Source organism: Pseudoalteromonas sp. T1lg122 (genome assembly GCF_002964825.1).
Taxonomy (GTDB): domain Bacteria; phylum Pseudomonadota; class Gammaproteobacteria; order Enterobacterales; family Alteromonadaceae; genus Pseudoalteromonas; species Pseudoalteromonas gelatinilytica.
Genome location: NZ_PQCG01000032.1, coordinates 147,346 through 205,016, shown reverse-complemented (window position 1 = coordinate 205,016; position 57,671 = coordinate 147,346). Strand labels below are relative to the sequence as shown.

General features: G+C 40.6%; 45 protein-coding genes (2 of these 45 only partly in view). 26 read left to right on the top strand and 19 right to left on the bottom strand.

Annotated features, from left to right (window positions below):
- A protein-coding gene (tyrR, locus tag C2M33_RS13505; protein ID WP_054561931.1) for a transcriptional regulator TyrR crosses the window boundary here: on the top strand, positions 1–763 show its 3' end. The gene continues 794 nt to the left of window position 1, outside the view; the window shows 763 of its 1,557 coding nt (coding positions 795–1,557); the start codon falls outside the window, past its left edge; its stop codon occupies positions 761–763.
- A gap of 66 nt (positions 764–829) precedes the next feature.
- On the opposite strand, the gene C2M33_RS13500 is transcribed toward tyrR, so the two are convergent.
- Positions 830–1,318, bottom strand: a complete 489-nt coding sequence (locus tag C2M33_RS13500) for a hypothetical protein (protein ID WP_063700238.1) — start codon at positions 1,316–1,318, stop codon at positions 830–832.
- Between the two features lie 109 nt (positions 1,319–1,427).
- Between C2M33_RS13500 and C2M33_RS13495 the strand changes: the two genes are divergently transcribed.
- Positions 1,428–1,958, top strand: coding sequence for a thioesterase family protein (locus C2M33_RS13495; RefSeq protein ID WP_063700236.1), 531 nt, complete (start codon positions 1,428–1,430; stop codon positions 1,956–1,958).
- 60 nt (positions 1,959–2,018) lie between these two features.
- On the opposite strand, the gene C2M33_RS13490 is transcribed toward C2M33_RS13495, so the two are convergent.
- From C2M33_RS13490 to C2M33_RS13445, 10 genes are all read right to left on the bottom strand, one after another.
- The gene (locus C2M33_RS13490) at positions 2,019–3,263 is read right to left on the bottom strand and encodes a DUF642 domain-containing protein (protein WP_105174656.1); all 1,245 of its coding nucleotides are present in this window, start codon (positions 3,261–3,263) and stop codon (positions 2,019–2,021) included.
- A gap of 246 nt (positions 3,264–3,509) precedes the next feature.
- Positions 3,510–7,589, bottom strand: coding sequence for a poly-gamma-glutamate synthase PgsB (locus tag C2M33_RS13485; RefSeq protein ID WP_105174655.1), 4,080 nt, complete (start codon positions 7,587–7,589; stop codon positions 3,510–3,512).
- The gene (locus C2M33_RS13480; protein ID WP_105174654.1) at positions 7,579–8,475 is read right to left on the bottom strand and encodes a hypothetical protein; all 897 of its coding nucleotides are present in this window, start codon (positions 8,473–8,475) and stop codon (positions 7,579–7,581) included. Before C2M33_RS13480 ends, C2M33_RS13485 begins: the two co-directional genes overlap by 11 nt.
- The gene (locus C2M33_RS13475; RefSeq protein WP_233999201.1) at positions 8,400–11,810 is read right to left on the bottom strand and encodes a hypothetical protein; all 3,411 of its coding nucleotides are present in this window, start codon (positions 11,808–11,810) and stop codon (positions 8,400–8,402) included. Before C2M33_RS13475 ends, C2M33_RS13480 begins: the two co-directional genes overlap by 76 nt.
- Before the next feature lie 26 nt (positions 11,811–11,836).
- Positions 11,837–12,580, bottom strand: coding sequence for a hypothetical protein (locus tag C2M33_RS13470; RefSeq protein ID WP_105174652.1), 744 nt, complete (start codon positions 12,578–12,580; stop codon positions 11,837–11,839).
- Positions 12,570–14,834, bottom strand: coding sequence for a hypothetical protein (locus C2M33_RS13465; RefSeq protein ID WP_105174651.1), 2,265 nt, complete (start codon positions 14,832–14,834; stop codon positions 12,570–12,572). Before C2M33_RS13465 ends, C2M33_RS13470 begins: the two co-directional genes overlap by 11 nt.
- Positions 14,821–17,934, bottom strand: a complete 3,114-nt coding sequence (locus C2M33_RS13460; protein WP_105174650.1) for a poly-gamma-glutamate biosynthesis protein PgsC/CapC — start codon at positions 17,932–17,934, stop codon at positions 14,821–14,823. The genes C2M33_RS13465 and C2M33_RS13460 overlap by 14 nt, the downstream gene beginning before the upstream one ends.
- Positions 17,934–19,826 carry a hypothetical protein gene (locus tag C2M33_RS13455; protein ID WP_105174649.1) on the bottom strand — a complete coding sequence of 631 codons (1,893 nt, stop codon included), beginning with the start codon at positions 19,824–19,826 and terminating at the stop codon, positions 17,934–17,936. The genes C2M33_RS13460 and C2M33_RS13455 overlap by 1 nt, the downstream gene beginning before the upstream one ends.
- Before the next feature lie 9 nt (positions 19,827–19,835).
- Entirely contained in the window at positions 19,836–22,049 is a 2,214-nt protein-coding gene (locus C2M33_RS13450) for a CapA family protein (RefSeq protein WP_105174648.1), read from the bottom strand.
- Between the two features lie 333 nt (positions 22,050–22,382).
- Positions 22,383–23,036 carry an OmpW/AlkL family protein gene (locus C2M33_RS13445; protein WP_105174647.1) on the bottom strand — a complete coding sequence of 218 codons (654 nt, stop codon included), beginning with the start codon at positions 23,034–23,036 and terminating at the stop codon, positions 22,383–22,385.
- Positions 23,037–23,270: 234 nt separating this feature from the next.
- Between C2M33_RS13445 and C2M33_RS13440 the strand changes: the two genes are divergently transcribed.
- Together C2M33_RS13440 and dapE are read left to right on the top strand one after the other, a co-directional pair.
- Positions 23,271–24,689: an MATE family efflux transporter gene (locus C2M33_RS13440; RefSeq protein WP_105174646.1), complete on the top strand. Its 1,419-nt coding sequence runs from the start codon at positions 23,271–23,273 to the stop codon at positions 24,687–24,689.
- A 70-nt stretch (positions 24,690–24,759) separates the two neighbouring features.
- Positions 24,760–25,938, top strand: a complete 1,179-nt coding sequence (dapE, locus tag C2M33_RS13435; RefSeq protein ID WP_105174645.1) for a succinyl-diaminopimelate desuccinylase — start codon at positions 24,760–24,762, stop codon at positions 25,936–25,938.
- Positions 25,939–25,993: 55 nt separating this feature from the next.
- Here dapE and C2M33_RS13430 read toward each other — a convergent pair whose 3' ends face one another.
- Positions 25,994–27,712: a lysophospholipid acyltransferase family protein gene (locus C2M33_RS13430; RefSeq protein WP_063700207.1), complete on the bottom strand. Its 1,719-nt coding sequence runs from the start codon at positions 27,710–27,712 to the stop codon at positions 25,994–25,996.
- Positions 27,713–27,835: 123 nt separating this feature from the next.
- Here C2M33_RS13430 and C2M33_RS13425 point away from each other — a divergent pair, with 123 nt between their 5' ends.
- Both C2M33_RS13425 and C2M33_RS21415 read left to right on the top strand, forming a co-directional pair.
- Positions 27,836–28,756 (top strand): 2-hydroxyacid dehydrogenase, encoded by a 921-nt coding sequence (locus C2M33_RS13425; protein ID WP_105174644.1) that lies wholly within the window; start codon positions 27,836–27,838, stop codon positions 28,754–28,756.
- Between the two features lie 97 nt (positions 28,757–28,853).
- Positions 28,854–28,988: a hypothetical protein gene (locus C2M33_RS21415; RefSeq protein ID WP_267894573.1), complete on the top strand. Its 135-nt coding sequence runs from the start codon at positions 28,854–28,856 to the stop codon at positions 28,986–28,988.
- Between the two features lie 62 nt (positions 28,989–29,050).
- Here the strand turns inward: C2M33_RS21415 and smrA are convergent, their stop codons facing one another.
- The 3 genes from smrA to C2M33_RS13410 all read right to left on the bottom strand — a co-directional run bounded on the left by smrA (position 29,051) and on the right by C2M33_RS13410 (position 30,833).
- Complete coding sequence (gene smrA, locus C2M33_RS13420) at positions 29,051–29,632, bottom strand: DNA endonuclease SmrA (protein ID WP_054561916.1); 582 nt, start codon at positions 29,630–29,632, stop codon at positions 29,051–29,053.
- A 411-nt stretch (positions 29,633–30,043) separates the two neighbouring features.
- Positions 30,044–30,289 carry a hypothetical protein gene (locus tag C2M33_RS13415; RefSeq protein ID WP_054551958.1) on the bottom strand — a complete coding sequence of 82 codons (246 nt, stop codon included), beginning with the start codon at positions 30,287–30,289 and terminating at the stop codon, positions 30,044–30,046.
- 100 nt (positions 30,290–30,389) lie between these two features.
- Complete coding sequence (locus C2M33_RS13410) at positions 30,390–30,833, bottom strand: hypothetical protein (protein ID WP_063700200.1); 444 nt, start codon at positions 30,831–30,833, stop codon at positions 30,390–30,392.
- 151 nt (positions 30,834–30,984) lie between these two features.
- Between C2M33_RS13410 and C2M33_RS13405 the strand changes: the two genes are divergently transcribed.
- Positions 30,985–31,368: a response regulator gene (locus C2M33_RS13405; protein ID WP_054561914.1), complete on the top strand. Its 384-nt coding sequence runs from the start codon at positions 30,985–30,987 to the stop codon at positions 31,366–31,368.
- Positions 31,369–31,467: 99 nt separating this feature from the next.
- Here C2M33_RS13405 and rpsT read toward each other — a convergent pair whose 3' ends face one another.
- A complete protein-coding gene (gene rpsT, locus C2M33_RS13400) occupies positions 31,468–31,728 on the bottom strand; it encodes a 30S ribosomal protein S20 (protein WP_036967030.1) in 261 nt (86 codons plus the stop codon).
- Between the two features lie 243 nt (positions 31,729–31,971).
- Between rpsT and murJ the strand changes: the two genes are divergently transcribed.
- The 15 genes from murJ to C2M33_RS13325 all read left to right on the top strand — a co-directional run bounded on the left by murJ (position 31,972) and on the right by C2M33_RS13325 (position 51,028).
- Positions 31,972–33,552 (top strand): murein biosynthesis integral membrane protein MurJ, encoded by a 1,581-nt coding sequence (murJ, locus tag C2M33_RS13395; protein WP_267894572.1) that lies wholly within the window; start codon positions 31,972–31,974, stop codon positions 33,550–33,552.
- Positions 33,553–33,625: 73 nt separating this feature from the next.
- Positions 33,626–34,552, top strand: coding sequence for a bifunctional riboflavin kinase/FAD synthetase (gene ribF, locus C2M33_RS13390; RefSeq protein ID WP_063700198.1), 927 nt, complete (start codon positions 33,626–33,628; stop codon positions 34,550–34,552).
- Positions 34,553–34,577: 25 nt separating this feature from the next.
- A complete protein-coding gene (gene ileS, locus C2M33_RS13385; RefSeq protein ID WP_105174643.1) occupies positions 34,578–37,403 on the top strand; it encodes an isoleucine--tRNA ligase in 2,826 nt (941 codons plus the stop codon).
- Between the two features lie 9 nt (positions 37,404–37,412).
- Entirely contained in the window at positions 37,413–37,913 is a 501-nt protein-coding gene (gene lspA / locus C2M33_RS13380; protein ID WP_063700192.1) for a signal peptidase II, read from the top strand.
- Entirely contained in the window at positions 37,910–38,350 is a 441-nt protein-coding gene (gene fkpB, locus C2M33_RS13375; RefSeq protein ID WP_063700190.1) for an FKBP-type peptidyl-prolyl cis-trans isomerase, read from the top strand. The genes lspA and fkpB overlap by 4 nt, the downstream gene beginning before the upstream one ends.
- Positions 38,350–39,279 (top strand): 4-hydroxy-3-methylbut-2-enyl diphosphate reductase, encoded by a 930-nt coding sequence (gene ispH, locus C2M33_RS13370; RefSeq protein WP_063700188.1) that lies wholly within the window; start codon positions 38,350–38,352, stop codon positions 39,277–39,279. Before fkpB ends, ispH begins: the two co-directional genes overlap by 1 nt.
- A 38-nt stretch (positions 39,280–39,317) precedes the next feature.
- The gene (locus tag C2M33_RS13365) at positions 39,318–40,343 is read left to right on the top strand and encodes a sensor histidine kinase (RefSeq protein WP_105174642.1); all 1,026 of its coding nucleotides are present in this window, start codon (positions 39,318–39,320) and stop codon (positions 40,341–40,343) included.
- Complete coding sequence (locus C2M33_RS13360) at positions 40,340–41,050, top strand: LytR/AlgR family response regulator transcription factor (protein ID WP_325050850.1); 711 nt, start codon at positions 40,340–40,342, stop codon at positions 41,048–41,050. Before C2M33_RS13365 ends, C2M33_RS13360 begins: the two co-directional genes overlap by 4 nt.
- A 179-nt stretch (positions 41,051–41,229) precedes the next feature.
- Complete coding sequence (pilV, locus tag C2M33_RS13355) at positions 41,230–41,784, top strand: type IV pilus modification protein PilV (RefSeq protein ID WP_105174641.1); 555 nt, start codon at positions 41,230–41,232, stop codon at positions 41,782–41,784.
- A gap of 1 nt (position 41,785) precedes the next feature.
- Positions 41,786–42,775 carry a PilW family protein gene (locus C2M33_RS13350; RefSeq protein ID WP_105174640.1) on the top strand — a complete coding sequence of 330 codons (990 nt, stop codon included), beginning with the start codon at positions 41,786–41,788 and terminating at the stop codon, positions 42,773–42,775.
- Positions 42,763–43,245: a pilus assembly PilX family protein gene (locus C2M33_RS13345; RefSeq protein ID WP_058585470.1), complete on the top strand. Its 483-nt coding sequence runs from the start codon at positions 42,763–42,765 to the stop codon at positions 43,243–43,245. The genes C2M33_RS13350 and C2M33_RS13345 overlap by 13 nt, the downstream gene beginning before the upstream one ends.
- A 15-nt stretch (positions 43,246–43,260) precedes the next feature.
- Positions 43,261–46,287 carry a PilC/PilY family type IV pilus protein gene (locus tag C2M33_RS13340; protein WP_233999200.1) on the top strand — a complete coding sequence of 1,009 codons (3,027 nt, stop codon included), beginning with the start codon at positions 43,261–43,263 and terminating at the stop codon, positions 46,285–46,287.
- Between the two features lie 430 nt (positions 46,288–46,717).
- On the top strand, positions 46,718–47,230 hold the full coding sequence (locus C2M33_RS13335) for a pilus assembly PilX family protein (protein ID WP_233999198.1): 513 nt from the start codon (positions 46,718–46,720) through the stop codon (positions 47,228–47,230).
- Between the two features lie 11 nt (positions 47,231–47,241).
- Positions 47,242–50,451: a pilus assembly protein gene (locus C2M33_RS13330; protein ID WP_105174638.1), complete on the top strand. Its 3,210-nt coding sequence runs from the start codon at positions 47,242–47,244 to the stop codon at positions 50,449–50,451.
- A gap of 151 nt (positions 50,452–50,602) precedes the next feature.
- Positions 50,603–51,028, top strand: a complete 426-nt coding sequence (locus tag C2M33_RS13325) for a type IV pilin protein (protein WP_063700174.1) — start codon at positions 50,603–50,605, stop codon at positions 51,026–51,028.
- A 6-nt stretch (positions 51,029–51,034) separates the two neighbouring features.
- Here C2M33_RS13325 and C2M33_RS13320 read toward each other — a convergent pair whose 3' ends face one another.
- Both C2M33_RS13320 and C2M33_RS13315 read right to left on the bottom strand, forming a co-directional pair.
- Entirely contained in the window at positions 51,035–51,574 is a 540-nt protein-coding gene (locus C2M33_RS13320; protein ID WP_063700172.1) for a GspH/FimT family protein, read from the bottom strand.
- A gap of 72 nt (positions 51,575–51,646) precedes the next feature.
- A complete protein-coding gene (locus tag C2M33_RS13315) occupies positions 51,647–52,195 on the bottom strand; it encodes a GspH/FimT family pseudopilin (RefSeq protein WP_063700169.1) in 549 nt (182 codons plus the stop codon).
- A 138-nt stretch (positions 52,196–52,333) separates the two neighbouring features.
- Between C2M33_RS13315 and C2M33_RS13310 the strand changes: the two genes are divergently transcribed.
- Positions 52,334–52,672, top strand: coding sequence for a P-II family nitrogen regulator (locus C2M33_RS13310; protein WP_054551748.1), 339 nt, complete (start codon positions 52,334–52,336; stop codon positions 52,670–52,672).
- A 58-nt stretch (positions 52,673–52,730) separates the two neighbouring features.
- Here C2M33_RS13310 and C2M33_RS13305 read toward each other — a convergent pair whose 3' ends face one another.
- The gene (locus C2M33_RS13305; RefSeq protein WP_054551747.1) at positions 52,731–53,489 is read right to left on the bottom strand and encodes an outer membrane protein assembly factor BamD; all 759 of its coding nucleotides are present in this window, start codon (positions 53,487–53,489) and stop codon (positions 52,731–52,733) included.
- A gap of 129 nt (positions 53,490–53,618) precedes the next feature.
- On the opposite strand from C2M33_RS13305, the gene rluD reads away from it, so the two are divergent.
- From rluD to clpB, 3 genes are all read left to right on the top strand, one after another.
- Entirely contained in the window at positions 53,619–54,596 is a 978-nt protein-coding gene (rluD, locus tag C2M33_RS13300) for a 23S rRNA pseudouridine(1911/1915/1917) synthase RluD (RefSeq protein WP_054551746.1), read from the top strand.
- Positions 54,597–54,601: 5 nt separating this feature from the next.
- On the top strand, positions 54,602–55,324 hold the full coding sequence (gene pgeF / locus C2M33_RS13295; protein ID WP_105174637.1) for a peptidoglycan editing factor PgeF: 723 nt from the start codon (positions 54,602–54,604) through the stop codon (positions 55,322–55,324).
- A 98-nt stretch (positions 55,325–55,422) separates the two neighbouring features.
- Positions 55,423–57,671 carry the 5' portion of an ATP-dependent chaperone ClpB gene (gene clpB / locus C2M33_RS13290; RefSeq protein WP_063700164.1) on the top strand. Its footprint extends 328 nt past the window's final position, so 2,249 of the gene's 2,577 nt are visible here — the first part of the coding sequence; its start codon is at positions 55,423–55,425; its stop codon lies off the right edge, out of view.

The window sequence follows — 57,671 nt, the reverse complement described above, 5'->3', positions numbered from 1 at the left end:
TTCATTGCCTGATGATGTCGCTGAGTCTGAGTTATTTGGTTATGCAGGCTATGAAGAAAACGCGGCACCAAAACGTGGCGTTTTAGAGCAAGCTGATGGTGGCACTGTGTTTTTAGACGAAGTTGGTGAAATGTCGACTCAGTTGCAAACTAAGTTACTGCGTTTTTTACAAGACGGTACCTTCCGAAAAGTGGGTGATGAAAACGAAGTAAAAGTAAATGTGCGTATCGTAGCTGCAACACAAAAAGACTTACCTGCAATGGTGCAAGAGGGGACATTTAGAGAAGATCTCTATTACCGAATTAATGTTTTAACCTTAGAGATTGCGCCATTACGTGATAGAAAAGCTGATATTGGTCCGTTAGCAGAGCACTTTATTCAAAAGTATGCCCAGCAAAATGGTCATTCTGTGCCAGTGATGTCTGAAGATTGTTTACGCTTTTTACAAGATTATCCTTGGCCGGGTAACGTGCGCCAATTAGAAAATGCGATTTACCGTGCGGTATCCTTGCTAGATGATAACGAATTGCGTATTGAGCACTTGCAGTTACCAACGTTTACCCATGATTTAGGTTATCTTGAGTCTGACTTTGAAGGAACCTTAGACCAAGCGGTAAAACGTTTTGAGGCGACATTACTTCGCAAGCTTTACCCCGCTTATCCAAGCTCTCGTCAATTAGCGAAAAGGTTAGGTTTGAGCCACACCGCAGTGGCAAATAAGCTGCGCGATTACGGTATTAACCGTAAGACAGTGAAGGTTTAATTATATAGCTTAATTAAGCAAAAAAGGCTTAGGTAAAACCTAAGCCTTTTTCTTTTCGATTAAAAACTATTGCTTGGTACCCATGTCTTTGGTAACACCATCAATGGCGATACTTTTTATACCTTCATCGTCGAACTTAATAACAACACTGATGTTATTGCGGGCAAAAAAGTAGTCTCGATTATCAAGGCTGATAACATAATCACCTTTGACTGAATCGCTGAATTTGCGCTTTTCGAGTTTTAGGGTGTGATCAGCAATCTGCCAGTTGAAGCCTTCAATAAAGCCATTATTAAATTCCTGAACCCATACCTGTTGCTCGTCTTTACTGAGTGTAATCGCCACTGAGTATGACTCAGGTAATGACATATCATAACTTTTATCACCAATAGTGAACTTCTCAGCATCTTGTTGCCAAGCAAAGCCAAATTTAAAGGCTTTTTCAACACCCGTTGGGTATTTTAAAGTACCGTCACCTGGAAAGTTGAAGTCAGCAAATGCTGAGCTGGTGAAAAAACTTGCAGTGAACAAAGTTACCAAACTAAATAATTTCATTAGGTTATTCTTTTTTTATACTAATATATGCACAGATTAGAGCAGAAAATTCGCCTTAGCAATATGCTGTGATACACTTTGTTCATTATCAACTGGTTAGACCTTTACTGTGAACCTCTATTTTCGACTAATACTGCTGTTTTTTAAAATTAAACGTAATCGTGATTATCAACAATTATTAGACACGATTGATATTGAATTCAAAGCGTTACCGACCGATTGCGATATTAACTTTCATCTGACCAATTCTCGCTACTTAGCAATGATGGATCTTGCCCGTACTTGGATGACTGAGAGAGTGGGCTTGCTAAAGCACATTATGAAGCGCCGCTGGTTCCCAATCGTTAACGCGACAGCTATTACCTACATTCGTGATATTAAACCAATGCAAAAGTACACCGTTAGTACACGCTTGGTTGGTTGGGATCATAAATACTTTTACATTGAGCAAAAGTTTCACTCTGAACGAGGCTTACATGCGATTGCTTATGTGCGCGGTGTATTTAAACGTAAACAAGGTGTTGTCAGCGTTGAAGAGATGCTTGAAGTTGCAGGTTTTAGTGGCGTAGCACCTATTTTGCCCGCAGAAGTGATGCACTGGAAAGAGATGTTAGAACAGAAGAAACTCACAAATAAGTGATACCTCAGGTTAGTTAAAAAAATGCCAGCTAAGCTGGCATTTTATGGCTTTATAAACAGTTTACTCTGCTGCGCAAACTGCTTCACTAACAAACGTTAAGTCGTTTACGTGTGCTGGGCCATCCATTACGAATGTCGCTTCAGCGGTATTTTGATCTAAGGTATAAATTTTCGCGTTTTCGCCGTTTTCTCTACCTGATATGTAAATTGTACCGTCATCTGCAATCGCAATGCCTGACGCCCAGTTTACACCGTGCTCACCGATTTGAGTTAACTCAAGGCTGCCTTCATCTAATGTGTAAAGTGCTTTACCAGTTAATACGTAAAGTACGTTGTAGTCACTTGAATAAGCGATGTCGCCATCAGAGAATGAGTCGCCTTCATACGAAAGCTTACCTAATACCGTTTTCTCGCCTGTAGTTAGGTCAAAATCATACATGTATGTCTTGCTTGTCGCACGTAAAGACAGACCGTCTGCAGTCACTGTTGAGCGGTAAATTGGGAATGATGTCGCATCTGCAACCTCAGCTTGCGTGTCGGTAGCTAAATCTAAGCTATAGATTTTTGACGCTTTGCTGCTGCTATCAAGCTGCTCCATGAAGTACAGCATACCGTCTTTGCTAGCAATATTTGATGCTGTATTGTTTAGACCAGCAACAACCGTTACAGCGCTTGATTCTGGGTTAAAGTGATACACATAGCCTTCAGTCTCAGAACCAAAGTTATTAATACCATATAAACCGGTTACAACTGCACATGGTTCAGGTACCTCAGTTACTACGACGTTATCGATGAATGCACCTACTGAATCAGATGTACCCGCGCCTGCAAAGCTCAACACTGAGCTTGCGCTGTCAGCTTCAACTGTAAAGCTGTATTTAGTCCAGCCTTTTGTGCTGCTGTTGACAACGGCTAATGATTCACCATTCCATAAAACTTCCGCTTTGTTTGTTTCTTCATTACCTACTACACGCGCAGAGTAATAAAAGCTCAATTCGTACTTTTTACCATCTGCTGTCGCAAGAGCTTGTGTGATGCTGTAGTTAGATCTTGAATCTAGCTCAATGTGCTGCTCACCATCTTGTGCTGGAATAATCCCAAGTTTATTCGTTTGAATTTCAAATCTAGCGTTAGCGCTTCGAGTCCAACCAGGAATTGCATCAAATAACTGCCATTGACCATTGTGATCGGTCACTGTATCTGTATTTTCAAATGATCCGTTTTCTACTAAATTTGTGCCTGCCATTGCAATACCTGACGCAATAGCTAAAGGTAATAATGCTAGTTTAGTAACCAAGCTTTTCATGACACTCTCCGTTATGTGATTAACATAAAATTAATATTGAATAGTATAATTTTACTGCTTTAAAAGGCTTTTGTTCAATTAAGGAACAAGCCGTATTTGCGGTGATTTTACGTTTAATCGGTTAACTTTATGATTTGTAAAAGCTTGTTTTTTGATCGGAAATTTCTGATTTTTCAAGATTTTTTTACAGCTCAAAAAAACCAAACCCTTAAGTGTTAGGGTTTGGTTTTGGCTCTAATTCTAAAGTTAGTCCTGGTTTGACTTGTTCGCGAACCATCCAGACTTTTGATTGCGACTGAGTTTACCTAGTAGCTTAATCGCTCTTTCTAAAGTGATGCGTTGATCTGCAATATCACGATAAATTTGATTTGCGCGCTTTTTGCGTTTTACGGCAGCTCCAGCATCTAAAAATGATTCGATTAGTTGATTAAAGTATTTAACAGGTAATGATTGCTGTTGTTCCTGTTGTTGACTAGATTCATCTTCTTCTAGCTTTTCTAATAGGCTTGATATTTCTGCTTGGCAAAACTCATTTTGCGCAAGATGAGTTTTCTTTAAAACGGCTAACTGTTGTTTCATGTAGTCTATATCTATGAAATTGAAAGCAACAATCATGTTTAGCGTGGTAAGTGCTGTACGAAACTCTTTTGCTGAGCAGCGTTCATCAAATAAATGGCGTATGATTTGATGTATTTTCTGCCATTGTTGCCACGCATACACGTAGTTTAAACCCGCACCTTTAATGTTTTGCATGCCTACAATAACTTGATGCGTATTTGGCAGACCTAATTCGGCGATTGAAGTCGTTAGTTCATCAGCAGATAAATTACTGTTTTCATGCACTGTTAGTTTAGATTTAGTTATAGCTAATAAGCGCTCTTTTATTTCATTCGCATTACCAGCCATATTTTCTTGCAAAGTAGCCAATGCGTTTCGTTGAAACAGGTGACGGAAATTACACAAAATAACACTTATTTGTGAGTCTGAAATATCACCCAAAATTTCTTTTACACACGCTTTATTTAGTGTCCCTTCACTCAACGACATTAATTTATCAGCATTAGCGTGCCCAAAAGCATGTGCAAAACGAGCCTGGACTTGCTCTGTTGTGAGCAAGTTAAGTTGCACCTTCAGGCTTTCGAGATCTTCAATATCATTGTTTTCAATAAGCTTATCAATTCGTTCTGTTAGGGCATGAATAAAATAACTATAAAAGCCATCAACGTTGCTGCCTATCACTACAATTCGGTCAAAACGTAAATCATGGCTCAAAATATTCGCGAATACCTTCGAACGTGCAACACGGTCATTACGATTATTAATCAATGCAATGACTTGTGTTTTGGGGCAATCATTAAGCCTATAAAGGTCAAGTCTTCGCCAATTTTCGAGCGTTGCTAAACGTTCATTAGCAGACATACTATTTACAAAAGACTGCTCTAAATTGTTTATAGGGGCGCGAGGAAAGTGTTGTAATACGCCGATGTCAGGAATAATTCGCGCAGAGGTCTCTTTAAAAACATAGTCTTTACTGAGGCCAATGTGTTTGGCCATTTTGCATACTAAAGCAATATTTGCTGGATGCTCTTGGTATGGATAAAGCGCCCGAATATCATCAGTAATTTGTAAACCATCAGCCCAGTGTACTTGAATTAGGTTAGAATTTTTCTGTTTTGCATTAGTATCAAGTAGCGGCGCCATATTCTGTTCGCTAGTGAATACTAAACTTTTTTCCCCAATGAAATGGCTTGTTTCATTGGCAACATCAATACCTGTTGGCCCTAATATATCTTCATGATCTGGGTATGCATTGGTGATAGTTGAAAAGTTGTCTTGCATCCAATTGCGTAAAATTCTCACATAGCGTGGGGTTAAGCCCATGCATTCCCATAGAAAAACATCAGCTTGTACATTTTTTGCAAAATGTAAAACATCACTTTGCTCCCAAATACTGGCTTTATCAAAAGGTCTAAACAGGGGAATTTCGAATTGTTCACCACTTGCTCTGGCATAGATCATAGTTGCCTCGCAACCCGTCGTTTTACTAACGACTTTTAATGTGAGGCTACTAAATAACGCTGCTTTTAAACGCTCAGTTCCTGATTTTCCTCGTGTACCCCAACCCCCAATTGAAACAGGAATTTGAGCTCTATCAGACTTTATTTGGCGGCTTATCTTCACATGTCTTGCCCAAAAGTAGGCAATAAAGCTAAGCACAAAGAATATAAGCTGGCCTATGCTATTTTGGTAAATCGAATACGCATACTCTTTAAAGCTAGACCAAATATTAAACAGAAAAGGTGTAATTGCGAGCTTGTTGTATAAATGACTGATACTTGCTTCAACGGGGAAGGTGACATCTAGCACGCTGCCATATTGCTGAAATTCCAGCTTAAATCCTTTCTTTTGTAGTATTTCTAAAAAGTGTCTTTGCTCAACTTCAGAGCCATTACGCAACTCGTTTAATTTTTCAAAGTTAAACGATATCCAGCTATAACAGTAAAGTCGTTTAAAAAGGCGCTTTGGAGGCGTGACTATTAGAATACCATCGGGGGTGTAAGTTTTTGCCGACGTTTTTATGTGGTCTTGAGAAAGGCTACTTAATAGAAAGTCGAGTAATGGTAAGTGTTCACGAGCGCTAAATTGTTGTTCATCAAAGCGTGGTTCGCCAGGAACTTCCGTTTGACTAATTTCAGCCACTGTACTGCTAGGCACATGCATAAATGCACTCGGTTTTCTTGCTTGTAAGTGATTGTAGCTTTGGCGTTTATCAGTACTGGGTGTTTTGAATTCATGCCATAGTCGCCAAAAACGAAAGCCACGCTTGTAGCCATGCTGCACTTGCCATGATTTGTTATGCGCATTGACATTGTAGGCTTCGAAATTTTGTGCCTGATTGCTTAATAGCCGACCAAGAACTTGTTCATCCCAATCGGCTAAATTTAGATTATTTTGGGCGCTTAAGTCGACTTCCAACTGAGCCACTTGCTGCTGGTGCATAAAGCTGACAAGTTGTTCCCGTACTCGGCTGATAATTCGACGAATAGCGAGGCTCGGTTCATTTTCTAGGCGCTGATTTAAAAATTCCACAAACGATTTAAATAGGCTATTCGTTTGCTGCTCTGTCTGACAATCCACTTGCAGATTAAACATGATGCGAGGGCTTAATTCGAGTAACAAGCGCTTTTCAGCAAAGCTAACTGTTGCTTTTAATTGTTGCTGCCAAATTTGCAATCCTTGTCGGTGTTCACTAAACCGTGGATCGGCTAATTGTTTAATGAGGGTTAATCGTACAGCTTGCTGTGTTTCATATTGTAAACCCTCTAAGACAAGCTGTTGTGAGCATGACCAAGGTAACACTGCACATTGCTCGTAGACACTTTGTCTTACTCTTGGGTACGGATGTTTTGCAAGTAAAAATAATAGTTTAACGTTAACCTCACTGAGGTTAAGTTGTTTGCTAATAATGCTAGCAAAGGCACTGAGTAAAAATAATTGCCTGCGGTCAATTTGCGCGCTGTCAGGTAACTCCAAATCGATATGAGAGCGCATAAAGTAGCGTGTGAATGTTGGCCTTAAATTAATTAAGATTTCTAAAATATCGACCTTTGCTGCATGCGGTGTGGTAGGCTTTTCAAGAGAATGCAGCAGGTTTTCAACTAAATCTGCATTAAAGTCAGGATCATCCACATATTCACTGAGTAGTTGCACTTGATTAGCCAAAGCGCGAAAAATTGAATTGCGAATTGCTTCATTGTCCGTTTTTTCTAATAACGATAGGAAGAAGCTTTCTAAATTCAGGTTCAGCCATGACTGTGCAATTTCGTCAGCATGAATGCGCAAATATCGATTTGCTAAATCGCCGAGTTTACCGATTAAAAATTTCAGTGATTGTTCAAGTTCGGAGGTTTTATCTTGGTAGCGATTAATCATTGCACCTTCGTCAAACCAGCGCTGAAAAGCCTCTTGATCTTTTTTGAGCTGTATACGGTCTGCACCTAAAATATATGCGTAATCAAGAATGTGGAACTCACGCTCAGCCTTTAACTCGGCATGGCTTAAGCGCTCTACAAAACGGCGATGATCGGTATCAAGTTTAAGCAGCTGATTCTGTAAAGTGTCAATTTTGTGTGTCAAAAAGGCAATTGCTTGCAGCAAAAGCCAATCATCTTCATCATCGTCATCAGGTTGGTTTTGTATCAGCTCCCATTGGCTTAATTCATCAACCAGCTCACGATATTTTTGACGGTATAAATCTAACCAAAAACTGGCAATATCCGCAAAAAGCAATGTTTCTAGACGTTGTTTAAGTTGTTTACTGCTCATAATCACTGTGCTCTAGCAAATGGTTAAGTTGAAGTGCAGGGAAAATAATTTCATCATGAGCAAAAGGTGCAAAGCCGGTGTGCTGGTTATTACCTGATGAAAACTCGACACTAATATTATGATTGTTCCAGACCCAGTCTTGCTGCCAACTAAGTTTCAGCCAGCCATTTGTGAAACTGCCTAAATTAACTTGTTTTTGCCATGCAAAGCGAGTGATGTATTGCCACGTCGCAGTGGCTCTATGATCGTCAGCAAAGCGATAGTAGCTATCAAGGCCAACTTGAAAAATGTGGCCATGATAATACTGATTCCAACTTGAGTTGAATTTTAAGTAATCGAGACTTAACCAATCATCATTAGAGCCAGAAGAGACGCCAAAATTAAGGTAGTTATCAACCCAAGGTTGATAACGGTACTGGTAATAACTCAACCAGCCAGATGCATGATTTTCACGGTAGAAGTTGAAAATGCTCGAGTTGAGTTGCTCATCTGCTAGGTAATCATCTAAATCTGCGCTGCTATAGCGAATATAAGGGGTTACTTGCCATTGGTGACGGTGCACGGTATCGCGCTGCCAGGACTGACCAATACTGATACTTGCATCTAATGCATACTGAAGATCAAAGCTGTCATGACTAGGTTGCCAACGTGAGTTGATTTGTGTGTCGATATACCATGGGCTGTTTTCATCTTGCCAAGAGTGGTATCCATTTATGGCAAAAATATCAGCTTGGGTATCGCTCAGTGAGTAATAGCCTTCTAATTGATACCAGTGGTTATCATCATTGACTCGTAAGCGGGCACCTATATCTATTTCTTCACGGGCAGGAATATCTTCGGCACTTTGGAAAATTGTTTGCTGATCGTAGCGAAAAATCCCTGCCAATTTAATTCATCACTATGCAAGTTTACCTGCTCATTGATGATAGATGGCTGCTCTGGGGCTTGATAAGTGATCAGTTCAGGCAACAAGGTTTTTGCTTGTGAATAAGGCGAAATTTTATTGCTTTGCTCACTCAGCTGCCAGCTATATAGGCGTACGTACTGCAACTTATCAGCAGTAACTTCAACCTTCCCCGCAGGGTGGAAGAACCGCCTTTCTGTGCGCTTAAATTCATTCATTTCTTCTAACTTAATGAGTCTGTCAGCAGGTAACTTGGCCATTAAAGGCGTATCAGGTGTCACAGTGTAAAAGAGTAACGTTGTTGGCAGTGCTAAGTGTTGCCAGCGACCTGCAATATATTGCTCAGCTTCGATTGTTAGATGCTGCGATAGATAGGGGTTCAACCACCTGAGCGAAATGATATTGTTATCCAATTCACGTTTGTTAAATGTGAAAGGAATGCTTTGCTGTTCAGTGACTGACCAAATCTTTTGAACACTTGCTAATTGCAATGACAGGTTAGCAACATTTGCACGCGCCAACTCAGCAGTAGAGAAGTTAAATTTAAAACGGATCTGTTGCCCTTCAGTTTGTGCTAAATCAATGTTTAATGTGTGGAATGGGCGCAGTAGAATGCCTTCATTGGAACCTGCCTGTGTATTAAGCAGTGTAAAACGATCGGCAAAACTGCTTTGCGCAGTACTTTGCATATCAAATAATCGCGTACCAGCAAAGTCGAGCAAACTATCTAATGGCTGCCATTGACCATAACTTTCTATTCTGTTTTGTAAAAAGGTTGACTTAGCATCCGCATCTAAGGTTTCTAAGCGCTGTAGAAGTTGTGTGTATTGGTTATTGGTAAGGCGTTTTTTACTGAGTAAATAAAGCCCATTTAGTAGCAGGTCTGCTTGTGTTGCGTCAGCCGAGTAAATGAGCGACATAATATCGTTTGATGTAGATTTATTTGCTGCATCAGATACATAATCGAACTGGCTAAATAAAGACTCAGGAATGAAACTGACATCAAGATAACTCGTATGGTCAGCTGTTATTGTAAGCGCTTCTCCAGCTTGAAGGCGTACTACCAGAGTGGCTGCCACTGACGCTGCTTGTTGGTTTTTAACAAACAAGGTAGTCGCCGGTATATCGCTAAAAATTGGCATAAGTTTATGCTGATATTGGCTCTGTGCCATAAGCCAAGCCGTTTGATACTCACCGTTTTGCTTGGCTGCTGTGCGTGCCTTAATAACTAAATTAATAGGCGTTTGGGCAGTAAAAAACCACGGCATTGCTTCTGTGATGACGGTATTTTGTAATTTACCTTGGCTGTTAATGAAGGTTTCTTGCGAGCCCGCTTTTAGCTGATACCGAGCTTCATCAATAAAGGGGTGTGCACTTAAAGTCTGATAGTTTAGGGCTTTAAAGCTTTCAGAGACTTTAGTTGGCACAGTTGATGAGTAAGCAAGCCACGCAGCCAAACGATGCTTTTGCTGTTTCACAGCTAAATTAATCAAGATAGGCTGGCACTCTTTTATGGTTGTTAAGTTACCTGCACACAGTGCAAATAGTTTAATATCTTGACGTTCTGTTTGATAACTATCAATCAAGGCTCTTGCTGCAAATTGCTTCAGCTCTAATTGCTGTGTACTTTTGTATAATCCTTCTAAATAACTATTTGCTAAATGAAATTGCTGTTGTTCACGTAAAATTGCCACTCGAAGTTGCCAAGCCTGTTCTGCAATTGCTGTATCAGCATTTTGTGTCAGAGGCTTTAAAAATGCTAAGGCATCGAGTGGTGCGCTCGATGCTAAGTCTTTGGCTGTGAGTAATGATTGTTCGGCATTAAAGGCCGTGACGTTTTTACGTGCTGGCGCATAGGGCTCGATGGCCGCTAAATAATCGGCATGTTGTTTGTGTAGGTCATCTGCAATCAATTTTGATATCGCTGGGCGTAGATTCTTAGTACTGACTGCTTGTTGATATATCACTTCATCACTAGGCAGATCGGTCAGTGTTCTTGCATAGAGCGCAAATTCAATTTGATTCGACTGACTACTTAAGCTTTGAATAGTCAAAGACTGGCTGTTAAGCGGCACTGAAATTATTAATGATTGAAAGTCTTCTGTTGCTTTTAGGTTTACTAACCAGCTATTTTCACCTGAAGACAGCTTTAACTGGCTATCTTTAGTGCTTTTAGCAATTAAGGTTAGCCAAGGTGTTGCACGTTTTTTGCTTGATAAATCAAATAGCTGTGCTGACTGATTTAAAGTGGAAATGAGGCGAAGCTGTTGATTTATACGTGGATAAAACTGATCGTCAACTAAGCGTTGTTCAACGAGTTCTGAAACCATACGACTTTTAGTCTCCACTGCGCTAAAAGTGCGGTAACTACCCCAAAGTTGAGATTGCCCAGTCATCATTGATAGCAAGTTATTGTGACGTTTAGTGGCAAGAGGGTTATTTGCTGTAAATACATCATCACTAAGTACGTGTAATGAGTGGTCGTTATAAACCGCTGAAATGGCATCATTTGCGACTTGGTACCAATAAGGTAGCAAGTGTTTTTCTTGTTCTTTTTCAGCAACATTATCATCATAAATCGCACGATGACTTTGCTCTAGTTTGATAAAAGCATCGGTTTTACTTTTTATCGTTAAGTATTGCCCCGCAGCAATTGCTAGGTACTCAGTATTTTCAAGGCCTAGCGACTGTTCTTTATATTCTAAGGCTTGACTATTAATGGTATTTATTTTGGCGACCAATTGTTTATCGACATATGCATAAACAACACCTTTTTCATCAGGTTGTTGCATATTTTGACGAACAGATAATTTAAGTTTTTTCGCCGCAGAGAAAAACAAGGTAACTTCGTCATCTTTGTTTAGTTGATAATAACGCTCACTACCTCGGCGATTTTTAGTTACAACGGAGGGCTTAGCAAGCGATAAAGCACGTCTAAAGCTATCTACATTTTGTGGTATATGACCAACCATGGCTGTGAATGTAGTATCTTCATCCAGATGATTTTGGATGGCGACAATTCGGTTATGGCCCATAGCTGGCAGCTGGCAACGTTTCGTATCGCAAAGTAAGTCACGATGCACTTGCAGTCGTTGTTGTATGTATTGTGTATTCCCCGCACTAATAATAAATTTATTAAGGTGATCAGGGGCAATGTCTAGCCAATGTCCTTTAGGAAGCCAAAGGTAGTGATGTTGTTTGGCATTAAAGCGCATATCTTGGCTGGTGGTAAAGGGTGCGAGCTTAGGCGAAGTTTGCAGCCAGATTGCAGGCTCAAGAACACCTCTATTTATATCAACAGCGTATGTAGGCTGCATTGAAAGCAGCAGTAAAATGATAGCAATTATGAAATAAGGCATTGGTTAAACAACTTTAATAGCTGGTTATTAGAAACTAATCGCTCACGCAACTGGCGACTTAACTCGATATGAAAAAATTGGCTGTTCTTTGGGGCCAGTGATGCAAGAATATTTGTCGTACCTCCGAGTTCTTTAACATCCAGGCCGTAAACCATCGCAGTGATCTTTAGCTGCTCGTTTAGACAGGCAGTTATTGCAATCGTCCGTGTACTAGGTATTACATGACCATTACTGATAATGGCATCTGCCTTTTTACCCTCAGGCGTTTTTCTGTTTTCTTTAGCAAAACCATGTAGTTGATAAATAGAGAATGATTCAACATGTTCAGCGTAGGCAAGAATAAAGGCATTACTCGCGCTTTGTTTATACTTTCCAAAGTCAATAAGTTCTCCATGTTCATCACGGGTGTTACGGTGTTTTGTGTTGCTTAAAAAAACTTGGCAGTGATTAAATAGTGCCTTTGCAATAGTATGAGTATGTTTGTCATAGAAGCGATGAGGTGCATAAGCAATACATTGTTCACCTTGCTGTCTATAATGAATTTCGCCGCCCGAATTTAAAGATTCATTAGCAACTAGTGCACCTTGTTTGGTAGTGAAGTGCGCAAGAGGATATTGCTGATCAGCAAGCCATAACTTTAAGTTCAAGGTTAGTTCATTCAAACTAGGTGTTGCGTGGCATGCGGATACAAATAACCACACTGCAATCAGCATCATTTTAGTTTTCATGGTTCCACCACCTTACCTTTTGCTCTTGCAGAGGGTATTCCTCAAGTACAGAAATCCACACTGTGTCAGTTGCTTGTAGTGTTAGTGAATGTAATTCAGCAATGTCATTAGTGATTGTTTGAGTAATACTCGGATAACTTGTTAATTGGCTATTTTTTGGGTGAATTAAAAATGCATCGAGTAATGCAGATTGGTGCAGCATAAAACGTTGCTTGGCGATGCTGTATTCACTGGTGAGCCCTGACTTGTAGTCAGCATTTTGTGTGAGCGATAACTCAACCGGTTCGCTGCTATTTGCACGAAAGACTTTAAATACGACGCTCATAGGGCGCTGTTGTGCTTTAAACTCAAGTGTCAAAGGCGCACTTTTATCAAGCTGGTAAATACGTTGCTTAATCCAAGGGCGTTCTCCATACCAGTTTTGATAGATCGTTTTCGCCTGTGATTGCAATTGCTGCAATGTCTCCACCGATAACTCAGACACTGTGACTTCTTTACTGCTGTTGTTAGATAAGCGATAAACTAAGTTGTTGTCCTCAGAATCGTTATAAGGAGAGTAGTTATTTTTTTTGTATAAACCATAGTTAAAGACTTGTGGTGGCAACTTGGGCATAAAGTAGCGATCAGGGCTTAATACTAAAGCGACATTTGACAGAGGCAGTTTGTCAAATAGCTCTTTAGATTGATAAAAAGTTGTCACTAACTCCGGCTCTTTTGGCGGAGTAAAAGTACGAATATTAGTAAAGTGTGCTAACTGCGTTAACTCATAATGATTTGCAGCTCGTTGCTCATACCAAGCGGCAATATCGTAAAAGCCATTTATCGGTTCAGGTAAATATTGATGAGAAATTGCTCGTTGATAATTAAAATCAGCAAATCGAGATTTTAATCGAACGTAGACATCTTTCTCGGCACTAATTTTCAGGTGATGCGCATTATCAGGGGTACGTAAATAGTAGCTGTTGAGCATACCAACACGCTGCCTTTGTGTATTATCGGTGATCACGCGATCAAAATCGGATACGTCGCCTTTTAAAGTGACACTATAGTGCTCAATCGCCTGGTTATGTTCATCATAAATGATCACGCTGAGCTGATTCGTTTGTAAGGCACGAACATCAATATTGAGATTGCTACTTGGCTCTATATCAAAATTTACACTGGCAAATTCATTCACCAAATAGCTGCCTGCATAACTTGTTAAAATTGCGGCGCCTGATGCGGTTCGCCAACTAGTTAGTAATGGCTCTTCACTGCAAATAGTGACTAGCCCAGCATCAATCAGTTCTGTTTTATAATTATTGTTGTTATCAGTTACCGCGAAACTAATCGGTGTTGGTGCTTTAAATTGATGCTTATCGTGCCAAGTTAGCGATGGTAAATACTGATTTGAATTGACTGTGAAATTAAGGCTATCAGTGACATCTAGGCTAATGCTGGCGCATAGACCAAGTTCCGTGTAATAGGCACCTAAGTCGTGCTGCTGCATACTAAAGTCATAGGTCGTGACATTGTATGGCAGAGTTTCATATAAAATGTCGGATTTAAAGTCGATCCCAGGGATCCCTTGAGGTGCAATTTTTTGCCACCAAAATGCCATTGCATTACTAATTTCGGCGTTGGTAAGTGTGTTTTCGCCCATAGTAAGATAATCAGTGGCGCGTCTTCTTCTTTCTAAAGGGCGTTTAAGCCAGCTATTGAGAGGATCGATACTTTGTTCAGGCGTTTTGGCATGGACACGAACAACCACACCTTGTAGTGATTTTTCTTCTGGGATTAATGTTAAATCTAAAGTTTTTGCATTGGGGTAATGAGTAATTGGCAGATAAAAAGATTGTCCAGAAGCAACATTAAGCGATTGCTTATTCTCAATAATTTGTTTGATCTGTTGCTCTTCACTATTGTTAACTAGCTTTGAAGCATGATGGTAAATTTTATCTAAAATCACATTACCTTTATCGTCATAAAGAACGTATTTAATTGCGTAATTTACCGGTAACTCAAGAAACACGGATTGGTCAAACACGGCATTCGATAGAATTCGTAATGAATGAGTACGCTGGTTAGAAAATGTAAAACGCAGTGGTTTTTCGCTGCTTAACCACTGTACATTAGAACGTGTTTCCGTATTGCTACGCGCATCCACGGGTTCCGCTGAGTCTAACCACACTAAAAAGCTACGCCCTGCAAACAGCACCGTGAAAAGTAATAACAAAATAAGCATTAGGGCGAATAAACGTTTAATTAAATACACGTTGACCTCCTCCCATTAGCTGATTAAATGCAAGAACATCAATTAGTTGATTATTCGTCGGGTTGTAGATGGCAAGAATGCTATTGTTTTGCTTTATCATTAGCGCGAATTTATCAAGGTGTTCCAGTTTGATGGTTTGTAAACTACACGCGGTTATTTGGTGACAAAGATCTCGCAATGATGTGAGGCGTTGATTAGCGACATAGTTATTTACAAGTGTTTGTAGCTGTTGGTTTTTATTATCATCCAATGGTTGCCAGTTATAAGGCGATAAAGTAGCAAGGTTGATTACCTTGACCTTAGAGTTACTAGATATGGCTAATAAACGCTGCAACACGCTACTTTGATCCATCGAAAACTGTTGTTTAAAATCAGAAGCAAGCCACAAGGTTGCCAGCTCACTGTTAGCATTAAATTGCTGATAGCCAGATTGCGGTGAACTGCCAATCTCAAGGCCTCGTGTGGCTTGTTGTCCCATGACTGTTTGATAATTGACACCTAAAGCGATGAGCTCATTATCAAGCTGCTTCATTAAAGGAATCGCAGTATCACTTATTTGTGTTGTTGAGAATGCAATCGCATTTGGGCGTATCCATGAAGGTGCACTATGACTGCGAATTTGAATATTCAAACTAGGCTGATTTTGAGTAAAGCGTAAGAAGCTTTGGTGAATGATATTGAATAAAGAGTCAACATTATCTGCAGCTAACACATTTGCTTGTGGATGAGCATAAGGGTGAGCACCTGCGACGAGTAAGTTTGCAGCATTCGCTCTGGCAAATAACTCACTAGCAAAGCTTAACGTATTACTTTCAAACAAAGGTCTAGGGACACTTAAGGTAATTGCTTCGTGCTCGGTTAAATTAAACAAGAAAATCCCTTGGCCTTGTTGTAATGCTACAGGAGTATCTAGCGGGCTCAATAGTAAATAACGTCCACTGTTGTTTTTCACAAGCCTCAATTGATAGCTTAAAAGCTGTGCGGTGCCATTAATTTGTTTTAGCTGATTTAGCATATCTTCATTCAGCGCATCATTTCCGATGCGATCAATCAGCTTATAAAGTGGTGTTAAGACCTCGAACTCCCAAAGCGCTACCTGACTTTTAGAAAGTGGTTGATAGTCAAAACTACCTTTTTTGCTTATATGGGCAGAAAATTCATCTACTATTTGATTGATTTCTTCATTTAATTCATTGAGTTGTAGGTTGCTGTAATGGAAATTCTCACGGTAAATACTGGCCAAAATGTTGGTGTAATTATCGCCATCTAGAAACATTTCAAACATTGAGCCAGAAAAATTTGAAGAAGGCAGGCTGCTACTGGTTGCCGTACCAAAGAAGGTTGTTTCACTACCTACAAAGTCGTGTAGCTCGCGCTGACTAACGGAATGAGGTAATTGGTTGTAAATCCAATATTGACTGCTTGCTTGTGTGGCAGCATCTGAAAACAACGCTGAGGTATGGCGGTTAGCCTCTCTAATTTGTAGTATTTCCGTACCTTCTAATGCAGAAATAAAAGCCTGATAAAATGGGCTTTGTTGGTTTTCTTTTGCTAAGGTTTTTAGTGGTGTTTTACTTGTGCCGAATACCAAGGCCTTACTTTGCAGTTGTTCGAAAATAAGACCAGCAGAGTCACTGGCTAAACTTTCAGTAATGGGAAATGGCACGGTGACCAATAAAGGGGTTTTAGGATGTTTGTTTAAAACAAACAGTCCTCGCTGCCTATCTTCAATTGTATCAATCAGATAAATATAGTTTTCGTCACTTTGTAGTAAAAAGCCTATGCTTGTAAATAGAGGCGTGAGATCAGCAATACCTTGCTGCTCAATGATGGCCTGATCAAGTTTATACACAGCATATTTAAACTCAGAAACCGTTTGATTCGCTTTATAGCTACTGACGCTTACTTTATTACTTCGGCTTGTATATAGGTAACTTTTGTATTGGCTAACTTGCTGATTTAGCGTAATGACATGCATCTGTTCAGTTTCTGGTTTAAGACTCGGCGCAGAGAGCATCGAGGGTAGAAGCATAACGATAAAACCAACAATAATTGCAAGTAACCCACCCACGATAGAGGTTTGCAATGTTGCTCTGACAACAAGACCTAACGCATTCTTTTGATAGATCTTTAATGCCAGTAACGTTGCTAACATATAGCCAAACGCAAAGGTATCAGTCACTTTTATGGTAGGAAAATACCAAACCACAATGTAGTTAAGGATTAGTTTATAAATAAAGCCGATAGTGAAGAACAGCATTAATAATCTGGCACCTTCAATATTGGCGTGTTTAAGTCTGGTAAAGTGAATAAGCGAGCCACCGATTGCTAAAATTATGGCGGTTTCAGCAAATGAAGTCAGTAATTTACTAGGTTGGGTTAATTGCAGTGCCAACAGAGCTGGCAACATGATTCCGTTAAACTCCCAGCCATATTTAATATTTGCGCGAGAGGCTAGAAAAGCAGTAATGACAAGAATGATATAGGCTTTTGGGGCTGCAATGATGGACGCAGCGACTGCTTCGTACATAATACCCAAATTAGCAATACTAAAGTTTGTAAAAGGCATGAGTACAAAACGTACGAGAATAAATGTAATAAGTAACTGAATAAAGGTTACTTTTAAGCCATATTTAAAGCCTCCGTTCCACATTACATTTGCTGTTAAGGCGATAATGATAAGACCAAGCGAATAGAGCTGTGAAGCATAATCAAAGGTGATATCCCAGCGACTCAACTGATTAGCAATCACTGGCCAGAATAAGGTGTCCATACACACACGGACTAGAATACTTAACAATATGATGGCAAAAAAACGGTCACGACCAAACATTTGGCTGTAGCCAAATTTTTCCATCATATAGTGTGCACTGAATCGCATTAAGGCATAGACAACGATAGCTTCAATGATAATAACTGCTGCAGAGGTCGGGCTAATGATAAGCAAAGGGACTATATAACCTGGTACAACAAGACCCGTTAATGGAAAACCGAAGCGCAAGTTAAGCAAGCATACTACTGCGGTACCTACCCAAACTGTTGTGATAACAGATTGACCAAGGCCACTACCCGCAGGGAAGAGTGCTAACACAAAGTCCATTAAACTTGTCCCTCATTGCGAGCTACATGGTTTTCGATAAACTCGAATAATATACCTGACACTTGGAAAGGCTCACCGGAAGCTGCTTGTGAACCATCAGTATGAAGGGCTTTAATATTCAAGGTGTAACTTTGTTCTCCCAACTTTGCGGGTAAGGCTACTTCTGCTTTGTTCAGAGTGATATAACGTAATTTGCCCTTAGCAATTTCAGCGTCTAAGTCGCAGCTTTTGCAAAGTAAATCCAGTGCAGTCATTTCAAAAATGGCGAGTTGGTGCTGTTTGGCAAATTGCTCAAGGGATGCGTTTGTTTGAATCACTTGACCAAACAAATTAAATAGCACGGTTGCAGAGCGGGTGTGATTAAACACCATTTCTAAGGTTGTTAGCTTTTGCTCCATTTCATTAATAGATTGTTTAACCTGCTCACTAATCGGCTCATGAAGCTTTAAGGTTAGCAACTGATTTAATAGGCTATTGTTACTCGCTTGAGTCGTTTTAAATATATGATAATGGAAAAGCAATTCAGCAACTTGCGCAGCGAATTTATTGACGTTTTTTTCAAACGCTTGCTGGTTGAAGTATTGGTTGGGGATAACAGATAATGCCCAAAAGCCACGGACGTCACCGGCATAAACCAAGGGTGCCATAAATTCGATTTCACCTTCTTTAATATGTGTAAAGAAGGGGCGGGTAATTTGTACAACCCCTAATGATTTTAGAGCTTTGCTGTAAGGTGTGCGCTTGTAATCACGGCGCATTTCTTGAATATCATCTAAATTACAATTAATTGCACGAATTTCAACAACACGATGATCATCTTCTTTTCGAGCAAGGAAAATTGATTTTTCTAAGTCTAATTGTTGGCTAATTAATTGAATGATTGGGTCCCATGGCGAAGCTTGCTCAATAAAGCTTTGTGGAATAAAACGGCCCATCATTTTTTGCTGAATATTGTTTACAACGGTGTTCAGTTCATTATCTTCAGACATCTTTCTAACAATAATCACCCAAAATAAAGTGATAAAGGTCAGTACAATATATTGCCCGATAGGGATGAAAAGTTGGTTCATCTCAATGAATACATAACCTATTAAGCACCATAGCAATACGCTGTTTAAGGCAATAATAAAAGAGTAAATAAGCGACAGCTTTTGAAAGCTAAAAAGCAGTACAAGAACAAGCGCAAGCTCAACGAAAATAGTCAGTAAGCTATTTAACTGTTTTACAGTCGTTTGTTTATCAATACTGTCAGCGAGGTAGGCTATCAGTATTAAAGGATCATTTAGGCCGTCGAGTTTTGGGGCATGAATGAAGACATTAAAAGCGGCCGTTTTTTGGCCAACGATAATGATTTTATTTTCAAGCTGCTCACTCATTACGTCTACATCGAGCACCCGTTCAGCACTAAACTTTGGTAGCGCAGTGACAGCTAAATCAAAGTCGATAAGTTGTACGTGTTCTGCATCGTAATTAAATATCTGCTGCCAAATACTTTTGCATTCAAGCTCATTTGATTGCGGAATGCGCATTTGATAAGTAGCCCAATTATCAATTTTTGGTACGCAAAACTCGTTCCCTGCGTAAGGGTAATAAACATTTTTTTGTTGTACTGCAACTAAAGGTTCATCAGCAAGCACTACAATCGCTCGTGGTTTATATTCAACCAATTTTTCAACGAGTTGCTGGTGATTTTCAGTTAAACTTGCGCTGCTGATCAGGACTACATTGGTTTGCTGAGTGTGACTTAGTGACTCTAAATTTTGATAGAAAAAAGCATTGCTAGCCTGAAAAAGGTTGAACACATTGCTTAACAAGACCACACAAAATAAGCTTAAGGTAAGCCAAAAAGCGCGCACGTTTTTTAAACGCAACAATTGTTGAACAGCAGACACATCTCCTCCTTAATCAAGTATTGTGAATGTAAGTTTTACATTCGTATCATTACTTGCTGAGATCTTTAAAAAGTCAAAACCGTGCATTTTCTCGGTTTGCCATAGTCCATTATCTAAGCTGATAGCATCTTGCCAGCTAATTAGTGCAACATTATCTAAGCGAGAGATTGCTTCACCTGTACTTGGTGCGTAATGCCTAAATTGTAGTTTTACGCCCCTTGGTGGAAGTTCTTTTGGTCCTAAAGTGAATTCATCTGACGGTAAACTAAAGTCATGGCTAAAAGCGTGCCATGCTTGATCACCCCCTTCACTTACATCAATTTTATGCTGTGAAAAAGTAAGGTCGTCAATTTCGGTTGTATAACTCAAAAGCGCATCAATTTTTCCACCGTTTTCTGCTTGTAAATAACCATAAAAAGAGAAGTCTTTACTCAGTAGTGGATCGCCATTTTCATCTGTGAGTTCCATCACTCGCATTGTGTGTCTAAACGGTATTATCGATGGCGTATTATCGAACTCATCTCTACTAGAGCACAGCGCTTGTATGCCTGCATAAGGTTTATCTGTACATGGAAATACACTGTCACTAGTATGATCCCAGCGGCTCACTTCAAATGCTTCGCTGTCGTTATCCCAATCTTCAAAATCGCCAAACACCATTATATCGCGTCCAAATACCGCACTGCTGAGCTCGCCGCTGGTTACTTCTATTGATGATAAAAATGCCGCCGATGAAGGGCTGTATTGTCGTAAGTCAATAATGTCGCTGCTGCCATCTACCTCAATCGTAACGTCAGTTGTGCTCTGTGTTGCTTGGTTTTGGCTGAAATAGACTTCACCATAATTATCACGAGGAATTAAAGTGATATTGTCATCAGAAAACTCAGCAAGGCGTCTTAATAAGTAGTGAGTTAGAAATCCTGTTGTGAACCGTGGTTTATAATCTTCAACAAAAATAGGATAAGCAAAAGCCCGGTTGACGGTTTGCGTATTGGTATTTAAATCGATCATTACTGCAACACCGAGTAAGGTATCAAGGCGAGGTTGATCAAAGACAAAGTTACCCAACCCCAGCACTGCTGGAATATCGTTATAAACAGCAAAACCTTGCGCCACATGAGGGTGATGAGCAATAAGGAGATCTGTATTTTGTTTTGATAATGCTTCAAAGCGACTGCCAATATAGCTTGAAGGTGAGTAGGTGTATTCATCTCCACCATGCATTTGGGCAATGATAAATTGCGAAGAATCCTGTTCTTCTAATGATGATCTAACGGTATCTGAGTTGGTTAAATTTGCAGCCCCGCCTTTTGTTAAATCAGCAATATAACTATATTCATGTTCTTCACCAGTAATCGAGGTAGCGGCAAATAACACCAGAGTTACATTATCGAGCGTTTTACTGACGGTAGTCATTGCTTGACTCTCATCAAGACCTGCACCGCTATGAAGTAAACCTGCATTGCTTACTTCAATGAGGGTATCTTCTAAGCCGGATTGCAAGTAATCGTAGATATGGTTATTTCCAAGACCAACATAATCTATGCCTATCTCAGTGAGCCCTTGTAGTGAGTCTGGTAGACTAAAAAAGCTAAACTCTTTGGTTGGATGGACGGTTGCAGGATTAGTCGTCACTGGCGACTCTAAATTTACAGACGCAAAGTCAGCATTTTGAAATAACGCTGCGACATCCGCAGTAATTGCAATGCTGTCTGCTCCTGCGGTATCTGGGTGGATCAAGGCATCAGTTACATCGGGAATAGACGTGCCCATGGTTTTTAAATTGGGATCTAAATAACGACGGCCAAACATAGTATCGCCAGCAAATAAAAGGCTTTTACTGCTCGATGCTTTAGTTTGGAGTTGAACTGTCTTTGTTGATGAGTCAGGTTGATTAACGACAATACTTGCTCGCGGAAAATATCCCGCTTGCTCAACCATAATCGCATGATTGCCATAAGCAAGGTTACTAATACTTATTGTACCATCGCTATCAGACTGATAGGTTTGCCCTGCTAAGGTAACACTGATATTGCTAAGAGGTGTTTGATTTTCATCGGTGATCGTAAAAGAAATATTTGCACTACCCGCAAGCAGCTTTTCGCGATCGCTGATTGCGACCTGCGTTTGCTCATCTGGTTTATCTTCGTTCGGGTCTTTTACCTTACATGCTGTTAAATTAAGACACGTAAGCAGAACTAAAGAATTAAAAAATATTTTCAACTAACGCCCCTCGTTATCACGCAATTTACATTCTATACGTCAAAATTATTATGGTTATTTTATAATTGCTGGCTAATAGGGACAACAATTGACCAGCTCTGAAAATTCAGATATTGCCTGCTCTTTGGCATTGTTTCGACGATATTTTATACTGGCGACTTAATAACCAATAATAAAGGTGTAGCTTAGTAAGTAAGTGTAGTTCAATTTTATTGGTTGGAGGAATTTGTCTTAGAATTTAGATAAATAGCAATTTGGTACTAGGAAGCGAGCGAAAATAAAAAAGGCCAATAAATGGCCTTTTTGTGCGTATGGGCTTTCACAAAATGAAAGTTAGAATTTGTATTTCACACCGAACATAGCAACAACTGGGTCAATTTTTACTGTTGAAGTTAGCGCTTTTGCACCGTCTGCATAAACAGTTGCGTCAGTTTCGATATCAATAAGTGAAACCATGCCATGCAGACCCCAGTTTTCACTCATCATGTAGTTAAAACCTGCTTGAGCTGCAATGCCGAAAGAGTCATCTAGTTTAACTTCTACATCGTCAGTACCTAGTGTTGCTTTTAAAGCCGCAGAAGGTTGCTCATCAAAGAAAGTTGTATAGTTAAGACCTACACCCACAAATGGACGGAACTTATACGTTGAGTCTAAAAAGTGGTATTGCGCTAAAAGTGTTGGTGGTAAATGCTTGATAGTCGCGATTTTGTTACCAGCTAAACCACCTGCGCCTTGAACATCATGACTAAATGGTGTTGCTGCTACTAATTCAATTACCCAGTTGTCATCAAGCGCGTAATCTACAGTAATACCTAGCTGAGTATCATCATCCGCACGTAGGCCTAACGTTGGCGCTTCATTGATTTTTGAGCTGTCGTTATCAGGGTTTACATTAATTGCACCTACGTTCACGCTTAAGTTTGCGTTTGCAACAGGAGAGAGTGCTAATAGTGAAGTAAGTAATGCAATGCTTAATTTAGTTTTCATGTTGTTCTCCGCGAACTACTTGTCTGATTTGGTTGAGGCTATTATTACCAAGTTGCAGCGGACAAAACCTGTTCTAGATCAAAGTTTCAAAAATGTTTGAACACAGTGAAGTCATTTATTGATTTAGATTAAGTTTTTAAACAGGTACGGCGAAAAAAAGATTGACTGTTATTGACTCTATATTCAGCTACGGCTGTTAAACTAAGGGTGTTGTTTGCTTATTAGGTGTTTTTCATGGCTGATCCTCAGCATTTATTTCTTCATGGCTCGATTTCAAAAGCGTTACTTAAATTAGGTATCCCGATCATCTTAATCAATATTTTGCAGTCTGCTTATCAATTAACAGATGCATTTTGGGTAGGGCGCTTAGGGGCGGAGCAAGTAGCTGCCGTTTCTGTCAGTATGCCTGTTACTTTTTTAGTGATTGCAATTGGTTCAGGTTTAGCGATGGCGGGGGCTATTTTATCTGCTCAGTACATGGGAGCTGGCCAGCAAGATAAGGTTAATCATGTTGCTGCGCAAACCATGTTAATGGTGACGCTTACGGCTTCGATGCTTGGTTTAGCAGGTTATGTGCTATCGCCATACTTTTTGACTTTGTTAGGCGTTGAAGAGCAAGTGTTTGGTGATGCCCTTAAATTTATGCATGTATCCTTTATTGGTGTTGTGTTTGTGTTTATTTATGCCATGTTCCAAGCCTTAATGCGTGGTATCGGGCAAACCAAGGTGCCACTGTATATAGTAAGCGGTACTGTATTACTCAATTTTGTGCTCGACCCATTACTGATTTTTGGGTTTGGTGATTTCTCTGGTTTTGGCGTAATGGGCGCTGCATTAGCCACACTTATCACGCAAAGCTTAGCGGCTGTTATCGGTGTCTGGGTATTTTTGCGGGGGCGTCATGGAATTCAACTTAAACTCTCAAGCTTTAAACCTGACTGGCAATATATGAAGCAAGCCTTCTTTTTAGGGGCACCAGGCTCGGTTGAGCTTTCAGCGAGAGCATTTGGTTTAATCATAATGTCGTTTTTGGTTGCCAGCTTTGGTACGCACACCATTGCTTCTTATGGTGTTGGCTCTAATATTTTGCAAATGGTGATGATCCCTGCAATGGGCCTTTCAATGGCTGTTTCGACCTTGGTGGGTCAAAACATGGGAGCAGGAAACCCGCAGCGTGCGGCACAAATAACACGCTTAGCCTCGCTTTGGGGGTTACTAGGCCTGACATCAGTGGGCGTGATTGCTTATTTGTTTGCTGAATACTTGGTGGCTTTTTTCATTCCTGATGATGAGTTTGTTATTGCTGGTGGCGCAGAGTTTATTCGCGTCATGTGCTTAACTTGGGGCGGAATAGGCGTGCAGCTTTGCGTAGTCGCTGCATTTAGGGCTTCAGGAAACATGCTAAATGCGATGGTTGTGTCACTGCTTTCGCAATGTGTTATTCAATTTCCTGCCGCGTATATTTTGTCTAAGCATACTTCACTGGGACCACAGGGCATATGGTATTCCTTTGCTATCACCAATGTACTTGTGGCAATCATTACTTATCTTTGGTTCGCAGCAGGTCGTTGGCAACGAACACAATTAACCAAAGAAGATAAAGACATAGCCAAGGTGACCCAAGAAACCCTCATTGAAGAAGGAAATCATTAATTTAAGTTTCACACTGCGGTCATAAACTCTCGTTGTAATAACCCAAGCTTTCTAACTGACTAGGGTTATTATGAGTTTGATATCAAATGCAGAGTTAGCAACGCACCTGTCGGTGCAATCTGAGGTGGTTGAAACATTACAAACCTTGCTCCGATTTAAATCGGTCACACCTGCTCAAGCGGGGGCAATTGATTGGCTTGAAAGTAATTTAAGCCAGCTCGGCTTTGATTGTGAGGTATTTAGCTTTAATCATGTTACTAATTTAATTGCTAAAATCACCTTTGGTGAAGGCCCTATCGTTGCTTTTTCTGGTCATATTGATGTGGTACCCGCTGCGCAGGGTGATTGGCGAGTTGATCCTTTTAGTGGCGAGATAGTCGATGGCAGTGTCTATGGCCGTGGCGCAGCAGATATGAAAGGCGGTGTTGCTGCTATGCTTTGCGCAACAAAGCGTTTTTTAGCGCAAAAGAGCAATAAACGCGGCACATTCTACTGGTTAATTACCTCAGATGAAGAAGGTGAGGCTGAATACGGCTCCTTATTGATTGCTGAGCGTCTAGCTAAACAAGGTGTTGTGCTTGATGGTTGCCTAGTTGGCGAACCGACGAGTCATTTGCATGTGGGTGATACCATTAAAAATGGCAGACGGGGGGCGTTGTCGGCTCGATTATCTATTCAAGGTAAAGCTGGGCATGTTGCTTATCCTGAAAACACCATAAACGCAGCACATTTAAGTGCAGAGGTTGTAAAGCGCTTAACGGCAATTAGCTGGCACAAAGATGAAGCCGGTTCGGCAACAACACTACAAGTAACTGGCATTAATATAGCCAATGTGGTGGATAATCTTGTTCCTGCTCAGTGTGAGCTAACGTTTAACGTGCGTTATAGTCATGGCTACAAAAGTAAAGACGTTAAAGAAGAAATTCAGTTTGCGTTGGCAGATTTAGCATCCCAGCTAACGCTTGTTTGGGAGCGCCCGTGCGAATCATTTTATACCTTGCATCAAGCCAGCAATTGCTTGTTGCAGCAGCTTGAACAAGCCGTGCATGAAATCACTGGCAGCTTTCCGATGCTTAGTACTAGTGGTGGCACATCTGATGGCCGCTTTTTTGCTAATGAGCATACTCAGGTGATTGAATGTGGCGTGAGAAACCATACCATTCATCAAGTTAATGAGCATGTCCCAATCGCAGACTTAATCACCATTGAGCAAATATATTCAGCTGCGCTTAGAAATATATTTAGTTAAAAATGAAAAAGTCGGCGAATATGCCGACTTTTTCCTTTTAGTTATTTTATAACGACTATTCTCGTGCCTGTCCTAAGTACCGTTTGGCCTTACTCGCTTTTACTTTATCTAAGTCGACAAGCACTAATCCATCAATGCAGTTATTAAACTCAGGGTCGATGCTAAAACTTAAAAACTGTACGCCACCAGGTTCGCAAAGCTCCGTGTATTGTTTGAATAAGGTAGGGACTTGCGCGCCAATATTGGCAAGTACATGCTTAAGTTCAACAAAGTCTTCTTTAATGTCATCCCCAGCAAATAACTGAGCACATTGTTCTTTTTGTGATTCGGTATGGCGATATTCATTATTGGGGATAGCTAACACTTGTTTAGCACCATAATAATGTTGGTAATAATGAACGAGGAGTGATTTTGCTTGCTCAGGGAGTGCGTTAGACACGCTGACTGCGCCAAACAAATAGCGGTATTGCGGGTATCGGTTCACAAATGCGCCGATGCCAAACCATAAATAATCTAGGCTTTTTCTACCCCAGTATTTGGGTTGCACGAAGCTGCGACCAAGCTCAATGCCTTTTTCAAAATACGGCGTCATAGCATCGCTGTAGCTAAATAGGCTATCGGTGTATAAACCTTTGCGGCCATGTTTTTTTATAATGTCTTGTGCGCAGGCAAGTCGGTATGCGCCAACTAGTTCAAGTTGTTTAGCATCCCAAAGTACAAGGTGTTGATAATCCATGTCGTATTTATCTATATCTCGGCGTTTGCCACTGCCTTCACCGACTGCACGAAACGCAATTTCACGAAGTCGTCCTAGCTCACGGAAAATCGGTGAGCTACCACAGTATTGGTATAAGTAAATTTTCATACCATCAGAGGTTTCACCTAATAATTCACACTCTTCAATGGCTTTTTTAAGGTCTTTCGTTGCTTCTGGGCTAGCAATGGGAGTTTGCGTTTTTAACGGCAGAGGTTTTTTAGTGATAAGTCGATACAACTGTTTTCTTATCAGCTGAGCTATCTCTTTATCTTTTAAATTCTCGATTAAATATGACTCAGGTGGGATAGATGCGCCAATTTCAAACTCTAATGATTTTTGTCGTTGTTTAAACATCTCTTTGACTAATAGCAAACTGGCTAATGGTTTATAGATCATTGAGGTGCCGTAAAATAACGGGCTGTTTTTCGCTTTGATGTAAATAGGCAAAATAGGTGCGTTGGCTTTTTTTGCCATACGTAAAAAGCCACTGTTCCATTTACAGTCTTTAATTCCCGTTGGACTTAAGCGCGATACCTCACCTGCTGGGAAAATTAATAACGCACCGTCTGATTTTAAGTGCTGTTGGATATTAGCCAGCTCTTTCTTTTTACTCGTTCCTGATAGGTTATCTACGGGAAGGAGTAACGAGTGCATGGGAGTGATAGACATCAGCATGCGGTTTGCAACGACTTTTAAATCAGGGCGCACACTTGATAATACTTTTATCAGCGCTAATGCATCGAGTGAACCAATAGGGTGGTTAGCCACGATGACGATATTGCCTTCACTAGGAATATGTTCCATTTGCTTTGGCTTGTAGCGCGTGTCAAAGTCAAGCTCATCAAGTACTTGCTCTACAAATTCAAGTCCTTGTAAGTGTGGGTATGCATCACCAAAGGCAACAAACTCTTGCTCATGTAATAAATAACCCAGGCCTTTCTTTACTAAGCCTTTTACTTTTGGTGAATTTTCTAACTGTGGTAAATTTGCTTCTATTACTTTATCAACACTGATCATACAAACCTCAAACATAAACGCATTCAGCGATGAGGTTAGGGTAAGAGTTCGCTGTGACAGTTAGGTTGCAGTTGTGTGACTTTTTAAAGAGCGCTTCGAGTACGAGGCAAAATGGAGAAGACAATGATTTTACTTGTAGCTGTAACAGGTCGAGATTGCAGCCAATTAATTGCTCGATTACAAGCGTTATTACCAGAGGTTGACGTGCAGCTTTGGTCTGAATGCACTGATTACCAAGCCGTTGAGTTTGTACTGGCTTGGAATGCCCCTGCTGATTTATGGCCTAAGCTGGTAAATTTAAAAGCAGTTTCTTCATTTGGTGCAGGCGTTGATAGCATCGAGTTAACGAAGATAGCTGCGCATGTCCCCGTTGTTAGAATTGTTGATGATAATCTTGCAAATGATATGGCAGAGTACGTGTTGACCCATGTGTTGGCACACAAGCTGAGACTCAAAGAATATTATTTAAAACAATCAGCCAGTACTTGGAAGCCAAAGCGAGCGTATTCACATCAACATGTGGGTATTTTGGGTTATGGTGAACTCGGTAAAGCCTGTGCTAAGCGTTTACTCGCAAATGGCTTTAGAGTGAGTGCTTGGTCTAATAGTGAAAAACACGATGCTGAAGTAAGTACCTATTACACACGGCAGGGATTAGATGACATGCTTGGTCAAATTGATTATCTCGTGTGCTTGTTGCCACTTAACCAACACACTCAGGGTATCATTAACAAATCACTGCTAAGTAAATTGCAAAATCATGCGGTGCTTATTAATGTTGCCAGAGGCAAGCATGTTGTCGATGAAGATTTACTTGAAGCACTTGATAGTGAGCAATTACGTGGCGCTACCCTTGATGTGTTCAGCGAAGAGCCTTTACCTAAGGTGCATCCTTATTGGTCTCATGAAAAGGTGACCTTAACACCTCACTGTGCTGCATTGTCAGATTTAGAGACTGTGACGCTGCAAATCGCGGGTAATGTCAAAAGGTTAATTGAAGGTGAAAGTCTAATAAATCAGGTTGATAGAACAAAAGGTTATTGACACATTACAAATTAGTTTAATATACACCTTGTTAACATCTGTAACTTTGCTATGCTGTTGTTGCTCAATAAAAAAACAATAATAAAAAAGAGGCGTTATGAAATCTAATCAAGGTGGAGCTAAATTTAGTCTAGTCGTAGTGTCAGTAATTGTTCTTGGTGTTTCAGCATGGTTTAATCAAGCGAATGCATCAGATCAGCCAGCTCAGGTTATTGAAGTTAGCCAATCATAACCAACCAATCACAATTAGTATGTGCAGCATGTATTGATGCTGCACTTTAATCCTTTATTCTCTTAACTTCTTTTTGAATGGATTTCTCTGTTCTCGTGCTTCTTCTCGTCTGACTTTTTAATCATCACATACGTTGCACCGCTACCACCATGATGCTTAAGGGCGCTATGAAAGGCTAAAACCGCTGGAATTTCTTGCAGCCATTTATTGGTATAGCTTTTTAAGATACCCGGCTGTGATTTATTTTTGATGCCAATACCATGGCGAATAAGTACGACACGAATATTTCGTTTATGGCAGTCATCAATAAAATTAAAAAGCGTACTGCGCGCTCTTTGAAGAGGCTGACCATGCAAATCAAGCGTGGCATCGAGTTGATATTTAGCTAAACGCAGATTTTTATATACTTGGCCTTGTACGCCATCTTTTTTAAATGCCAATATGGCATGAGGATCTAACAGCTCAACGAATTCAGTACGTAAATAGTTTTCATCAATTGCTAAATCACACTCAGCTGCTTTACGTTTTTCTTGTTGCGCTAAAGAAGGGCCCTGTTTCGTAGAATCAAATTGAACAGTGTCATGCTTAAGAGGTTTTACGTCTTCCATTGATGAAAGAAATAAGTCGAAGTCGTTTAATGACATAATGTACCCCAAAATTTTCTATACCCAAACCATCTCAAGGTGCGAGTTTCAGTTGGAATTAAAAGCGATTTAGGCAAGGCATTGATTGCAAATAATAGTGGTTCTATTGTTAAAATCAATAACGCAGTATAAATCCCTTTTAAACCAACCCTCCGGGCGTTTCACAGGCACTCACTCTCATCGTTGTTACTTCTTAAAAGGGACTACCATTCTTGCAAAGTAACGCCTTGATATTAAGCACCTGTGAAACGCTGAATTCTGCATCTTGAGGTGGCTTGGGTATATATACGCCGTTTATGGTATCTCAGTTCAATTATTTTGTAAGTAAAAAAAAGCCCAAGCAGAGGGCTGCTCGGGCATAAAAGCTGATAGATGGGATAGCCTATTCTATCAATTTATCTTAGGAGAAGATTAACCTTGATTGATATTCAACTGGCCAAATGTGTAGACCTTGAATAAATAAAATGTATTGATCAACACCAAGCTCATATTTGAGATAACGCTCGATGACATGAGATCTAAACTAAACGATAAAAATAATAAACTACACGCGCTAATCGCCGCAAAACGCAGTAATGTAAGCTGGTTAATAAAAAATGCACCTAATCCTAGTGCAAGTAACGTTAAGTTTAAAAGCCAATCTAGCTCGTTTAGCATGGTCGTATCTGATCGTGTCTGTGTTGAAAAAGGAGCGCCATTATGGTGATCTTTTACACAGCTTTCAACCAAGTAATTTTTAATTTTCGGATTAGATTTTTTAATCCATTATTAGTTTTTTCATGGCAGCAAAAAATCCACTTTGTTCTGTCACACGATACTTCTGACAGGTGTCTGGGTTACGCTTATCTTGGCATAGGTAAATAACGTTGCGGCTAAGGTCTGCGCGGGGGCTCAGGGTTGAATCAAATAAGTTTGCACCATAGCCAAATACGCCAGGCCAAAATACACTTTGTGAGACCATGCCAAGCTTTTCATAAGTGATTAGCACGGGCTTTGGCGTAATTAGTAGAATTAATACAACCGCGGCAAGTGTATACCAACGTGTTTTGCTTTTTTTAAGTTCGACTTCAGGTGCGGCTTGTTGCCCAGCTTGTGCGCGCGCTTGTTGTTGATTTAAGGGTCTTTGGCGTTTTGCTTGCGTTGGTTTCTTTCGTGCAGGTGCTTTACCAAGTAAAGATTGTTTTTTTATTTTGTTAGACATAAAGCTTATCTGGCCTTTTAAACATAGGTCTCTATAATGAGATTATAACGAAGTTTTTGATATAATAGTCAAATTCAAATCACTTATAGCTTAAATGCGTTACACTCTTCAGTGCAATGAGTGTTTATCTTCATAGTTTAAGAGGAATAGTATGGATACGCAGCTTTCAATTCTTATTGTGGACGACGTAGGCACAGTTCGCAGTTTTTTAAATCAAACATTGATGCACCTAGGTATCGATAATGTGCGTGAGGCTTCTACGGCCGCGCAGTGTTTAAGCGCATGTAAAGAAAAAGAGTTCAATATTATCTTCTTAGATATTGAATTACCCGATGGTGACGGCAAAGAGATTATCTCGCAAATCAACGAAATTTCGCCTGAAGCGAATGTTGTGATGGTTTCGGCTCATTCAACGGTCGAAAACGTTAAAGAAGCGATTGAGAAGGGCGCTAAAGGGTTTGTAGTAAAACCTTTCACACCTAAGAAAATTGCCGCCATGCTGAAAAAGTTTTACCCAGAACTCGAAATTGTCTAGCTAACTGGTTTAATGAGGCATAGTGAAAACGTGCCTTGTTAAATTACAGATAAAAAAAAACCGGCATAAGCCGGTTTTTTTATATTCATCAAAAACAAATTATAGCGCTTTGATTTTAGCTGCTAAACGGCTCTTATGACGAGCTGCTTTGTTCTTGTGGATAAGACCTTTAGTTGCGTAACGGTCTAGGATAGGTGTTGCAACAGCGAATGCTGCTTGTGCAGCTTCTTTGTCGCCCGCTTCAATTGCAGCAACTACTTTTTTGAAGTAAGTGCGCATCATTGAACGACGGCTTGCGTTATGTTGACGATTTTTTTCGCTCGTAATAGCGCGTTTTTTTGCAGACTTGATGTTAGCCAAGGTTTGCTCCTAACAATCTTAAAATAAGCTTAATTTAAAGGCCGTGGAATATGCCTGTTTTTATCATGAATGTCAACGAAAATTTGACATCTCAAGAAAAACTGCTCCTTATAACGAACATCAATTTGCCGCTTTAGCAGTTAATATCGCCATTGTAACAAAGGGTCGGGTTCGAGCCTAGTGCTTTAAAGATATTTTAGGCATAATCGCCCATCTTAAAGGTTTTTTGATAATGGGTTTAAGGTGGCAAAAGGATTATTTCGTTCTGGAATGATTGTTAGTGCAATGACAATGATTTCACGTGTTTTAGGGTTAGTACGAGATGCTGTTGTGGCTAATCTGCTTGGGGCCAGTGCCGCAGCCGATGTGTTTTTATTTGCCAATCGAATTCCTAACTTTTTAAGACGTTTGTTTGCTGAAGGAGCTTTTGCCCAAGCTTTTGTACCGGTTTTATCTGAGATAAAAGAGCAACAAGGTGACGATAAGGTGAGGTTGTTTGTGGCTCAAGCAGCCGGCACCTTAGGCACCATTTTATTGATTGTCACCCTGTTTGGGGTGGTTGCCTCTCCAGTCATCGCAGCATTATTTGGTACCGGTTGGTTTATCGATTGGTGGCAAGGAGGCGAAAATGCCGAAAAGTTCGTACTGGCCAGTGCGCTGCTAAAGCTGACTTTCCCTTATTTGTTTTTTGTGAGTCTGGTTGCCCTGAGCGGTGCGGTTATGAACGTCTATAATCGCTTTGCTGTGGCTGCATTTACGCCTGTGCTGTTGAATGTATCAATTATCACGTGTGCTGTTTTTCTACACGATAAATTTTCGGTAGGGGCATACGCACTTGCCATTGGCGTGTTTGTGGGGGGCTTAGTACAGTTACTGTTTCAGTTGCCATTTTTGTACCGTGCCCGTATGTTGAGCCGCCCTAAATGGGGCTGGCAAGATGAAAACGTTAAGAAAGTTCGAAAGCTCATGCTACCTGCCTTGTTTGGTGTTTCGATAAGCCAAATAAACTTGTTACTCGACACCATGATTGCCTCGATGTTGATGACCGGCTCTATCGCGTGGCTTTACTACTCAGACCGTTTAATTGAGTTTCCTCTTGGCTTATTTGGTATTGGTATCGCGACAGTCATTTTGCCCGCATTATCTAAGTTACATAGCACTAATAGCACAAAAGATTTCCAGCTAACCCTTGATTGGGGTGTGCGCTTTGTTATTTTCTTAGGCTTGCCTGCCATGTTTGGTTTAATGGTGATTAGCCCGCTCATTATTACGGTTTTATTTGACCATGGCGCGTTTCAGGATGGTGAAGTTGATCATGTAAAAGCGGTTAGTTATGGAGTGATGGCCTACTCGGTAGGATTGGTTAGCTTTATGCTAATCAAGGTGTTAGCACCGGGTTTTTATTCACGTCAAGATACTAAAACCCCTGTAAAAATAGGTATTAAAACACTGGTGTTAAATATGGTGTTTAACATTATGTTGGCCCCCTTTATTGGCTATTTGGGGTTAGCGTTAGCAACCGCGATGTCGGCCAGTTGTAATGCCTATTTGTTGTATCATCAATTACGTAAAGATGGCGTCTATCAGTTTTCTGCGATGAGCCTTAGCTTTACCTTTAAGTGTTTGTTTTCAAGTTTATTAATGGCTGCTTCAGTGTGGTATGTTGGCCAGCAATTTGCGTGGAAAACATGGCACTTTAGTGAGCAGGTAGTGCTATTGACGGGGTTATTGGCACTTGCTGCTTTTGTGTACTTTGTAGCCTTGTTCATTTTAGGTGTGCGACTAAATACGATAAAAAGTGTTGCAACTACTGAATCAAACTAAAAAAAAGATTATAATCGGCGCTTCAAGCCCGATATCAATGTTTTGGGCTCGCTGATAAAGGCAAAAAGGTGGCATGGAGTTAATTAGAGGTATTCACAATATTCGCGCGCAGCATTATGGCTGTGTGTTGACCATTGGTAATTTTGATGGCGTGCACTTAGGTCATGCAGAAGTGATTAAAGGCTTGCTGCAAGACGCAGAAAAGCATCAATTGCCAAGTACCGTGATGTTATTTGAGCCTCAGCCACAAGAGTTTTTTGCTAAAGATAATGCACCTGCGCGTTTAACTCGACTACGTGATAAGCTCAGCTTACTAGCAAAGCTAGGTGTTGAGCGGGTGATTTGCATTAGCTTCAATCAGCAATTTGCCAATATGGAAGCAGAGCAGTTTGTCAGCCAAGTTTTGGTTGAAAAGTTAGGCGTTAAAGCGCTGACAGTAGGCGATGACTTTTGCTTTGGGAAACGTCGTCGTGGTGATTTTGCGCTATTAAAAACCATGGGCGCTGAGCTAAATATGGATGTGAAAAGTACTGCAAGTTTTCGTAGACTCAATGATAGAGTGAGCAGTACCCTTATTCGCCATGCGCTTGCTGCAGGGCAATTAGAAGATGCAAAAACCATGTTAGGCCATGGTTATGCAATTTCTGGACGTGTTATTCATGGCTGGGAAAAAGGTCGTGAGTTGGGGTTCAGAACCGCCAATATTGCGTTGAAGCGCCAAGTATGTCCTGTAAATGGTGTATTTGCAGTGCGAGCAACCGTTGGTGAAAAAGAATTATTTGGGGTTGCAAATATTGGCAACAAACCCACATTTAATGGAACACGCGCATTGTTAGAGGTTCATCTTTTCGACTTTGCGAAAGATATTTATGGACAATTTATGCACGTGGAGCTAATCAAGAAGCTTCGCGATGAGAAAAAATTCGAGACATTAACACAATTGACGGCGCAGATTGCAGATGATGTAACCGCCGCTAAACAGTGTTTTGGTTTAAATTAGGTAGCCGATACGGAAAGTAGGATTAATGAGCGACTACAAACATACTTTGAATTTACCGGAAACAGCGTTTCCAATGCGCGGCAATTTGGCACAACGTGAGCCAAACATGCTTAAAACATGGTATGAAGACGATCTTTACGGTCAAATTCGCAGCGCTAAAAAAGGTAAAAAAACCTTCATTTTGCATGACGGCCCTCCGTATGCAAACGGTGATATCCATTTAGGCCACTCGGTAAACAAAATTCTTAAAGATATTATTGTTAAGTCAAAAACCCTGTCTGACTTCGATGCACCTTACGTGCCGGGTTGGGATTGTCATGGTTTACCAATTGAATTAATGGTTGAAAAGAAAGTAGGCAAGCCGGGCGTGAAAGTGTCTGCTGCTGAGTTCCGTGAAAAGTGTCGTGAATACGCTAAAAAGCAAGTTGAAGGTCAAAAAACAGACTTTAAACGTCTAGGTGTATTTGGTGATTGGGACAAGCCTTACTTAACAATGAACTTTGACTTTGAAGCGAATGCGATTCGTGTTCTTGGTCGTATCATTAAAAATGGTCACTTACACAAAGGTGCTAAGCCTGTTCACTGGTGTACAGATTGTGGTTCAGCACTTGCTGAAGCGGAAGTTGAATATCAAGATAAACAGTCTCCAGCAATCGATGTACGCTTCGAATTTGCTGATCAAGATGCTGTAATCAATGCGTTTGAACTAGCTGAAGGCCATACAGGTACTGGTGCAGTGAGTACTGTTATCTGGACGACAACACCTTGGACACTACCTGCTAACCGTGCAGTAGCAGTTCACGAAAAGCTTGAATATGCCCTTGTTCAAATTGACGATGAAGGTGCACAGCAGCGTTTAATCTTAGGTTCTGAGCTAGTTAAAGATGCTATGGACCGTTATGGCTTTAAGCATTACCACGTACTAGGTTATGTGAAAGGTGCGGCACTTGAGAACTTACAGGTTGCTCACCCATTCTATGACTTCACAGTGCCTGTGATTGTTGCTGATCACGTTACAACTGATTCTGGTACTGGTGTTGTTCATACTGCACCTGGTCACGGTCAAGAGGATTTCGCGGCCGGTCTTGCTTATGGTTTAGAAGTGGCTAACCCAGTTGGTGCTAACGGTGTTTACTTACCTGACACACCAATGTTTGCTGGTCAGCACGTATTTAAAGCAAATGCGAGCGTTATTGACGTATTAACTGAAAACAATGCGTTATTACATCACCATGCGCTTACACATAGTTACCCACATTGTTGGCGTCACAAAACGCCAATTATCTTCCGTGCGACGCCACAGTGGTTCGTAAGTATGGACCAAGCTAACCTTCGTCAAGATTCATTAAGAGAAATCAAAAAGACTGAGTGGTTACCTGAGTGGGGCGAAAGCCGCATTGCAAACATGGTTGAAGGTCGTCCTGATTGGTGTATTTCACGTCAACGTACATGGGGTGTGCCAATTGCATTATTCGTTGATAAAGACACGGGTGCACTTCATCCGAATACACAAGAGCTTATCGAAGAAGCTGCAAAACTGGTTGAAAAATCAGGTATTCAAGCGTGGTATGACTTAGAGCCAGCAACTTTACTTGGCGATGATGCTGAGCAGTACATGAAAGTACAAGATACGTTGGATGTATGGTTTGACTCAGGTGTGACACACGCATGTGTGGTTGATGCACGTGAAGATTTAACCGGTCCTGCTGATCTTTACTTAGAAGGTTCTGATCAACACCGTGGTTGGTTTATGTCGTCAATGATGACATCGGTTGCTATCAATGGTCATGCGCCATATAAGCAAGTGCTAACACATGGTTTCACCGTTGATGAAAATGGCCGCAAGATGTCTAAATCATTAGGCAACGTAATTTCGCCACAAAACGTGATGAACAAACTAGGTGCTGACATCTTACGTTTATGGGTTGCATCAACTGATTTTACAGCTGAAATGACTGTATCTGATGAAATCTTTAAACGTTCAGCAGACCGTTATCGTCGTATTCGTAACACGAGCCGTTACTTACTTGCGAATTTAAATGGTTTTGATCCTAAAACGGATCAAGTTGCTATTGAAGACATGGTTGAGCTTGACCGTTGGATTGTGGGCCGCGCAGCTGAGCTTCAAGATGAAATCTTAGCGGCTTATGACAAGTATCAAATGCTACTTGTAACGCAAAAGCTAATGAACTTCTGTACTGGTGAGCTTGGTTCTTTCTACCTAGACGTTATTAAAGACCGTCAATACACAGCGAAAAGCGACAGTCATGCGCGTCGTTCATGTCAAACTGCGCTTTATCACATTGCCGAAGCAATGACGCGTTGGATGGCACCGATCTTAAGCTTCACCGCGCAAGAAATTTGGGAAGCATTACCAGGTGAGCGTGACAAGTTTGTATTCACTTCAGTATGGTACGATGGCTTGCAAGCCTCTTCACAAGGTAAATTCAGCAACGATGATTGGTTAACAATCCTAAACGTGCGTGATGAAGTAAACCGTGTGCTAGAAGCCGCTCGTAAAGAAGAAGTTATTGGTGCAACTCTACAAGCAAACGTAAACATTTATGCAGGTGAAGAGCTAAGCGCGAAATTAGCTGCATTAGGTGATGAACTGCGCTTTGTACTATTAACGTCAGGTGTGGCAGTTGAAACTGTGACAGCACAGCCTGAAGGTACTCAAGTGACTGAGATTGATGGTTTATTCATTAAAGTTGCAGCAACAACCGCTGAAAAGTGTGAGCGTTGTTGGCACTACTGTGATGATGTAGGTGCTGATCCTGCACACCCTGAAATCTGTGGCCGTTGTGTAAGCAATGTTGACGGCGATGGTGAACAGCGTCAGTTCGCATAGGAGTTGTTTGTGAGCAAACTAGCCGGAAAAAGTGGCTTGGTTTGGTTATGGCTGAGTCTACTACTTTTAGTAGTAGACCATGCGACAAAAACACTTGTCGTTAGTACCATGGCCTACGAAGAGTCGATTGATATTCTGCCGTTTTTTAATTTCACTTATGTACATAACTATGGTGCGGCCTTTAGCTTTTTAAGTGATTCAGGTGGCTGGCAGCGCTGGTTCTTTAGTTTGATTGCAGTGTCGATCAGTGTGCTTTTAGTGTGGTGGCTGAAACGCTTGCCAGCGTCTAACAAAGTATTATGTTCTGCGTATGCGTTAGTATTAGCCGGTGCGATTGGCAACTTATACGACCGCATCGCTTATGGCTATGTCATTGACTTCCTGCATGTATATTACGAAAACTGGCACTTTCCTGTTTTTAATATTGCCGATTGTGCAATTTGTATCGGTGCCGCATTACTTTTATTTGATGCCTTCACAGGCGAAAGTCCTAAGGAGCAACGAGCATGAGCCAAGCTGTAATTGGTGAAAACTCTGAAGTGATCTTTCATTTCTCAATTAAGTTAGAAGATGGCTCAGCAGCCGATTCAACGAAGGTGCATAATAAACCTGCAAAATTGCGAATGGGTGATGGTAGCCTGACAGAAAATTTTGAAAAGTGTTTACTCGGTTTAATGGCTGGTGACAGCAAGTCATTTGCATTAGAGCCTGAAGATGCATTTGGTCAACCAAATCCAGATAACATTTATTATGTAGACCGCAGCAAGTTTGGTGCTGAGACCCCAGCTGAAGTTGGTAATATTATTGCCTTTACTCAACCTGATGGCACAGAGTTACCAGGTCTTGTTCGTGAAGTTCAAGGTGACTCAGTCACGATTGACTTTAACCACCCACTTGCCGGGCAGCGCTTAACCTTTGAAGTTGATATTTTAGAGGTAACAGGTTAATGGATATTTTATTAGCGAATCCACGCGGCTTTTGTGCTGGCGTTGACCGTGCAATTAGTATTGTGGAGCGCGCACTCGATATCTTTGAAAAGCCAATCTATGTGCGCCATGAAGTCGTTCACAATCGATATGTTGTTGATGGCTTAAAAAATCGTGGTGCTGTGTTTGTTGAAGAGCTAGATCAGGTTCCTGACGACAGCATTGTTATATTCAGTGCGCATGGTGTATCGCAAGCTGTTCGTAGTGAAGCAAAGCGTCGCGACCTTAAAGTGTTCGATGCCACGTGCCCACTGGTAACAAAAGTGCATATGGAAGTAACACGCGCAAGTCGTAAAGGCACTGAGTGCGTGTTAATTGGTCACCATGGTCATCCTGAAGTAGAAGGCACAATGGGGCAGTACGACAACGAAGCGGGTGGTATTTACTTAGTAGAAACCCCTGAAGATGTTGCTGGCCTAACGGTTAAAAACCCTGAAAACCTGTTTTACTGTAGCCAAACGACGTTATCTGTAGATGATACGGCAGATGTGATTGATGCACTTCGTACTAAGTTTCCGGCAATTGATGGCCCGCGTAAAGATGACATTTGTTATGCTACGCAGAACCGTCAAGATGCAGTCCGTGACTTAGCAGATAAAGTGGATGTGCTGCTTGTAGTAGGGGCTAAAAATAGCTCTAACTCAAATCGTTTACGTGAACTTGCTGACAAAATGGGCACCACTGCTTATTTAATTGATGATGCGAGTAATGTTGAAGCGGATTGGTTCAACAGTGTCAATGCAGTGGGTGTGACTGCAGGTGCATCTGCACCAGAAGTTTTAGTTCAACAGGTTATTACTCGTTTAAAAGAACTAGGTGGCAATCAAGTTGTTGAAAATCCTGGTGAAGAAGAGAACATAGTATTTGCCGTTCCTGTTGAGCTACGCTAATCTAAGCAAATAGTAGTCAACAGTTAAAAGAGGAGCCCATGAGCAAACAGCCAAATTCAAACGGCTTGCTGATTGCGGCTCTTTTTCAATCTCGTGGTGTCCTTGCCACCCTGATCGTCAGCCAAGTCATTGCTATTTTGCTCGCCTTCTCACCCATGAGTTTAGGTGATGTTTGGTTACGCCTTGCTATATTTAGCTGCTTTTTACATCTAATCTTTCTTTCTAGCTTGTCGTTACTGTATGTGTGCCGAGCCTTACTTACAGAGCTGTCACATTCAAAGCAGCTATTTATTCTGATATTCACATTACTGGCATCAACGTCTGTGTTTAGTTGGCTGTTTTTGTCAGTGTTTTCAGATGTGTTCGCTATGGAGTCGAGGGCTAACTTTATTGTCAGCAATTTACTGATCATATTTTTGGTAACGGCGCTATTCAGCCAATTTTTGCTTATTCATAATCAAAAAGAGCAGCAAACTAAAGCGTTAGCGCAGGCTGAGCTTGATGCCTTACAAGCAAGAATTCGTCCTCACTTTTTGTTTAATAGTTTGAACACTGCAGCTGAGCTGACACATTATGATGCTGAGGCAGCTGAACAAGCAATTTTGGCGCTGGCGGCGCTTTCGCAGGCCGCTATGCGCAGCGGTAAAGCCATAAAGCTTGCTGATGAAATCACTTTATGCCAGCAGTATGTGGCTCTTGAACGTTGGCGCTATGGCGAACGCCTAGCATTAAGCTGGAAATTGCCTGACGAGTTGCCAGACATTGATATTCCGTGTTTAACAATACAGCCAATTATTGAAAATGCGGTATTTTATGGCGTCGAGCCAGCAGAACAAGGCAATATTTCTGTTGAAATGCATCAATCGGATAAAGCTTATACCTTTATTATAACGAATCCTGTAGCTGCAGAAGTGAATAACTCACGAACAGGAAATGGGATGGCACTGGATAATATCCGCCAACGTTTGGCGCTTTTCTATGATCAAAAAGCACAGCTGACGACCACAATTCGTGATGATGTATTTAGAGTGAAGCTGGTAATACCAAAGCAGAGGGATGCATGATAAAAGTTTTGATTGCTGATGATGAACCACTAGCAAGGGCACGAATAAAACGCTTATTAGCTGCAAATGAGGGTTGCACTATTGTTGGTGAAGCAAGTAATGGTGAGCAAGCAATTGAACTTTGTAAGCAACTACAGCCCGATTTAGTGATGCTTGATATTAATATGCCTAAGCAGTCTGGCCTTGAAGTGGCCGCAGAGCTAAAACAGTTTTCGATCCCGCCTGCAGTTATGTTTTTAACGGCCCATTCAGAACATGCTCTAACTGCATTTGAGCTCGCTGTTGATGGCTATTTAGTTAAACCTGTGTCTGAGCAGGCATTAACCAAAGCAATGACGCAACTGAGTAAATTAAACCGTACTCAAGTAACCGCCCCCGAAAATAACTACATTAGTTATCAACTTGCAGGTGTAATACGACGAGTTAATGTAGATGATGTGGTTTGCTGTATCGCAGAGCAAAAATATACCCGAGTAGTGTTTTTTGAAGGTGAGGCACTTGTTGAGCAAAGTTTAAAGCAACTAGAGCAAACCTATCCGCTGCAGCTACTTAGAATTCACCGAAATACACTTGTGAATAAGCAACATATTGTTAGCCTTAATAGCCCATCTTCAGGTGGGCATACAGTTACGATGAAGCAGTTTGAGGAGCCTTTGGCAGTTAGTCGCCGAGAGCTTAAAAATGTAAAAGCTGTAATGGGTAAATAATAACAATCTTCATTGCAGCATCTTATCTTCAATAATTACTTTCTTATTAGTCACTATCTAACTTTGAGCAAAGTTTAAGTACCGTTTATCGCGCATTTTGACCGCTCGTCCATATACAGATTGTTATTTATTTGTGTCGTAATACTCTTACTGTATGTAAAAGTATCCATGACTTCACCATGATTAAACATTCTGAGCAGCAAGGCTTTACCCTTATTGAAGTACTTATTGCCTTTGTTATTTTAAGTTTTGGCTTATTAGGCGCGGTTGCCTTACAAGCAAAAGCCAAGCAGGCAAGCTTTGATTCTATGCAGCGTGCAGCTGCTGTAGCACTGGGTAATGACATTATTCAGCGTATGCGAGCGAACGACTCACCTGGCTTTGCTGCGTTATATAATGGCACTTTCGATAGTAATACAGCTCTAAACACAAGTTTGAGTTGCTATAACTCAGCATGTAGTGCTCAACAATTGGCAGAATTAGATAAACAACAATGGGTGCGTGCAATTCAGGCTCGTGAAAACACCGGTGCTTTAGACGATGCAACTGTGTGTATTAATAGTACTCCCGTCGCTGCAGGTAATGCCAGCGAATTCAATATTGAGGTTGTGATCAGTTGGCAAGGCCGTCAAGAACTTAGTGCTAATAAAGATACAGCTGCAATTGATTGTGGTTCTAAAGGCGATAAGCGACGTTTGATTGTTCTACAAAGCTATATTTATTTAAGGTCTTGATATGAAAAAGCATAATGGATTTACTCTCGTCGAGATGATGGTTGCTTTATTCATCGGAGGTGTGGTGCTCGGCGGGGTGATGTTTACCTATATAAGCATGAAGTCAACGACTCGTGACACGATGACAATTGGAGAGCTACAAGAAACTGGCAGACTGGCTATGAATATCATGCAACGTGATATTGAACAGATTGGTTTTTGGGGCACGTTTTATGAAGACTCTTTCTCAGATGCAAATACAAACAGTTTAGGAAATCCCGGTAATGATTGTTCAGAAGGCCTTAATAATGGCAGCTTTCCAGATACAGCTGCAACCAGTAACTTTCGCTCCGTTTATGCAGTGCAAACAACCGGTAACTCAGCCCTTGGATGTATAAACAATGTTGAGAAAAATACAGATGTACTGCAAATTAAGTTTTTAGAAGGCTTACAAATTCAACCTGCCAATACTAGCGATAACTATTATTATTTCATCGCCGAGCAAGAGCTTGCAGAATTTCAGCGCGGCCCAATCGCGGCAGCGGCTGTAAATGGCAATGCCACGATTTGGCGCTATCGACATCATGTTTATTACATCGCCAAGCAAACTTACACCATTAATGACCAAAGAGTGTCTGTTCCTCTACTTCGACGTAAACGCTTAACTCCGAATGGGGGCATGACAACTGAAACCGTTATGGAAGGGGTAGAAAATATGCACTTTGTGTTTGGCCTAGATACCACTAATAACAGTCGTGTTGATACATACAAAAGTATAAGCCAAATGACGAGTACAGATTGGGAGAATCGCCGTGGTATTTTGACAGTGCAAGTATTCTTACTTGTGAGATCGCTTTTACCAGATTCAAACCTTAAGTTGAAAAATCAAACTTATACATTGGGTGAAGACGCAAATAGCCGCGTTCTTACATTTGACGATAACTACCGACGCGCACTATTTACGACCACTATCCGCTTGAACAATGTTGGGGCAAACTTATGGCGCATTTAACTATGATGCATAAGCAACAAGGTGTTGTATTAATCGTTGCTTTGATCATGGTTATTGCGATAACCGGTATTGCTGTGACTTTGATGAGCAGCAGTAGTGTAGATATTAAAATCACAAATGCCGCTCAAGAGAGAGAAGCGGCAGAGAATGAATTAATTGGTGATGTACAAAACGTCATTGCTAATGAAGCAAAAAAATTAGGTAACAGCCGGTTTTTCTTTAGTAGAGGGCAAGTTCCTGAAACAGGCCTAGATCTAGGTAATACAAATGACACATCTAATACCATGTTTAACAAAAATGAAGGCCCTATGGCTTTAAGGTGCCCAAGACGTTTTGATGATACTGCAGGCTTAAGATGCAATATGGTTGAGATTAATTCAGTGATTGAATATGGCTCTAAAAGTAAGCATAACCTCACTATTACAACAGGGATTGCTCAAGAAATGCTGAGCTTAAATAGTGGAAATTAATGGAGTAAGGCGAGTATGAAAATGAAGTTAAACAGCCTATTTCTTATTTTTGCATGTGTATTTTGCCAAAACCTTTATGCTGAAGATATAGATCTATATGTAAATTATGACGTAGCGGAAGACGAAAAATTACGGGTCTTACTTGTTTTTGATACATCAAATAGCATGGCATTCTCTATAGAAACGGGCAAAGCCTGTAGAGATAAAGGAAAACTAATACTATGCCCTGAAGGAAGTCGTTTAGAAGTCGCACAGGAGGCGATGATTAAATTAATCAATGACAATACTGATATTGAGTTTGGTTTAATGCGGCTTATTAAAGGTACTGGTGGTTATATTGTCCATGGGATTGGAACAAATCATAATGCGATTAAAAATACTCTCAGAAATTGGGACATCACTGATCTAGAATTAGGGACCCCATTAGTTGAAACTATTACTGAAACATGGCGATACTTAATAGGAGATGACCTTTTTTTCGCGAATCTGGTTGAACCAGCTAAAAGAGATAGTTCAACAGAATCAAATGGTAAGTATATTTCTCCTTTCAAGCAGAACTTAGGTGATCCAGTACGATGCGATAATAGCGTAAATATTATATTGATGACAGACGGTGAACCTTACTATGATGTCGGTCAGGATAAATATATAGAAAACTTATATAAAAGTATTTATGGCACTTCACCTAAAAAAGTGGGTAATAGTCATTTACCCTCAATGGCAACAATTCTTCATGGTAAAGAGAATGAAAATAGGGATATATACCCTGAAACAAGTGTTGTAGATGGCGCAAATGTTTACACGATTGGTTTTGGTAAAGGCTTAGTTAAAAACGCAGGAGACATTTTACAGGCGACTGCTGATAATGGTGGCGGTAGTTATATTTTCGCAGAGTCTGCAAAAGCGCTAAGTGATGCATTTGATAATGTTCTTACCGAGATTAGAGAGGTCAACTCAACTTTTTCTTCACCATCGGTAGCATCAAATAATTCAGATAAATTATCACATCGTGATGCAGTTTATTTTCCTATGTTTTTACCTTCAAACGATGCTCGGTGGCGAGGGAACCTTAAAAAGCTAAAAGTGTCTGGTGGTGTCGTAGTTGATGCCAACCTTGACTCCGCTCTTGGTAATGACGGGGCGATTTTATCAACAGCAAAAACATACTGGCAATCTAATAGCAATCTCATTGCTGATGGTGGATACGTTGAGAAAGGAGGCGTAAATGCTTATTTAGCTGAACAATCGAGTATCCCAAATAATGGCCGAAAAGTAATCACAAATTTATCGGGCGGTCGAATGCTCAATTTTACGGCTTACAGAGTCATAATCCATTATGGAAATCGATTTAAGGCTGCCGTTGATTTTGATTCAGATCCGGATGAAGTCTTTGATCTTATAAATTGGTCTCGTGGACTTGATGTTGATGATGAAGATCAGGACGGTTTAACAGACGATTCTCGTCATGATATTTTTGGTGATGTTCTGCACTCTAAGCCTGTGACGGTAGATTATGGCAACAATGATGTTCGTATTCTTATTGGGACTAATGCCGGTTATTTACATATGTTTCAGGACAAGAACGATGTTTTAAGTGAAAGCTGGGCATTTATGCCTGCGGAACTGTACTCAATTATTAAGCCATTACGCGATAAAAAGTTACACACAAAAGTGTATGGAGTGGATGGCCCAATAACCGTTTATTTTGATGACAAAAATGAAGACGGCATCGTTAATAATGATGACAGGGTATGGGCATTTTTCGGGTTACGTCGAGGTGGTAGTAGCTATTACGGTTTAGATATAACTAACCCTAATTCACCTTCTCTGATGTGGGGAGGGCCATTAAAAAGTAGTGATGAAAAATTTTTAGAACTGGCACAAACATGGTCTAAACCTCAAATTACATTTATCAACCTTAAAGGCTATGAAGATAGACCGCTATTGGTATTTGGTGCCGGCTACGACACGAATAAAGATAATTCAATCTCAGCAGATTCTAAAGGGCGAGGCTTATACATTGTCGATGCAGAAACAGGTAAACAAGTATGGGCATTAACAAATTCAGAAGGTGGCTTTAAAGGTGAGCATAGTATAGCGTCTGACATACATTTACTCGATTCAGATTACGACGGCTACACTGACAGACTGTATGCAAGTGATACTGGCGGTGGGATCTGGCGAGTTGACTTAGCGACAAACAACCTAAAAAATTGGACGCACTTTCAACTTGCAAAATTAGGCAATAATAACCGCCGCTTTTTTTATGAGCCATATGTTTCAAGAACGTTGTTCAGTAAAGTAACAGAAACAACAATTGACGGTGAAAAAACTTACTCAAGAATTGATACTCCTTTTGATGCGGTATTGATTGGTAGTGGTGATCGTACAGATCCATTGAATTTAAAAGTCAGTGATAAGCTCTATATGATTCGAGATGTAAACACGGTAACTCGAAGCTTTGAAGAGGATGAAATTCCAGATTTAATTTGGCAATCAGATTTAATGAATGTAGATAGTGACCCGTTTGCCAAAGTGACCGACAGTTTGAAAGACTTTGTTGAATTAGAAGCTGATTTAGCTGAAAAAGATGGTTGGTTTTATAATTTAGGGTGGGGTGAAAAGGCAACTTCGAAAGCTACCGTGTTAGGGGGCGTTGCTTACTTTACTACCTATAAACCAGATACCAGTTCTTCATCGGATTCTCAGTGCTCAATTGCAGAAGGTCAAGGTTATCTTTATGCATTTCATCTTCACTATGGGACCAAAGTGTATGATTGGCTGAGAACTCCAACAGCGGCAGAACTACCAGATACACCAACTATGTATGTTGAAGATGGTGATGTGTATATATTTCCATTACCAAATAAAGACCCAAATTGTACTGAAAACTGTGAGAAAATTGAGGCTAAAGTAGTTAATGGGCCTACTCCTAGCGTTGACGAAAATGGCAATGTTCAGCTTTATGATGAGGAGCCACTTAAATTAGAAGTTCATCAAAGTTATATTTATAAGCAAGAACAAAATGATAATAGCCAGTGATTAACTGATTTGTTATTTTATTTTAATTTTAACTGAATCCTTCTTTTTCAACCCAGTTTTTCTGGGTTGATATTTTTAATTGTTTTTACTGTGCGCTGCCTTTATTTATATATTTTTTATAATGTTGTCTTGAAATATTTACAATTAACTTATTGTATATAAATCGCTTTTTACGCCTCTCTTTTCCCTGCTGTTAATTATTTGATTTTTAATGGTTTTTATTTCTTTATTCTTATCTGGTTTCTTGTTTTTAATTGGTAAATATTTTAATAAATAAGTGGAATGATATTGTATATTTATTATAATACTTATTGGTTAGCCTGAATTGGTTGTATGTTTTAAATTTAAAAACACTTTTTACCTGTCTTTTTATGCTGACTTAAATTATTACTAGGCGAAATGTAGATGAAATATCACGCGAAGGTTTGCTATGGAAAACTATCAAATTAATCAAAATGTAAAACACAGTGTTTCAAGTATGCACAAACAAAAAGGTGTTGTTTTGATTATTGCACTAATAATGGTTGTTGCGGTGACTGGTATTGCAGTGACCTTAATGAACAGCAGCAGTGTAGATATTAAAATAACGAACTCAGCGCAAGAGCGTGAAACGGCAGAAAATAGCTTAATTGGTACGGTGCAAAAAGTTATCGCTAATGAAGCTGCAGCAGGTGGCAACAGTGCTTTTTTAATGAAAGCATCTGAAATACCTGAAGGCGGTTATGGCATGGGGGATATGGATGGCGCATCTAACACTATGACAAATTTAAATAATGGTGCGCTAGATTTACCTTGCCCACGTAAATTTAACTTCACTGCTGGTGTGTCTTGTAACATGGTCCAAGTCGATACAACGATTACTTATGGCACTAAGAGTAAACATACCTTAACGATCAGCACAGGTGTTGCCCAAGAAATGGCTAGCCTAAATACGGGCGGTTAGTGGAGAAAGTGATGAATATAGAAAAAATTACTCAACGAATACTGCTATCTTCATTAGCAGTCATTAGTTTTCTGGGCCACGCCGAAGATATTGAGTTATATGTAAACCACAATGTTAACTTGGACGAAAAACCCCGAGTTCTTATAGTTTTCGATACCTCAGGTAGTATGGCATTTTCAACCAGCTCTGGTAACAGCTGTGGCTTCTCAAATGGTTTATATATCCCATGTTCAGATAGTCGCCTAGGGGTTGCACAAGACGCTATTACTAAATTGGTTGATGGTAACGATGACATCGATTTTGGCTTAATGCGTTTTAATAGCACTAATGGTGGCTATGTGCTAGCTGGCATTGGTTCACAAATATCGGCCTTGAAAACCACAATTGCGGGTCTTCCTGCCGATGGCGGGACACCACTGACCGAAACGCTATGGGAAGCTTATCTTTATATAACAGGGCAAAGTCTCTTCTACGGCGAAAAGGTTAATGCTGCTCTTCGTGATACTACAATAGAAAGAGGCACGCCTTATACAACATCAGTGCGAGTCTGCTCTGGTAAAGGTTGGAGTAAAGTTTGTTGGTACGAGCCACGTATTGAGTATACCTATTCCTATATTTCACCATTTGATAATTCAGAAGAAGTAAAACGCTGTGATAATTCAGTAAATATTATCTATATGACTGATGGTGACCCGTCGGCTGGCTCTGATAATGAACAGGACTCTAATATTAGTGCATTACACAAGTCGTACTTTGGTAGCTATTTAAGTGATGATGATAAAATTGCTGGTGTGTATTTACATAAGCTCGCAAAAGTTATTCACGGTACTGATGATGTTGAGGTGGATTTAAGGCCAACGACGACTGATATTCACGAAACAGGACGAGTTTATACCATAGGTTTTGGTAGTGGTATGAGTGATAATGGTAAGCGCTTACTATCTGAAACGGCATCAGAAGGTGGTGGTAAGTACCTTCATGCTAATACTGCAGAACAACTTTCTGAGGCCCTTAAAAATACCATTACTCAAATTCGAGAAGTGAACGATACGTTCACGGCACCATCAATTGCAAGTAACAATGTTGACCAAACTCGTAGTCGCGAATCGATTTATTATGCGATGTTTTACCCTAAAACAGGTGCTCGTTGGCGTGGAAATCTGAAAAAGCTAAAAGTATCTGGCGACCAAATTACCGATAGAGATGGTAAGCAAGCTCTCAATGAAGATGGTTTAATTGATAAAGATGCAAAAACTTTTTGGCTGCCTAGCGGTGAGAGCGCTGATGGTAATTCAGTTGAGTTAGGTGGTGTAAACCTGTATTTATCTAACTCTTCGAGCGTGCCAAATGAAGGACGCAAAGTACTAACAAATGTCAACGGCCGCATGCTTAACTTCACCCGTTATCGGGTAGTGTTCCATTACGGAACTATAGCCAAGGCTGCCGTTGATTTTGAAGCTGATCCGGATGAAGTTGAAGACCTTATTAACTGGTCAAGAGGCCTAGATATTGATGATGAAGACAAAGATGGATCGACAACGGATTCGCGTAAAGACATCTTCGGTGATCCACTACATTCAAAACCTGTAACAATTGACTATGGTAATGATGATATCCGAGTTTTAATTGGTACTAATGCAGGATACTTGCATATGTTCCAAGATAAAAACGATGTACTGAGCGAAAGCTGGGCGTTTATCCCTCGAAGCTTGTATAAAATAATAAAGCCACTTCGTGATAACCAAGCAGATACCAAGGTTTATGGTGTTGACGGGCCAATCTCTGTATTTTTTGATGATAAAAATAGTGATGGCATCGTAAATGGATCAGACCGTGTTTGGGCATTCTTTGGCCTAAGACGCGGTGGTAATTACTACTACGGACTCGATATAACTAACCCAGACTCACCAAGCCTGCTGTGGGATCAGCCAATTGTAGGTGGCACAGGTGACTTTAAAGAATTAGGGCAAACCTGGTCTAAACCTTCAGTTACTTATGTGAATCTAGATGGTTATAAAGACAGACCTGTGCTTATTTTTGGTGCTGGTTACGATACTAACAAAGACAATGTTATTCGTACTGATGATTCTCATGGTAGAGGTATTTTTATTGTTGATGCGCAAACAGGCAAAAAAGTGTGGGCATTAACGCCGAGTGAGAATGGCTTTTTAGGAAAACATAGTATCGCGTCAGATATCAGTATCTTAGATTCTGACTATGATGGTTACATTGATAGGCTATATGCAACGGATACGGGCGGTGATGTGTGGCGTGTTGATATGCCTTCTGATAGCCCAACAGATTCAGAAAACCCATGGACACATTTTAAATTAGCAAGTTTAGGGAGTGCGCTTTCAACGCAAGATCGCCGTTTCTTCTATAAGCCTTTGATTGCTAGAACCATGTTTAGCAAAGTTTCAGAAACAACGGTTGATGGGAAGGCAGTAACTACCCGTATTGATACACCATTTGATGCTGTGCTGATAGGCAGTGGTAACCGTTCTAAACCAACCGGTACAGTCACTAATGATCAGCTGTTCATGATCCGTGATATCAATACAGTTACTCAGCCTTTTTTAGGTAATGATGTACCAGCAACCATTACACAAGCTGACTTGATGAATATGGATTCTGATCCATTTGGCAATGCACTGGACGACGTGGATAAATTTACCGATTTAGAAATTGAGTTAGGTGAGTATCATGGTTGGTATTACAACTTATCTTCTGCTGGTGAAAAATCCCTTGCAGCAAGCACTGTGATTGGCGGTGTTGCTTATTTCACCACGTATACGCCTGCTTCAGCGACAGAAACGGCTAATCAGTGCTCACTGACGGGCGGCTCAGGAAGTTTATATGCTTTCCACTTACATTACGGTACAAAGGTGTATGACAGCTTAAAATTTACCACCTCGAATGATGTGCCAGATACGCCTCAACTTTATTTTGGTGTAGGTGACAGCTGTGTAGATGGTAATAGCGATGGTTATTGTGATGACAACACCGATGAAAAGGTTAAAGAACAAAGCCAGTTTTTAACTATAGGTCCAGGTATTAAAGGTGAGCAAAACCCACTGAAAGTACAAGAGATCCAAGGCCCTGGTTTAGTCATCGAAGACGGTAAAATTAAACTAGTTAGTGATGCAGTGCCAATTGGCTTTGGTTTTAAAACACAGCAAACCTTCATCTATAAGCAAGAGATAAACGATAATAGCCAATAATGGATTAAGCGACTGCTCTGCCTTACATGTTAAGGCAGAGCATGTACTGCTATTTGAATACCCGGCTTAATTGCATAATTATTGTTAGGCATCTATGATGAGAACAATGAGAGGTAACTCCTCTAAAAACAACTATATAGGTTTTTAAACTATGAACTTTATAAGAACAAAGGATCATAATGGTTTTACGCTAATCGAGCTGATGATTACCGTAGCTATATTAGGGATTATCGCGAGCATTGCTATTCCTAGTTATTTTGAGCACGTAAAACGTACAGCGCGAACAGAGGCAATTACTTCGTTATTAGATGCAGCTAATAAACAAGAGCAATACTTTGTCGATAATCGTGAATATACAAGCGCAATTGCTGATTTAGGTGTTTCTAGTTCTACAGAAAGTAACTTTTATACGATCACTGTAGAAGTAGACAATAGTGCGGGTACATTTGCATTTAAAGCAACACCTAAATCAGGCCCACCGTTACAAGATACCGAGTGTAAAACATTATCTATATCTGATACGGGTTTAAAAACATCAACAGGGTCTGCTGATTCAAGCACATGTTGGGGTAAATAAGCTTTATCAATTATCAGTTTGGCATTTATCAGTATCAATTAACCTGACCCGTCCAATTGGACTAACGCTTATAGCAAGCCCTTTGAGGCGTGCTTTACTATATTCTGGACAATAGATAAATTTCCCGTTACCTAGCCCCATCGGCATACCTGATGGGCTAAATGTGACTGAATGACGTGGATAAGTCAGCATATCAAATTTATTAATCGCTTCGATTTCCATTAATTTGGAATCACCACTTTCAAATACACCAAGCTCACCTTTATCAACAAAAACAGTTAAAGATTTATGCCATACTTCCTTGTTGCAACGATTGTTTTTTAACGCGCAAAAGGTGACATGGGCATCATTTGTTTGCGCTTTGAGGCGAGTAAATTGAAGCGCTCTTTTTACCGTATGCATGTTGCTATCTAAACGGTTTTTGGCCAGAAGTGGCTTATATTCAAATAAGGCGAAATGCAGCAGGAGTGATAAAATTGATAACACTATTAGGCTTTCAATTAACGTCGCTCCGTTGAGGCTGCGCAGAGTTGTAAGTGCCTTCATCCTTGAAGACTCCAAAATAGCGACTGTTTATTTAACTATAATTCGAGAGTGTGGGCTGTCAATTTACAAAGCTTAATTACATACATCTGTCGTAGTGCCAATATATAAAGCAGTCCCTGAGGTAAATACTTCTAGTTGTTTGTTATTATCGTTATCGGCTTTTGAAGGGCAGTAAGTAAACGTTCCTTGACTTGACGAGAGCATACCGCTGGTATCAAAAATAATAGAATTATCACCAGTGAAATTTAACTGACTATTCTCTGGAACTTCTTCCATGACTCTTAAAATGACATCGCCTACGTTGGGGTTGTAAACACCATTTTGGTTTGAATCAAAGAACACAAAAACGCTGCCATTATCCCAATTTAATAAACAACGAGTGCGTATGTTGGTTTCAATACTGTTGGTGTTACCACTGCAAACAACAATAATTGCATCACTACTTGTTGCTTTTGCGCGTGCAAAACTGAGTGTGCGTTTTAACTCTAATAAATAGCTTTCGGCGCGGTCACTTTCTAGCATGTCAGAGCTATCCCAAAGAGCGATAACGGCAACTATACCAACAATGGCAAGCGTGACCATTAGTTCCAATAATGTAAAACCTCGTTGTAATGATTTCATTGTTGTCTCTATTTTGAATCACTTTGTTTAATAATATCATGATTGCTGATTTAATCACCGTAATTCATAGCTTTGTTTGCCATCAGCAATGGGATTGTCTAAAATCGAGGCAATCGAGAAATAATAAGTAACCCGAAAATGAAAAAAATCGAAGCAATTATTAAACCATTTAAGCTTGATGATGTACGCGAAGCATTATCAGATGTGGGCATCACAGGGATGACGGTAAGTGAAGTAAAAGGCTTTGGCCGTCAAAAAGGGCACACTGAGCTTTATCGTGGTGCTGAGTACATGGTGGACTTTTTACCTAAGGTAAAATTAGATATCGTGTTAAGCGATGAAGATGTTGACCGTGCTATCGATGTTATCGTTAAAACATCGCAAACAGGTAAAATTGGTGACGGTAAAATCTTTGTTACTGACGTTGAACGTGTTGTACGTATTCGTACTGCAGAAGAAGATGAAGACGCGATTTAATACTAATCCACAAACATTAAAAAAGGCGCCTCAGGCGCCTTTTTGCTTTTAGTCTATTTTAACGCTTATTAGCTTCACGTGTTGCTTTAGCGTGTTCACTTAGCTCAGGTAAACCAAGCTTGTTGTAGCTTTTTTCCATGATCTCTAGTGCTTGATCAAGGTAGCTACTTTGTGAGTAGTGCTCAACTACGTATTTACCACGGTTTGCTGCAGCAAGGTATGCCTCACGCTCATAGTAGTATTCAGCAACTTTTAACTCATAGCGAGCCATTTTATTCAGTAGCCATACTAAACGTTTTTTCGCTTCTGGCGCATAAGCACTGTTAGGAAAACGTTTTAATAGCGTTGATAAGTCTGTAAATGCGACACGAGTACGGTTTGCATCTCTGTCAGCACGGTCTACACCAAAATATTCTTGGAATGCGTTTTCATCCGCTTTGATGTTTACCAAGCCACGCATGTAGTACATGTAGTCTAAATCTTTATGGTTTGGGTTTAAGCGAATAAAACGGTCGATTGTTGCGAGTGCTTGCTCAGTATTACCTGCTTGATAATGCGCATACACTAAGTCCATTTGTACTTGTTTTGATAAAGGACCAAAAGGGTAGCGAGAATCAATAGCGCTTAATAGCTCAATTGCACGGGCATATAAACCAGAATCTAATGTTTGTTTTGCATCTTCATATAAAGCTTGCGCAGATTTATTAGGAACGCGTTGGATATCTTCTTGATCGGGTGCTGATGAACAGGCACCTAAGCCAAGTACAGATACTGAAAAAACTATGGCGAACGCACGTTTCCCTATTTTATTTATCATTTTATTTCTTACCTTCGATGTCTTCGGCTAGGCCAAGTGAGGAAAACCGAGTAAACTATACGTATTATATTAAAGCGATTCTAACCCAGTCGAGCACAGCTTGCACTGGTAAATTGGGTAAAGTTACTAATGTCAGAGCAAATTTCTCTCCAAGCCGAGGTTCCAATTGACCTTGGCGGTAAACGTCTAGACCAAGTATTAGCGCAATTGTTCCCTGATTATTCTCGATCACGTATAAAAACGTGGATTTTGGATGATAAAATCACTGTAAACGGTGAAATATTAAACACACCGCGTGAAAAACTACTCGGTGGCGAAATGGTGAGTGTAGAAACAACCATCGAAGCCCCTCGTGAATATGAGGCACAAAATATCAAATTAAACATCGTTTATGAAGACGATGATATTTTGGTAATTAATAAACCAATGGGATTGGTCGTTCATCCAGGTGCGGGTAACCCAGATGGCACGGTATTAAATGCTTTACTGCACCATTATCCTGATATTATTAATGTACCTCGTGCGGGTATTGTGCATCGTCTAGATAAAGACACCACTGGTTTAATGGTGGTGGCGAAAACAATTCCGGCACAAACACATTTAGTGTCTGCGCTACAAAAGCGTGAAAACTTCACCCGTGAATACGAAGCAATTTGTAATGGCACAATGACTGCTGGTGGCATGGTTGAAAAACCAATTGGTCGTCATGCAACAAAGCGTACTCACATGGCCGTGCATGAAATGGGCAAACCAGCGGTTACGCATTATCGTGTTGCAGAAAAATTCCGTGCACATACACGCTTACGTTTACGTCTAGAAACAGGCCGTACTCACCAAATCCGTGTACACATGGCTTATTTAAACCACCCATTAGTTGGCGATCAACTGTATGGTGGTCGCCCACGTCCGCCTAAAGGCGCGACGCCAGAGCTGTTTCAAATGCTACGCGACTTTAAACGCCAAGCATTGCATGCTGTAAAACTATCAATTGCACACCCAATTACGGGTGAGTTAATGACCTGGCAAGCACCCATTCCAGATGATATGGCAGCTATGACAGAAGCATTACGCGCTGATACTAAAGCAAACCCAAATATTGAGTTTTAAGCGTTATGATCACACCAGCATGGACTGCCCCAAACACTGTTAGTGCACTGAGTACGACCCGAGAGGGCGGTGTATCAGTTGCACCCTTTGATAGTTTTAATGTGGGTTTACATGTTGGTGATGATGAGCAAGCCGTGCTTGCAAATCGCGCGTTACTTACAAATCAAATGCCAAACCCTGCTGTGTGGTTAAACCAAACACATAGCAGCGATGTGGTCGTGATTGATGAAGAGTCTGATTTAAGCCTCGTGCGCTCTGCTGATGCGCTCTACACCCGTTTAGTAAAGCAGCCGCTTGCTATAATGACTGCAGACTGTTTGCCGGTACTACTTTGTTCGAGTGTAGGCGATGAAGTCGCCGCAGTACATGGTGGCTGGCGTGGTTTAGCACAAGGTATAGTAGCAAACACGGTTTCGCATTTTCAAGCGCCAGCGAGCGATATTATTGCTTGGTTAGGCCCTGCCATTGGTCCTTCGCAATTTGAAGTCGGGCAAGAAGTAAAAGACTGTTTTTGTTCGCAAAACCCACTGCATCAACAAGCCTTTACAGCTAAACATGAAAAATACTTGGCTGATATCTACTTACTAGCACGCCAGCAATTGGCACAATTAGGCGTGGTCAAAATACACGGTGGTGAGCACTGTACCGTCACTGATAAATCACAGTTTTTCTCTTATCGACGCGATGGACAAACAGGCCGTATGGCAAGCTTGATCTGGCGCAATTAATACGCCTTTTTTGCGATTAAATTTTCTTCTTTTACTTGAACAAATCACTAAGCATACCCATTAATTAAGCAATTAGATTTTTTAATAGGTAAACCCTTATGCGTTTAGATAGATTTACAAGTAAATTTCAATCTGCGCTTTCAGATGCGCAGTCATTAGCACTTGGGCGCGATCATCAATTTATTGAGCCTGTGCATTTAATGTATTCATTGCTTCAGCAAAATGGTTCAAGTGTGCGTGCACTACTTGCACAAGCAGGTGTGAGTGCTGATGAGTTAAACACCAAGTTATCCCAAGAAATCGAAAAACTGTTTAAAGTTGAAGGTATTGGTGGTGATGTTCAGCTGTCAAATAACCTGATTTCGTTAATTAACTTGTGTGATAAGTATGCTCAAAAGCGAAAAGATAAATTCATTTCGAGTGAGTTATTTGTCCTTGCAGCGTGTGACGATAAAGGTCCATTAGGCGATATTTTTAAAGCGCTGAATATTACTTCTAGCAAAATTGAAGCGGCTATTGAGGCTATTCGTGGTGGTCAGAAGGTTGACGACCCAAATGCTGAAGAAACCCGTCAGGCATTAAAAAAATTCACCATCGATTTAACTGAACGAGCAGAGCAAGGTAAGCTTGACCCTGTTATTGGTCGTGATGACGAAATTCGTCGTACGATCCAAGTATTACAACGCCGTACTAAAAATAATCCGGTATTAATTGGGGAGCCGGGCGTAGGTAAAACAGCGATTGCTGAGGGCCTTGCGCAGCGAATTATCAATGGTGAAGTACCTGAGGGCTTAAAAAACAAGCGAGTATTATCGCTCGATTTAGGTGCGTTGGTTGCCGGTGCTAAATACCGTGGTGAATTTGAAGAGCGTTTAAAATCAGTTTTGAATGAACTAGCCAAAGAAGAAGGCCAAGTCATCCTCTTTATTGATGAAATCCATACCATGGTAGGCGCTGGTAAAACAGATGGCGCAATGGATGCGGGTAATATGTTAAAGCCTGCACTTGCCCGTGGTGAGTTACATTGCGTGGGTGCCACAACACTTGATGAGTATCGTCAATACATTGAAAAAGATGCGGCACTTGAGCGTCGCTTCCAAAAGGTGTTTGTTGATGAGCCATCGGTTGAAGACACTATTGCGATTTTACGTGGCCTAAAAGAGCGTTACGAGCTACATCATTCAGTTGATATTACCGATCCGGCCATTGTTGCTGCGGCGCAGCTGTCACACCGTTACATTAGCGATCGCCAATTACCAGATAAGGCAATTGATTTAATTGACGAAGCGGGTTCTTCGATTCGTTTGCAAATTGACTCAAAACCAGAGTCTTTAGACAAGCTTGAGCGTCGTATTATTCAGTTAAAACTGGAAGACAATGCATTGGCAAAAGAAAAAGACGAAGCGAGTCAAAAGCGCCGCACCGAAATGCAAGAACTGATCACTGAACTTGAAGCGCAATACCGCGAGCTAGACGAAGTGTGGAATGCCGAGAAGGCCTCATTGCAAGGCACGCAAGTAATTAAAGCTGAGCTTGAGCAGGCGCGTCTTGACTTGGAGGTGGCACGTCGTGCCAGCGACTTACAACGTATGTCTGAGCTGCAATATGGTCGTATCCCTGAACTTGAGCGCAAACTTGACCTTGCTTCACAGGCTGAAATGCAAGAAATGAGTTTGCTTAAAAACCAAGTAGGTGAAGACGAAATAGCGGAAATTCTATCGCGCTGGACAGGTATCCCGGTATCGAAAATGCTGCAAGGTGAGCGTGAAAAGTTACTGCAAATGGAAGATCAATTACACCACAAAGTGATTGGTCAAGATGAAGCCGTTGTGGCTGTTGCGAATGCAATACGTCGCTCTCGCGCAGGACTTGCTGATCCTAATCGTCCAATCGGTTCATTCTTATTTTTAGGCCCGACAGGGGTGGGTAAAACTGAACTGACTAAAGCACTAGCCAGCTTTATGTTTGACACCGAAGATGCCATGGTTCGCATTGATATGTCGGAGTTTATGGAGAAACACTCTGTGGCACGTTTAGTGGGTGCGCCTCCGGGTTATGTTGGCTATGAAGAAGGTGGCTATTTAACTGAAGCTGTACGCCGTCGTCCATATTCAGTCATTTTATTGGATGAAGTCGAAAAAGCGCATCCTGATGTATTTAACATCTTACTGCAAGTTCTTGATGATGGCCGTTTAACGGATGGGCAGGGGCGTACCGTTGATTTTAAAAATACGGTGATCATTATGACCTCTAACTTGGGTTCAGATATTATCCAAGAGCAAGCGGGTTCAAATGATTATGCTGGGTTAAAAGAAAAAGTGATGGGTGTATTGGTGAGCCAGTTCCG

Bases quoted from the DNA above. Each gene is read 5' to 3' on its own strand.
- C2M33_RS13500 (WP_063700238.1), bottom strand. From the start codon at position 1,318: ATGAAATTATTTAGTTTGGTAACTTTGTTCACTGCAAGTTTTTTCACC.
- C2M33_RS13490 (WP_105174656.1), bottom strand. From the start codon at position 3,263: ATGAAAAGCTTGGTTACTAAACTAGCATTATTACCTTTAGCTATTGCG.
- C2M33_RS13485 (WP_105174655.1), bottom strand. From the start codon at position 7,589: ATGAGCAGTAAACAACTTAAACAACGTCTAGAAACATTGCTTTTTGCG.
- C2M33_RS13475 (WP_233999201.1), bottom strand. From the start codon at position 11,810: ATGCAGCCTACATACGCTGTTGATATAAATAGAGGTGTTCTTGAGCCT.
- C2M33_RS13470 (WP_105174652.1), bottom strand. From the start codon at position 12,580: ATGAAAACTAAAATGATGCTGATTGCAGTGTGGTTATTTGTATCCGCA.
- C2M33_RS13460 (WP_105174650.1), bottom strand. From the start codon at position 17,934: ATGGACTTTGTGTTAGCACTCTTCCCTGCGGGTAGTGGCCTTGGTCAA.
- C2M33_RS13445 (WP_105174647.1), bottom strand. From the start codon at position 23,036: ATGAAAACTAAATTAAGCATTGCATTACTTACTTCACTATTAGCACTC.
- C2M33_RS13440 (WP_105174646.1), top strand. From the start codon at position 23,271: ATGGCTGATCCTCAGCATTTATTTCTTCATGGCTCGATTTCAAAAGCG.
- dapE (WP_105174645.1), top strand. From the start codon at position 24,760: ATGAGTTTGATATCAAATGCAGAGTTAGCAACGCACCTGTCGGTGCAA.
- C2M33_RS13430 (WP_063700207.1), bottom strand. From the start codon at position 27,712: ATGATCAGTGTTGATAAAGTAATAGAAGCAAATTTACCACAGTTAGAA.
- C2M33_RS13425 (WP_105174644.1), top strand. From the start codon at position 27,836: ATGATTTTACTTGTAGCTGTAACAGGTCGAGATTGCAGCCAATTAATT.
- C2M33_RS21415 (WP_267894573.1), top strand. From the start codon at position 28,854: ATGAAATCTAATCAAGGTGGAGCTAAATTTAGTCTAGTCGTAGTGTCA.
- smrA (WP_054561916.1), bottom strand. From the start codon at position 29,632: ATGTCATTAAACGACTTCGACTTATTTCTTTCATCAATGGAAGACGTA.
- C2M33_RS13415 (WP_054551958.1), bottom strand. From the start codon at position 30,289: ATGCTAAACGAGCTAGATTGGCTTTTAAACTTAACGTTACTTGCACTA.
- C2M33_RS13410 (WP_063700200.1), bottom strand. From the start codon at position 30,833: ATGTCTAACAAAATAAAAAAACAATCTTTACTTGGTAAAGCACCTGCA.
- C2M33_RS13405 (WP_054561914.1), top strand. From the start codon at position 30,985: ATGGATACGCAGCTTTCAATTCTTATTGTGGACGACGTAGGCACAGTT.
- ribF (WP_063700198.1), top strand. From the start codon at position 33,626: ATGGAGTTAATTAGAGGTATTCACAATATTCGCGCGCAGCATTATGGC.
- ileS (WP_105174643.1), top strand. From the start codon at position 34,578: ATGAGCGACTACAAACATACTTTGAATTTACCGGAAACAGCGTTTCCA.
- fkpB (WP_063700190.1), top strand. From the start codon at position 37,910: ATGAGCCAAGCTGTAATTGGTGAAAACTCTGAAGTGATCTTTCATTTC.
- ispH (WP_063700188.1), top strand. From the start codon at position 38,350: ATGGATATTTTATTAGCGAATCCACGCGGCTTTTGTGCTGGCGTTGAC.
- C2M33_RS13365 (WP_105174642.1), top strand. From the start codon at position 39,318: ATGAGCAAACAGCCAAATTCAAACGGCTTGCTGATTGCGGCTCTTTTT.
- C2M33_RS13360 (WP_325050850.1), top strand. From the start codon at position 40,340: ATGATAAAAGTTTTGATTGCTGATGATGAACCACTAGCAAGGGCACGA.
- pilV (WP_105174641.1), top strand. From the start codon at position 41,230: ATGATTAAACATTCTGAGCAGCAAGGCTTTACCCTTATTGAAGTACTT.
- C2M33_RS13350 (WP_105174640.1), top strand. From the start codon at position 41,786: ATGAAAAAGCATAATGGATTTACTCTCGTCGAGATGATGGTTGCTTTA.
- C2M33_RS13345 (WP_058585470.1), top strand. From the start codon at position 42,763: ATGGCGCATTTAACTATGATGCATAAGCAACAAGGTGTTGTATTAATC.
- C2M33_RS13340 (WP_233999200.1), top strand. From the start codon at position 43,261: ATGAAAATGAAGTTAAACAGCCTATTTCTTATTTTTGCATGTGTATTT.
- C2M33_RS13335 (WP_233999198.1), top strand. From the start codon at position 46,718: ATGGAAAACTATCAAATTAATCAAAATGTAAAACACAGTGTTTCAAGT.
- C2M33_RS13330 (WP_105174638.1), top strand. From the start codon at position 47,242: ATGAATATAGAAAAAATTACTCAACGAATACTGCTATCTTCATTAGCA.
- C2M33_RS13325 (WP_063700174.1), top strand. From the start codon at position 50,603: ATGAACTTTATAAGAACAAAGGATCATAATGGTTTTACGCTAATCGAG.
- C2M33_RS13320 (WP_063700172.1), bottom strand. From the start codon at position 51,574: ATGAAGGCACTTACAACTCTGCGCAGCCTCAACGGAGCGACGTTAATT.
- C2M33_RS13315 (WP_063700169.1), bottom strand. From the start codon at position 52,195: ATGAAATCATTACAACGAGGTTTTACATTATTGGAACTAATGGTCACG.
- C2M33_RS13310 (WP_054551748.1), top strand. From the start codon at position 52,334: ATGAAAAAAATCGAAGCAATTATTAAACCATTTAAGCTTGATGATGTA.
- C2M33_RS13305 (WP_054551747.1), bottom strand. From the start codon at position 53,489: ATGATAAATAAAATAGGGAAACGTGCGTTCGCCATAGTTTTTTCAGTA.
- rluD (WP_054551746.1), top strand. From the start codon at position 53,619: ATGTCAGAGCAAATTTCTCTCCAAGCCGAGGTTCCAATTGACCTTGGC.
- pgeF (WP_105174637.1), top strand. From the start codon at position 54,602: ATGATCACACCAGCATGGACTGCCCCAAACACTGTTAGTGCACTGAGT.